Below are 55905 nucleotides of genomic sequence, written 5' to 3'. Positions count from 1 at the left end.
TCCAGGCCACGGTGCTCGACACCAGCAAAGCCTTCTACCAGGTCCAGGCCAACGCCGCGTTGCTCGAGGCCAAGCGCAGCGCCGAATCCCTGGCGGCCAACAGCCTCAAGGCGGCCACGGCCAAATACCAGGCCGGGGCCGGCGAGCAGACCGACCGCCTGCAGGCCCAGGCCACCCACGACCAGGCGCAGCTTGAACGGGTGCTGGCCGAGGGTGAGTACGCTGCGGCCCAGGGCGCCCTGGCCAGTGCCCTCGGGCTGTCACCCTCGGCACCGCTGACGCTCAGCGCCATGAACGAGCCGGCGGGGCAGGAGGGCGAGTTCATGGCCAGTGTCGATGCCCTGATGGCGCAGGCCAAGGCCCAGCATCCGGCCATCGAAAAGGCCCGCGCGGACTGGTTCGCCACGCGCGCCAAGGCGGATGAAGCGCGTGCCGAAGGGCGCCCGAAGGTGTCGCTGTTCAGCAGCTACCAGCAGGAGGACACGCCGATCGACCAGGTGTCGACGCGCCAGCAGATCGAGACCTGGAGCGTGGGTGTACAGATCACCGTGCCGATCTTCGACGGCTTTCTCAGCCGTCGTCGTGCCCGCGCCGCCGACTACGAAGCCGGCGCCCGCGAGCAGGCGCTGGAGCAGACCGAACGCAGCGTCGCTCTCAACGTCTGGAAAAGCCGCCAGGCCCTGGATGCGCGCACCCGCGCCCTGGCGCTCAGCCGCAGCTTCGTCGCCAGTGCCGGACAATCCCATCAGGTCGCGTTGGGGCGCTACAAGGCCGGGGTGGGCAGCATTATCGAACTGCTCAGGGCGCAGAATGAACTGGCCATCGCCGAGCAGCGGCGAGTGGAGTCGCTGGTCAACTGGTACACCGCCAGGTTGCAACTGGCGGCGGACCTGGGGCAGTTGAATGGCGCGTTGTGAACCCCGCGCTAGCAGTAACGCCCTTGGGCCGCATCCAGCGCATTGAGCAGGTGCTCTTCGGCGATTGAGTATTGCTCCAGATCCTCTGCAGGCAGCGCCTCCGGCGCCTGGCCCTCGTCGCTTTCAACCAGCAGCAGGGGCAGTTGCTGTTGCCGGAAGAAGGCGAGGATGTCGCGAATGTCCTGATCGCGCTGGACATGATCATTGCCATAGAGTTCGGCGCTGAAGAAACAGCCCTGGGCGCCGCTGGCCAGCAGTTGGCGTGCGCCGCTGATCGACATCTTCAAGCGTTGATGCAGAAATTTGGCGATTTCCAGGTCACTGCTGGGTGAGGCGCAGGCAATGCTGATTCTGGTCATGCTGTATAAATCCTCACGTATGTCCGCTGTCTTCCTGACTAGAATCAACCTGCCATTCACCAACCGTGGAGAACCAGGATGAGCCATAAAACGACCCTCTGCCTCTGGTACGACGGCACCGCACTGGAGGCTGCGACCTTTTACGCGCAAACCTTCCCCGACAGCAAGGTCGGTGCGGTGCACCGGGCGCCGGGCGACTTCCCCTCAGGCAAGGAGGGGGATGTGCTGACCGTGGAGTTTACCGTGTTGGGCATCCCCTGCGTGGGGCTCAACGGTGGCCCGATGTTCCAGCATAACGAGGCGTTCTCGTTCCAGGTCGCGACAGAAGACCAGGCGGAAACCGATCGCTTGTGGAATGCCATTGTCGGCAATGGCGGCCAGGAAAGCGCCTGCGGCTGGTGCAAGGACAAGTGGGGGCTGTCGTGGCAGATCTCGCCACGGGTGCTGGTCGAGGCGGTGACCAGCCCAGACCGCGCCGCGGCCAAGCGTGCCTTTGAGGCGATGATGGGAATGCGCAAGATTGATATTGCGGTGATTGAGGCGGCGGTCAGGGGTTGAACTGTGGGAGCTGGCTTGCCAGCGATCGAGCGCGCAGCGGTCGTAGTCCGGTCAGCACTTGATGTATTGACTGGACCGGCCTCATCGCTGGCAAGCCAGCTCCCACAGGGATCCTGTTGCAGCTAACCGCTGTGCCCTCAAAAACCCAGAGTCGCTGACACCAGGTAGGTCCGCGGCGTCGACAGGGTCAGCCCCGCCTCACTGTCATCCGAGGCACCCGCCGAAGCCCAGTAGCGGTCGTCCAGCACGTTCTCGACACTGGCGCGCAGGGTGATGTCCTTGTCATCGACCTTGAAGGCATAGCGCGCACCGAGGTCGTAGCGCTCCCAGCCGTCGATCTGCTTGCTGTTGGCCTGGTCCAGGTATTGCGAGCTGGAATGCAGGCCACGAGCCGTCAGGGTCAGGCCGGCGAGGGCAGGCACGTCATACTCGGCGCCCAGGCTGACGTTGTACTCCGGTGTTGCCGGGGCGCGGTTGCCGTCGAAGCTGCCGCCGACGGTGTCGGTCAGTTCGCTGTCGATGTACATCACCCCACCCAGCAAGCGAAAGCCCCTGAGCGGCTCGCCAAACACGTTGAGCTCGACGCCCTTGTTCTCGCGCTTGCCGTTGGGCCCGAACACCCGGGTAGTGGCGTTGGTCTCGTAGGCCGGCTGCTTGATGCGAAAGGCGCTGGCGGTCAGGGCGAAGCTGCCCAGGTCATACTTGGCGCCGACTTCCACCTGGCGGCTGATGAACGGCGCAAAGATCTGGTCTTCGTTGATCGAAGTCGACGGGGCGATCTTGCCCTGGCTCAGGCCTTCCATATAGTTGGCATACAGCGAGAGCTGGTCGGTGAGTTTGAACAGGATGCCGCCCGAGGGCGAGAGCTTCTCCTCATCATAGGCAGTGTCGCCCTTGATGCCGTCGCTCCAGTCATCGACCTGGACCCGCTGCCAGCGCGCGCCCAGGGTCAGCAACAGGCGCTGGTCGAAAAAGCCCAGGGTGTCGGACAACGCCACGCCGCTGAAGCGGTTCTCGGTATAGACCTTGGGGTCCGAGCGCAGCAGGGTGCCGGGGGTGGGGGTAGGGCGCGGGTTGTAGAGGTTGCTCGGGCCGGCCGCATAACGCCCACCGCCGTTCTCGAAGTCCATGTAGAAATAGTTGGCCGCCAGGTTGACCTCGTGGCTCACCGGGCCGGTTTCGAACCAGTTGCGCAGGCCGGCGGTGGCGGTGCGCACGTTTTCGTCGCGGGTGAAGTCGCGCGGCTGGACGCTGAAGTCGCCGGCATCGTTGGAGACCGGCACGTTATGGCGGAGGAAGTCGTGGTTGCTCTTGCGCGCGCCGACCGCGCCGTAGGCCATCAGCGAGTCGTTGATGTCGTATTCGGCGTTCACTGTGCCGAAGGTATCGTTGGTGCGCGCCTTGCTCCAGGCCTGGGCGTAGTTGCGCCGCACCTCCTCGGCATCCGGCACCTTGGCATTGGCGCCAACGATCACCCGCTCCTGGGGCGCATCGGTGTTGCGCTCGGTATGGCCGATATCGGTGGACAGGCGCAGCCGCTCGCCACGAAAGTCCAGGCCGAGCACGGCCATCTCGCGGTCGACGCTCTGCTGGTCCCACTCGGTGTCGCCAGCTTGCTTGACGCCATTGAAGCGCAGGCCGAACTTGCCGTCCTCACCAAAGCGCCGGCCGATGTCCACGGCGCCGCCGACTTGGCTGTCTGAGGCGTAGCTGCCGGTGAGCTCGGTGATCGGTTTGTCGCTGGCGCGCTTGGGCACCACGTTGATACCGCCGCCGACGCTGCCCCGCGGCGAGATGCCGTTGATCAGTTGGCTGGGGCCTTTGATGATGTCGACGCGGTCGGCCATTTCCATGTCGATGGAATAGGTCGGCAGGATGCCATACAGGCCGTTGTAGGCCACATCGCTGTTGAACAGGCTGAAGCCGCGAATGGTGAATTGCTCGAAGCGCCCACCGGCGGGGTTGGTGGCGCGCACCGACGGGTCGCTGGCGATCAGGTCGCCGAGGGTCCGCGCCTGCTGGCCCTTGATCGCCTCGCTGGTATAGGTGGTCATGCTGAAGGGCGTTTCCATGAAGTCCCGCGAGCCCAGCAAACCTTGCGAACCACGGCGGGCGACCTGGCCACCGGCATAGCGCTGGCCATCGTCGTCAGCACCGTTATGGGCCCCGAGGATGCTGGTCGGGGCGATTTCCACGGCGTCGCCACTTTGCGGGGCAGGCACCAGGGTGTAGGCGCCCGCAGCCACCGGTTGCAGTTGCAGGCCAGAGCCCTGCAGCAGCCGGGCAAAACCTTCATCCACACTGAAACTGCCATTCAGACCGGCACTGCGCCGGCCATTGACCAGGCCCGGGTCCACCGACAGGCTGACCCCGGCCTGGGCGGCGAAACGGGTCAGCGCCGCGCCCAGTTCGCCAGCCGGTACCTGGTAGCTGCGGGTGGCGCTGTCGGCCAGCGCCGCTAGCGGGGCCAACGACGCCAGGCCGAGCATCAGGCACAGGGTAGGGGACGAAAACGAAGACGCCAGGCGCGTTCGGTGGCGTGTCAGTGCGGGCATTGTTGCGCTCTCTTTTAGGTTCACATGCCCTTGATGACAAGCGAGCGAACAAAAGGGGACAGAGGTTTGCGCAAATAATGCCACGCATGACGAGGGCGGGTCTGATCGCGGTTCAGGCCGGGACGTACGGGGCGTAGTCCAGGTAACCCTTGGCGCCGCCACCGTAGTAGGTGTCGCGATCCGGCGCGGTCAACGGCCAGCCGTTTTTCAGACGGGCAACCAGGTCGGGGTTGGCGATGAACGGCTGGCCAAAGCCCGCCAGGTCGATCAAGCCTGCGTCCACCAGGTCCTGGGCACGCTCCAGGGTCATGTCCCCGGCCAGGATCAGCGCGGTCTGGCCCAGTTGCGCCTTGCACTGCGCCAGCAGCTCACGCAGTGCCTGCTCCTGGGCCACCGCGCCTTCGCTGGCGAGGAAGAAGTGGGTCTGGTCCATCACATGCACATAGGCGATGCCGCGTTGACCCATGCCGGCGCAGAGGGCCGAGTAGGTCTCGTCGATTTGCGCGTAGATCGGCATGTCGAACAGCTGGCCGTACGGCGAGATGCGGATGCCGACCTTGTCGGCGCCGATGCGCCTGACGACGGCATCGACCACTTCAAAAACGAAGCGCAGGCGGTTTTCCAGGGTGTCTGCGGCGTAACGGTCGTTGCGGTCGTTGACCAGCGGGTTGAGGAACTGCTCGATCAAGTAACCGTTGGCGCCGTGGATTTCCACGCCGTCGAAGCCTGCGGCAATGGCGTTGGCGGCGGCCTGGGCGAAGTCTTCGACTACCCGGCCGACCTCTTCAGTGTTCAGCGGGCGCGGTGTCGAAGTCGAGACAAAGCCGGGCTCGCCGCTGTCGGTGTAGCCGAAGGCAATCGCGCCCTGGGCGACCTTGCTGGTGGCGCTGACCGGGGCCTGGCCATCGCGCTGGATCGAGGTGTGCGACACCCGGCCGACATGCCACAGCTGGGCAAAGATCTTGCCGCCGACGCTGTGCACCGAGTCGGTCACCAGCTTCCAGCCCTGGACTTGCTGCTCGGTGAAAATGCCCGGGTTGAACAGGTAACCCTGGCCTTCGCGGGAAATTGGCGTGCCTTCGGAGACGATCAAGCCGGCGGTGCCGCGTTGGGTGTAATGCAGGGCAATCTGTTCGGTGGCGATGTCTTCGGGGGCGCGTGAGCGAGTCATCGGCGCCATGACGAAACGGTTGCTCAGTTGCAGCGAGCCGAGGTCATAAGGGGCAAACAGGTCATTCATGAGTGGGGCCTCTCGGTGGGATGGCGCCATCCTAGGATCTTGCGAAAACAGCCACAATCAAGGCAAATTGCAAAACACTATTGCTGCTACAGCAATTTATGCCCCTATACTGGGCGGATTTCCCGTCGCAGGGGCCGCCCATGCACCTCAAAGCCCACCGCTTTTTCGCCATGGTGGCGGTAACCGGCAGCTTCTCCGCCACCGCCCGGCACTTTCAGGTGCCGGCCTCATCGGTGTCACGCTTCATCGCCGCGCTTGAGCGCGAGGTCGGGCAGCAGTTGCTGTACCGCAACACCCGCGCGGTCAAGTTGACTGACGCCGGCGAGCGCTATTACCTGCAGATTCGCGAAGTGCTGGAGCTGCTGGATGCCGCCGACGAATCGATCAGCGGCAAGACCGGCGACATTCGCGGCCTGGTGCGGATCAACGCGCCGGTGGCCTTCGCCCATTTGCACATCGTCCGGCTGCTCAATGGCTTGCATGAGCAGTACCCGGAGCTGACCGTTGAACTGACGGCCACCGATGCCTATATCGACCCGGTGCAGGAGGGCGCCGACATCACCTTCCGCGTCGGCCACCTGGAGGATTCGGGGCTGATCGGGCGGCAGATCTGCACCCAGCGGTATGTGCTGTGCGCAAGTCCCGATTACCTGCACAGATATGGCCAGCCGACGTCCGCGCAGGACCTGCGCCAGCACTGCTGCCTGGTCTACAAAGGCACCGGCGGGGCGCAGCGCTGGCACTTGCGCCGCCCGGGCAGCGATACCGTTGAAGTGGTCGACGTGCACGGGCCGCTGCGCAGCAACAATGCCCAGGTGCTGGTCGAGGCGGCCCTGGCCGGGCGGGGTATCGTGTTCTTTCCGTCCTGGCTGTTCAGCAAGCACAGCTTTACCAGCAAGGCCCTGGTGCAACTGTTGCCCGACTGGGAAGGCGCCGTGGAGGCGACGCCGAGCCAGATCCACCTGCTGTCACCGGAAAACCGCCTGCGCTCGCAGAAGGTGCGGCGGGTGTGGGACTACTTTCTCGACGCCATCGGCACGCCGCCGTACTGGGATGACCTGGGCGCTTGAGTCAACCCTTGGCGCGCCAGGTCACCGGCCAATAGTCCTCGTTGATGCTGTCGCAGCGCCACATGGTCCGGCGGTCCTTGAGCTGCATGGCCGTACCGTCGTATTGCCAGATCGAGCTATCGCCGCAGTCCTTGCCCATCTCGCGGAAAATCTTCAACTGGCCGCTGACCGGGTTGAAGCTGATCTGCCCGTACAGTTCAGGGGCAACATCAGCCTCGGGGGCCGCTTTGAGCTCAAGCGGCGTCGCCTGGTAAGGCGCCGTGCGCGAGACGCGGTAGAGGCTGTGGTTGCAGCCGTCCTCGGCGCAGCCGTAACGCAGGCGCACCAGGGCGTGGGTCGGGTCCAGAGAGTAAACCTCGGCCTGGGCCTGCCAGTTTTGATGAGGCGCGGCGCTCAACTCGTCTTTGCTCAGGGCAATCATGTAGTCGCCGATGGCCTGTTGCTCGGCCTCGCTCAAGGCCGGCGCCAGGGTGAAGCGTGGCAGCTTGGGAATGGCCGGGGCCGGCGGCACCCGGCTGTCCGCCTGGTAGCCGGGGCGCACGAAGGCACTGGGGTGGCCGATGCGGCCTTGCACCGAATCCATCAGCAACAAGGCGGCACTCAAGCCCTGCAGCGATACCCGGCGTTCGCCAAAGTTGCTGTTGGAACTCAGGGTGTCGCTGTTGCGCAGCTCGCGCAGCTTCTCAACGGCGGCGTCGTTTTCCAGGTAATAGTACTCACGGCCCTTCGAGCCGTATTTCCAGGGTTCGGTGGGGCGGCCATCGAGGTGAAATTCGTAACGCAGGGCGACGTCGTCGTAGCTGATCGCGCTGAGCCGGGTGCTGCCCTTGGCACCGGCTTCGCGAACGATGTACAGGCCCATCCCCGGATTGTCGGTGCTGCCCGATACGGCGGTGCAGCGGCGGGTGTTGTCGCAGGCCACGCGCCAGTCCTGGAACACCCGGGTCAGTGGCACCGGTTCCGGTGTTGCGGCCTGGGTCAGGGCGGGTAACAGGGTAAGGGCCAGCCAGGTCCATCTTGCTGAAAACATCGTGGGTTGATCCTGCGGTGTCGATGAAGGACGGCATGATCGCACCTTGGTGGTAGTCTGGCAGCTGTTTAGGGGCAATCAGCGCAGGAAGCCTTGTGATCTCCATCCGTCCCGTTTTACCCCATGAATGGCCAACCTACCGCGACCTGCGCCTGCAGGCATTGCAGGATTCGCCGGATGCGTTTGGCAGCACCTTCGCAGCAGAGTCGCAACGAACCGATGAAAACTGGGCGGCGCGGATTGCGGCGGCCCATGCCAGCGGCAACGACCGGCCGTTTTTCGCGGTTAATGGCGACGTGGTATGCGGGCTGGTCTGGTGCAAATTGTCCGCCGCCGAGCCGGGTGTGGCTGACATCTATCAGATGTGGGTCGACCCGGCTGCGCGCGGCCTGGGCGCTGGCGGTGCCTTGCTCAAGGCGGCATTGGACTGGGCTACCAGCGTTGCGGTGCGCCGGGTTGGCCTGGGCGTGACCCTCGCCGATAGCCCGGCGATGCGCTTGTACCAGGCCCATGGCTTTCAGCCGGTTGGCGCGCCGGAGCCACTGCGCGAGGGTTCCAGCCTGATGTCGCAGGGGATGCAGCGACAGCTGAGCGCTTAATCCTCGAAGCGCCCTGAAGGGTCGCGATCCCGTTCATAGTGCCTGCTGAGCGGGAAGGGCGGCAGCCAGGACTCGCGGCGCAGGGTCCAGCTTTCGTAGGTGGGCGTGAGCAGGTCCGGGGCATCCAGCGAGCCGAGGTTCACTTCGACTTCATCGCCTGAGCGGGCGAACACCGACGAGCCGCAACGGGGGCAAAAATAGCGCCCGGCGTAGTCACGGGTTTCGCCTTCGATGCTGAGCGCATCCTCGGGGAAGATCGCCGAAGCATGAAAAAGCGCGCCGTGGTGTTTGCGGCAGTCCAGGCAGTGACAAAGGCCGACCCGATAGGGACGTCCCGAGGCTGCAAATCGCACGTTGCCGCACAGGCAACCGCCGGTGAAGTGGTCCATGGTGCGTCTCCTGTTGTGTGTTCGTGGCTCTCACGGGCTATGGTTCGCAGATCTTGTACAACCCGACACTCATGATCATCAACACGAACCCAATAGCGATCAGCCTGCCGGAAACAAGCAAGCGACGCCGGAGCCGCCGGGGGAAGTTGCGCACTTGCACTGCGTCGAGCTGGCCTTGGCGTATATGTTTTTGTGGGTAGGCCAGTAAGCCACTGATCACTCCGACAAGCACCCAACGCGCCACTAGGCTTGATGTCCCCCAAACGCGAATCTGCTGCTCCAGCCAGGTACTGCTTTGCAGCGCTGAAAGCGACCTCGCAAAATCTCGGCCATTTGCGATGCACGCGCTTATCAAGACCCCAGTCAGCATGATGATCCACGGGCCAAGGATCAGCACCATCTGTAATCCCAGAGGCCAGGAACGAGGGTCAATACTCATAAGCCTGTCCAGTTGTAGAATAGTTCTCCAGCAAGATCACCAGATGTGTTGCCAATCATGCTTCCCACATAAGTGCCCATGCCTACCAGGACTATGCCGCAAACGGCGCCGCCGTGCGGTCCGATGCCTACGCACACCGAAGCGGCGGCCCGGCCGCCTGCGTATGCTCCAGCCAGCCCGCCTCCAAGCCCGCCGGTGAAGCTGCCGGTCTCGGTAAAGCGGATTTTCCTGCATTCTTCTGTCGCTCCAGCGCGACATGCTGCCTGCACGTTTAACCAGGATGCCGTGCCACCCAGCCCAACTCCGACGTAACCACCATATTTGAGATACTTCGCCGTCTTTGCCACCTGTTCCAGATGCGTAGCATAGCCAGGAATCTGTCCAGCTCCACCGGCGCGGCTCCAGTGGTGCACCAGGCTTCGGGTCGAAATTCCCAGGCTCTTGCGCAAGCGCTCGTGGTCTCCAAGATTGAGTTGCTTGTTGAGAAAAATGCTCTTCAATTGCGCATCAAGCTGCTGGAAGAGCGCGCGTCGGGCATTGAAGAATGCCGAGCTGTTCAGCCTGCCACTACGACCGAATTCACGCTGGTGCAACTGTTCGATACTGCGCAAAGTACCGTCAACCTGTCTTAAGCCCTTCTCCAGCATATCTTTGCCGATGCCCATCGACAGACTTGCTGTGCCCAGCATACCGGCGATTTCGGGCAGGTTGCGCATCATGAAGTCTGCTTCCTGGGAAGTGAGCGTGGCCAGGCTTTCGCGTACCTGGGTTGCTGAATTCATCAGTTTGGCTTCTTCGCGAGTACAGGCACTTTCGATGTTCGGGTCACCAATGACGAAGATTTCGCCTGCCTTGAAGCCGCTGGCAAAGGTCGGGTTGAGCCGCTGTAGCCGGGCGATCAATTGCGGTCCATGTGCCGTAGTCAGCGAAGCCACTACCTGACCGCCAGTCATGCTGCGCGGTACGATGTAGAAGCCGGGCTCCAGCGATTCGGAGGTAGAAATTATCGAGGGAGCAGGGGAAGTAGTTGAAGGTGGCATCCTTGTCATGCGCAGGTTCCTTGGGCAATGAGGGCCGGAACCTAGCACCGACGCCCACGGTGTAACGTACCGCCGGGCGGAATCGGAAACGTCCCACAGTAAAAGCCGAGTCGCTTAAGCAGGCGTACGAGAATGCCTGGTCAAGAACCCAGTGGGAGCGGGCTTGCCCCGCGATGCGATGTGGCTGACACAATGCTGTTGCGGGGCAAGCCCGCTCCTGCAAAGTCAGTAGCCGGTCATCTCCAGGTAGCCCTTGCCGCTCACACTTCCATTAAAGCGCACCGGCCCCTCCCAGTACGGAAAGCGCGTAGACATCCATGCGTTCGGCTCCAGTGCATCGACCTGCACATCCACGTCATGCGCCGGCACCTGCACGCGCCAGCGGGTAGGCACCTCGCGGCCGTTTTCCTGCTTGCTCCAGGCCAGCTCCTGCAGCTGGATCTGCTCACCCTGCAGTGCCTGGGCGCTACCCTCGGCACTGATCCAGGTACCTGCGCGGTAAGGTGTGCCTTGGGTCTCGCGCACGCGAAACAGCATCAGTTTGGCGCCGCTGTCCAGGTGCAGGGAAAACCAGTCCCAACCCGACTGCCCGGCCGCCAGGGGCTGGCTGCTCCACTCGCGGTCGAGCCAGGCGTTGCCGGTGACCGTCAGGCGTTGGCCGTCGCGTTCCACCTCGCCGCTGACCTGGTAGAACGGCTGGCTGTAATAGTACGACGCCTGGCCCTTGCCGGATTTTTCGCTGTAGCCCCGGGCGCCATGCAGCACCAGCGGGCCGGGGCTGACCAGGTTCAGGCGGTAGGCAAAGCCCTTGCCGCTTGCGGTCATCTGCAAGTGGCTGATGTCGTCGCTGCCTTGCAGTGACCAATCGTTGATCCAGGCCCGGAATGGCTGGGCTTCGACCCCCGCCTGGCCTATACCGCCCCGAGCCAGGCTTTCGCTGACCTGGTGGCCGCCGGGGCCGGTCAGTGCCGCATGGCCCATCCACAGGTTCGGGCTGTCCCAGTCGCTAGTTTCCGGGCCCGCTCGCAGGGCCGAGCGGAACAGCGTCCACTGCGCGCCCCAGTCACGCCCCTGGCGATCCCTGAGGTTGGCGGTGACGTACCACCACTCGATGCGAAAGCCATTGTGGGCAGCGTGGTCGAGGGGGAACACCAGCGGATGATTGCGCGTCACCTGCTTGAAGGCCGCAGCGTCCTGACCCAACCCGGCAAAACTTTTGGGCACTGGCGCAGGCGGGTCACATCCGCCCAGCAGCAACAGGCCGATCAACACGCAGACGTTAAATTTCATCGGCAAATTGCCTCAACAGCTCGCTGGGCTGGCGTCGCGCCAGTTGCCACAGCGGCCAGGCGCTGGCCAGCAGGCTGGTCAACAGGCCGAGCACCGCCAGCTGCAGCAGTTGCGCGGCAAATACATGCAGCGGCAGGCGCCAGCCGAAGGCCTGGACATTCACCACCGCCACCAGGCACCAGGCCAGCAACAGCCCCAGGGGGATTGCCAACAGCACGGTCAGGCTGCTCAGCATCAGGGTCTGTCCCAGCGACAACCACACCAGTTGCGTTCGCCGCACGCCCAACGCCCAGAGCGGTGCCAACTGGCCCAGGCGGCTCTGGCTCAAGGTCAGCAGGCTGATGAACAAGGCGATGCCCGCCACCCCCAGGGTCAGGCTGTTGAGCGCCGTGGTGGCGGCGAAGGTGCGGCTGAAGATCTCGCTGGACCAGCGCTTCAAGGTGGCTTGCTCGACCACGCGGCTGTCGTCCAGGGCGAAGCGTTGTTGCAAGTCGGCCCTCAGCGCCGCAACGCGATCGGGCGCAAGGTTCAGGCTGATATTGCTCAGCTTCGCCTGCGCCAGGTGCCCGCGCAGCCAGTCGGCATTGACCAGCAGGTGGCCCTTGGGGTTGCCATAGTCGGCATAGAGGCCTACGACGGTCATGGCTTGATTGGCTAACTGTAGTTTGTCGCCCAGGTGCAAGTTCAGGCGCCGGGCCAGTTGTTCACTGAGCATGACTGCCCGCCCGCTGGCCAGTTGCGCCCAGGCCTGCGGGCTTTGTTCCAGCAATGGCCAGCGCGCGGGGTAGGCGGGGTGATCGATGATGCCCTGGACCTGCACCGGCCACTGTTGCAAGCGTATTTCTGCACGCCAGCTGGGCAACAGTGTAGTGACGGCCGGTTGCCGGGCGAGCCAGTCGGTGATTTGCAGGGCTTGTGTCGTGTCCTGCGGAGTGAGGTAAAGATCGGCTGAAAGGCGCTGGTCGAGCCAACCGCTGAAGGTCTTGCGAAAGCCCTCGGTCATGCTGCCCACGCCGACGCTGGCGGCCAAGGCCAACAACAGCGCCATCAGCGCCAGGCTCAGCGCGGGGAGCTGCTGGCGGCTGTCGGCGATAAACCATTCCTTCAGCGGGCCGTGGCACACGCGTGCCAGCCAGGCCAGTGTGCCGTCGAGCAGGGCGGGCAGCAGCAACGCTGCCGCCAACAACAGCGCCGCAAGCAGGATCAAGGCGCTGGTCAGGCTGTTGCCCCATTGCCAGCAACCCAGCGCAACCACCAGCAAAAATGCCGCTACCAGTGCCTGACGGTGCAACCAGGGCCCTTGAGCCAGGCGCCAGGCCTGCGGCTGGGCCAGGGCCAGCAGCGGCAAACGGGCGGCGCGCAGCACGCTGCTGGCGCCGGCCAGCAAGGCGCCAAGCACGCTCACCACGATCCCTGCCAGCCACCACCAGGCCGGCAGGCTCAGTTGCCCGGCAACCTGCGCGCCGTACAGGCCACGCAAGCTGGCGGCGACATCGGGCAGCAACAAGGCGGCGAGCCCATACCCGCTGGCGACCCCGGCCAGGCCGCCGAGTACGGCGAAAACGCCTAGCTCCAGCGCCAGGCCGAGCAACAGGGTTTTCAGGCTGATGCCGCAGGTGCGCAGGTTGCGAATCAGGCCACGGCGCTGTTCGAGGGCCAGGCCGATGGCGGCGTGGGCAATGAATAGCCCGACGACGAAGGCCAGCAGGCCGAGGGCGGTGAGGTTGAGGTGAAAGCTGTCGGTCAGGCGCTGCAGGTCGCCGTCGTCGCTGGGCGCTTGCAGGGTCAGGCGCTCGGCGATCTCTGCCGGCAAGGGCCTGGCCTCATCGCTCGACAGTAATCGCGACAGTTGCCCCGAAGCGTGCAGCAACGCTTGTGCATGGCCGATATCCACGACAATCACGCCCGGTGCCAACTGTGGCTGCACAACCAACGGAGGCAATCTCTGGCCGTCACTGCTGGTCGCTTGCCCGGCAGTGACGGCCAGTTGCCGCAGGGTATCGGGGCCAATCCAGGCTTGCCCGGGCGTGCCAATGAATGCCTGCAAGTCGAACCCTTGCAACGGGGTGCCGGCGACGGTCATTGCCGGTGGCAGGCTCAGCGGCTCAATACCGATCAAGCGTACCGTCAGCGGCTGCTCCCCGGCGAAGCGCAAGCGGCCTTCCAGCACCGGCGATACCTGCCAACCGAGCTTGCGCAGTTGCAGATACAGCGATTGCTCGAAGCGTTCACCGCTGCGGGCCACCAGCTGCGCTTGCGCGGGTCCGGTCAACACCGCGCTGGCGCGGGCGTAGTCGGCCCGGGCCTGACTGTTGAGCGCCTGTACCCCGGTCCATAGCGCGGTGGCCAGCCACAAGCCGGTAAAGATGCTGAAAAACTGCAAGCGATGGCGCCGCCAGTGGCTGAGCAGCGCCTGCAAGGCAATCAGCAGCGGGCTCATCAGCGCGCCTCGACCTGCACACGCCCGGCGCGCAGGACGCAGCGCTGCTCAAGACGCGCAGCCAGGCGCGGGCTGTGGGTCACCATCAGCAGGCTGCTGCCGGCCTCGCCGACCAGCTGCAGCATCAGCGCCAGCACTTCATCGCTGGTGGCCTCGTCGAGGCTGCCGGTGGGTTCGTCGGCCAGCACCAGCGCCGGGCGGGCGGCCAGCGCCCGGCCAATGGCGACCCGCTGCTGCTGGCCGCCGGACAACTGCTCCGGGTAACGCGGCAACAGGCTGGCGAGGCCCAGGCGGGTTGTCAGGTAATCCAGCCACTGGCGGTCAAGCCGCGCCGCCAGCCTGGCCTGAAAGGCAAGATTGGCCGCCACGTCGAGGCTGCTGATCAGGTTGTACTGCTGGAACACCAGGCCCATGCCGTGCCGGCGCCAGCGTGACAAGGCTGACTCCGAATGACCGTCGAGGGCCTGGCCATCGATCAGGATGCGCCCGCGGTCGGCGCGATCGAGGCCGGCGACCAGGTGCAGCAGGGTGCTTTTGCCGCTGCCGGACTCGCCCATCAACGCCAGGCTGCCGCCCTGGGCCAACTGCAAGTCGACGCCCTGCAAAACCGCTAGCGGGCCTTGGGCGGTGCTGAAGGACTTGTACAGTTGTTCGATGACCAGCATTGGCTGGGGTTCCTTGCGAAGGCCCATCTGGTGCGGGGCTGCGGTTGTTGCGCAGATCCGCCACCCACAGTTTAGCTTTCGCCGCCGATCCGGGGCGGCCAAGGATCGACAGTAAGAGTGCGGCACATCGGTCATGACGCCCAGCGTTGTGCCGACCGGTTGATTGACCTCTTCTAGCGATGGCTTGTCGCCTCCCGGTCAATGCGCGAAAAGCGCTTTCAGCAAGCATTGACCGGGGGGCGCGGCAGCCAACCTTCAGCCCTTTTTAGCGGCTGCCAGAAAGTGCGCAACCAGCGCATTGGCATGGCCATGGCCCATGCCATGTTCGGCCTTGAGCCAGGCCACCATCTCCATATGCTTCCTGGCGCTGACTGAGCCGAGCAGCGTCAGCCAGTGGCTTATGGGTTGCCCGTACTTCTTCTCGATCGAAGGGAAGTACGAGGCGGGTCCTTTTACTTTTTGCTCCTCACTCATGATCCAGGCTCCTTTCAAGCGAATTGACTGGCAGTGTCGCCTCAGCCACCAACAACAATGACTGCGGCACGGCGCTTTGCGGATGTTGCGGCTCTTGCAAACCGACCCATTTGAAACCCGCCATGTCCAGCGCATTGAACCAGCTGGACAGGGTGCGCAGGTACCAGGGCATGGGTTGCCACTGGCCCTGGAAACCGGCGAAGTCCTCCTTGCGCCAGCCATCCTGGTAGACCTCTGCGGCTGCCGTCCACGGGTGCAGGGTCTGGATCACCAGGGCACCGCCAGGGGCGAGCAGGGCGTTCATGGCGGCGAGCAGGGGGATGATGTCCTGGTGCAGCAGGGCGAAATTGGCGCAGATCACATGGTAGTTGCTGCCGATATCCACCTTTGCGTCTGCCAATGCCTGGTAGCTGGCCAGATGCACCGATGAATTGCCTGCCGCTCGTGCGGCCTCGACCAGCGTCGGGTCGCCATCCACCCCCACGGCCTCGATGCCCCGTTCGGCCAGCGCCCGCAACAGCCAACCTTCGCCGCAGCCCAGGTCGAGCACGCGCTCGGGCTGGCGGCAGAGCACGGCCAGCAGAATTGCCTGGTCGGTGACCTTGAGGCGGCTTTCGATGGCGCCGCTACGGACGGCCTCTATCCAGGCGCGGGCATTGTGTTGCCAGCTCTGCAGAAGTTCGGCATCGGGGGTGGCCATGGCGCTGTCCGGGGTGGAGTTGCCCACAAGGATAGGACAACTATGGAGGACCTTCGACGAACATTTGCGTCAGTAAGCGCAGCAGGCTTGCCCCGTGATCAAGGCAACGCCGGTTGACACACCAGCGGCACGCGCTCGTAGTTCAGTGCCGGGTTGCGCTCGGGGAGCGCGTAGGACGTCGTGCATTGCTGGTCATTCCATTTGATCAGGAGCGTGGCCGAATCCTTTTCGACCAGGGCCAGGGCGTTGCCGCCAGGGTCAGAGATTGCCAGCTGTTTGCCAGCTTGGTCTTCAACCGAGGCGCCGAACGGGATGCGCTGGTGCTGAGCATCGAACAGCTCGAATTGCACCCGTCTGCCGCTCTTGCTGGCGTAGCGGGCCAGCACCACGGCACCGCGCCTTGGCACCACTTGCCGGGTGGCGTTGTCCATCTCGATGTCGGCGCCCAGGTCGCGGGTATCCAGGCTGATCCAGTTGACCCGATAGGGTTGCGCGTTCGGCACCACGGCAAAGCCGTTGGCGCCGGTTTGCGCGCCGCTGTAACTGCCGATCTTGACCCCTGCAACACCGGGAACTTCAGCCAGGGCGAAGGTTTCACCCACCGTCTGGCCAAGGTTGATGCCGCCGGCATGGGCGACGACGGAACCGGCCAGGTTGAGGTTTTGCGAGTTGTAGCCACGTCCCTGGCTGTAGCCGACACCGATATCGGCAACGCTGGTGCGGGTGGTGATGTTGGCTGAAGCCGAGCTGCCGCCAGTGCTGCTGTTGCCGCCTTGCAGCGAGTAGTAAGTGTCGCTGTCTTGCGACAGGTAGCCGTTGATGCCAACTTGCGTGCTGTCGCTGTTCTTCTGGGTGCTGGCCGAGACGAAGGCGCGCGGCGCCCGGGGCTTGGAGCCCAGCGGGAAGGACACGGACAGGTTGACCAGGGTGTCATTGTTCGAGGGGCCGTAATCACCGACATCTTTGCTGTAGGTGGCGCCAAGGTTGTAGCTCAGCTCACCCCAATAGTTGCTGTAACCGGCGGACAGGCTCTGGGAACCGCCCCGGCCCCAATAGCGCTGATCGCTGGCATTGAGGTAGACGCTGCCATATTGCTGGTTGCGGCCGAGGCTCTGGTTGATGGTGAGGTCGGTACGGGTTTTCGAGTTGCCGGTACGCTTGGGGCTATCGGTATCGAGCTCTTCGACATGGTTGGTCAGGGTCCGGTAGCCCTCGGTCGAGTAACGGTAGGCGGCCAGGGTGAAGCTGGTGTCGGTACCGGTGAAGGTTTTCGCGTACAGCGCCCGCAGGCTATTGCCCCGGACCGACTGGCCCGGGGTACGGCTGGAGGAGTGGGTCAGGTCGACCGAGACCGCGCCAATGGCAGTGTTGCGCCCGGCACCGAGTGCCAGCGCCTGGAAGTTGTCGCTGGCCTGGACGCCGACGATGCCACTCAGGTTGCTGCTGATGCCATAGGCCAGGGTACTGCTGACAAATTTCGGCGACGCCAGGCCCTCGCTGTTGCTGTTGTACTTGCCCGCCGAGACGCTGTACTTCAGCTGGCCTTCACGAACCATGATCGGCAAGCTGGAGAACGCCTGCACGCTAACCCGACGACTGCCATCGGCCTCGATGATGGTCACTTGCAGGTCACCGTTCGAGCCGCTGGGATAGATATCACTGATTTCAAACGGGCCCGGCGGTACGTTGGCGGTGTAGAGGATGTAGTTGTTCTGGCGGATCTCGACCGTGGCGCTGGTTTGCGCCACGCCGCGGATGATCGGCGCGTAGCCGCGCTCGCTGTCGGCGCGCATGCCTTCGTCCGAGGCCAGTTTCAGGCCGCGATAGCGCACGCTGTCGAACAGGTCGGCGTCGGAGAAGATATCGCCGGCACTGAATTGCCCCTTCAACGCGGTCACATCATGCTGAACGTAGCTGCGGTTGCTCTTGAACTTGTTGGGCTGATCGGTACTGCTGCTGAAGTTCGACTCATTACGCAGTCGCCAGGCGCCCAGGTTGATACCGTTGCGCAGGCCCAGGTTGTTGGACAGCGTGGTGGCGGTGTCCGTACTGTTGCGGTTGCTGCTCAACTGGTAATTGATGAACGCCGCCGATACGCCGTCATCCCACAGCGCCGGGTCGACATACCCGCGCATGCCGCGTTGCATGGCGACTTGCGGCACGCTCACCATCAAGCGCAGCCGGCTGACGTCATAGCGCTGGGTGGCTTTGTCGATCAGCGCGGACAGGTCGTAGCAGGCCTCTGGCTCAGCCGGGGTGAGCTTGTTCGTGGCTTCCAGCTTTTTCATGTCGATGCCCAGTTGCCGGAGCAGGTCCAGGGTCAGGCAGGCCTCGACTTTGCCGGTGCTGGGTGTGCGCCGGAATTCAATATCTCGACGGCCAACCAGTACTTCGTTGCTGTAAAGGTCGACCCGGTAGTTACCCGGTAGCACGCTGTTGGCCGAGAGTAGCAATTGCAGGTCCACCGACGACTGGGCGCCCTGGAGGAACGAGGTGTTGAACTGTTCCTGCTCAATATCGCTGGCTGCGGGGGTGGCTGCGCCCGCTGTCGTGGGCAGGCATGAGACGATGGCGATGAGCAGGGGGCAAAGGGTCGACGGGTGTAATAGGGTGGGGGGCGTTGCCGGTCGCTTTTGCTGGTTTACGCCATGATCGTGTTTGCTGCCAGTGAGTAAAGACATGCAAATAACCTATATCACCCCCGATACGAGTAACGGTGCGGAGCGAAGTAAAGTGCGGTGGAAGTACGATGAATAGTCAAACCGGTGGCTCAAGGTGACGCTTTCGTCAGGCTGGCCTTTGTTGCCGTGGCATTGACAAGTTGCGTGGTGTAATGCTCTTGGGCGCCATAATCGTTAATACTGGTGAATGACAAGTTTGCCGTGCCGGCTGCGTTGAGTTGCTTTACCGCTAACTCTTTGTGTTCACCCGGGGCGATCATCATGGAATCAACGACGATTTCCGTTGATTGGCCGGATTGCAGTTTTATATCCCCCATGGACACGTGGTAGAGGCCGGGGTTATCAATCCCCAGGACGGTTTTCCCTGCGCGCTCGCGCAATTGCCATTGCAGTTCTGTGGGGGCCAGATAGGCGTTGGCGGTCAGGCCTGATGGGCGAAAGAACACTTTGATGCGCTGGCGAACCGCGAGCTGCAAGGTGTTTTCGGTTTTTGCCGCCTGGGGGATTTCCTGGACGTTGAGCCAGACCACAGACTCTTTATCCGACGGCATGCCGGTGCCTTCATAGATCACCCGCAACAACTGCTGCTCGTTGCCGGTGACCCGCGCCAGGGGCGGCGTAACCGCGAACGGCACTGGCGTCGAGTCAGGGCCATCGCTGTCGACCCACGACTGGATCAGCACGTCATCACCGGTGTTGCGCACGGTAATGCCGGCCTCTTTGTGCTTGCCATCAAAGACCAGGCGAGTGCCGCTCAAAGAGATGCCGGCCGAGGCCTGGGCAACCGCGAGCATGCCGAGGATGCCCAGGCAGAAGGAAAGGGGTTGACGAACCAACATGATAATTACCGCGTCATTGCCAAGAAAAAAGCGGGGCGAGTTGCCCCGCTCCGGGTCAGAGCCTGCTCTGGAGTTATTCGTATTGCAGAACGAATGGCAGGGTGGCGTCACCGCGACCGGCAACGACAGTGTCCAGGGCCCCGGTGGTGACGTAGGCAGCGGAGAATTTCAGGGTGGTGTTGCCATCCTGCAGGGTGTTCTCGACGCGGGCGGTGGCGTCGGAAGTCAGGTCGATCAGCGCGCCATTGGCGTCGAGCAGGGCAATACCGACGTTTTTCGCCGCGCCCAGACCATCAATCAGTCTCAGTACTTTGGTGCCTTCGACCAGGCCAGAACCGTCGGCTTTTTTCGGTTGGAAGATCATCGACACTTTGGTGCCCTTGTTGCAGTTGATCTTCATGTCGAAGTTTTCCGCGCTCAGCTTGCCGCTGCCAATCGGCGCGGCGGCGGTGCCCATGTCTTTGATCGACACTTCACCCATGGGCACGGAAATAGTCTTGCTCATGTCCGAGCTTTCAACGGAGCAGGCGTCGTTGTTGATTTTGCCAGTGAAGTTGATGGTGCCGGAACCGGCTTTGGTCGGCACGGGGTCGGCGGCGAGCGCGTGACCAGTGGCGGCGAGGATCGAGAGGGTCATAAAGGCCAGGGTGAACTTCTTCATTCTGATTTCCATAGGTGTTTTAAGTGCTGCATGAAAGTGCAGTTACACAATACGGAGGCCAATCGGAAGAAAGAATCAGACGATCCTTATAAGCACTAACGGCGGGTTTCGGCAGGCTCGATAACGCCAGTTAATTGAACAGTTTGCGCTCCAGGCAGTACGCCAATAAGTCCTGGTCACTGGCAACTTCCAGTTTGCGCATGGCCGCAACCTTCTGCGCACTGATCGTCTTGGCGCTTCTATTCTGGCTGCGGGCAATTTCATTGACACTCAGCCCGGCGACAAACAGGCGCAATATTTCATGTTCCTTGGGCGACAGCCGGGCAAAGCGTTCGTCCAGGGCGGTGCTGGACTCCACCACCGACGTGGGGGCGGCCCCGGCGCTGTGAAACGGCTTGCCGCTGGCGACGGCCTTGAGCGCGATTTCAATTTCGTTGTGCAACTGGCTCTTCTGGATAACCCCGAGTACACCCAGCTCATGGAGCCGGGTCAGGATCAACGGGTTGGAGATCATGGTCAGCACCAGGACCTGCACGTTCGGGAAGTGTCGCTGTAAATACCCCACGAGCTTCAGGCCATCGCCGTAGGGGGAGTCGGCGGGCATGTTGAAGTCGGTGATCACCAGGTCGACCGGCTGCTGTTCCAGCAGCTCGATCAGGCCGACGGAGCTGACGGCTTCGCCGACCACGCTGAAATGCACATCGCGCTCTACCAGTTCGCGTACGCCGAGCAACACGATAGGGTGATCGTCAGCGATGACAACGTTTAGTTTTTTCATGACCGGTCGTCCGTAAGGTTTGCTGAAAAAGTGGGGGTAGTCATTCGACGGCGAGCAGCACAGCGCCCAGCGCTTCAAGGACGTCAAGCACCTCCTGCGCCAGGGCCGGGGTGATGGTCAGCCCGGTCAGCCGGCACTCGAGCTCGGCGCAGGTCTGCGCCAGGGCAAGGGCCTGCACCACGGCCAATGACCCGGCGATGCTGTGAAGTTTCTGCGCCACGCCGTCGGCATCGCCACGCTCAAGCGCGGTGCGGGTGTCCTGCATGTCCTGTTGCAGGGTACTGACAAACAGCGCCCGCATCTTCGCTGACAACTGCAGCGGTGTTGCAGGCGCTTGCGGGAGCGGGGGGAGGGTGGCACCGATGGCATGCGCCGACTGGTTCGCTCTGCAGTGCTTGAGCAATTGCGTGCGCAAGGTCTGCAGGTTCAGCGGCTTGACCAGCCAGGCATTCATGCCCACGGCCGCGCAGCGTTCACCTTCCTCGCGCAGGGCATTGGCAGTGACGCCGATAATGGGCACCTGAGTATCCCGTTGGCGCAAGGCCGAGGCCAGTTCGTAGCCATTGGTGATTGGCATGTTGACGTCGGTCAGGACCAGGTCGAACCGCCCGGGCAGCCATTGGGCCAGCGCCTGTTCACCATTGTCGGCAACCGTGACGGTACAACCCAGCGCTTCCAGTTGTTCCTTGATGATCGCCTGGTTGATCGGATTGTCTTCAGCCACCAGTACCCGCAGGTTCAGGGCCAGGGCCTGGTGCGGCACCGGTGCCTGGTGTTGGGGGTTGCCCCCTTGCTGCGCCAGGTAGACCGCCCAGGCGATAGCGCGCACATCGTGGGCATCGACTTCCCAGCCTTGGGCCGAATGCTGCGGCGGGTTACGGGCGCCTGCGGCGGCGATAATCCGCGCTCCGGGCCAGGGCGTTTCGTTGCCCAGCGGCAACATATCCACCAACAGTGTCGAGGCCGCTGCCGGTTTCATCTCGGCACCTGCGGGCCAGGCTTGTGCGCCCAGGCGATTGAGCCAGGTGCACAGGTGCTGCGCCAGCTCCTGGGTCGGAGCACGCACGCAAACCGGCGCAGCGCCCGGCTCGAACGCCGGGCAATCGGCCAGCTCGCCCGGTCGGCACTCAAGTGCCAGTTGCAGGGAAAAACTGCTGCCCAGGCCAGGTTCGCTGACGACCTTGAGCTGGCCGGCCATCAATTCACACAGCCACCAGCAAATTGCCAGGCCCAACCCTGCACCGGCTTCACTGGAGGCGTCGCGCACCTGGTAGAACGGATCGAACAACTGCGCCTGCTGGGCCTGGGAAATACCGATGCCCGAGTCGCTGACCTGCCACTGCAGGCTGGCTTCCTCGCCACTGCGTTGCAGTACCCGCAGGCGCAGCACCACCCGGCCGTGATCGGTGAACTTGATCGCGTTGCTCAAGAGGTTATTGAGGATTTGCCGGATGCGCAGCGGATCGCCGCGCACCCGGTCAGGGAGTGTGGCGTCAATGCAGGCATAGAGCTGCAACCCCTTGGCCTGGGCGGAGGCGCTGTAGGTGCGCACGGTGTCTTCGGTCAGTTCCAGGGGGCAGAAGTCCTGGGCTTCCAGGGTCATTTGCCCGGACTCGATCTTCGACACGTCCAGTACATCGCTGATCAACTGGAACAAGGTTGCCGAGGAACGCTGGATGGTGTCCAGGTACTGCTGCTGACGCGGCTCGAGCGCCGTCAGCCCCAGCAGTTCGAGGGTGCCCAGCACGCCGTACAGCGGCGTGCGGATCTCGTGGCTCATGGTCGCCAGGAACCGGGTCTTGGCTTCGTTGGCCGAGTCGGCGGCTTTGCGTGCCTGTTCCAGCGCCACGGCGTCCTCGACCCGGCGGGTGACATCATGGATGGCGCACAGCCAGACATCCTGGCCGTGATAGCGGGTGGAAATGAAATCGACGTGCAGGTGACGGCCGTCGACCTCAAGGTCGGTCTGCCCGGAGCGGGTAAGGTCGTGCTGGCGGTTGAGGGCGTTGATCAGCTTGGCACTGTCCTGCCATTGCTGGGCGCGCGGGTTCTCCATCAACACCTGATGATCGCTGCGGCGGACCACGCACAGGCCGGTCGGCGCGGTGTCGATGACAGTGCGGCTGAACGCCTCGCTTTCGGCGATGCTCTCATGGGCCTGGTGGGCCGGCAGCACCACCCGGCGTTTGTACCAGCGGTTGAAGGCCCAGCCGCCGCCCAGCGCCGCCAGCAGCGCCAGCAACAGGCCAAGCAACGGCCAACGGGCGTAATTGAGGAAACTCTTGATACTGATGACGTAGATCCCCGTCCAGGGTTGCCCCTGGGTGCTGGATACCTTGAACACCAGCCCGTCACTGTTGAAGTTCAGCCCTTCATGCAGGTGCAGTTCAGGCTTCACCGCACCGATCAGCGCTTCGCCGGAGGGGGCGATCAGGGTGAAATGGTCGTAGATCGTCCACTGCATGATCCGCTCGACGTCGTTGACCTGGGACAGGTTCAGCAGTGACGCGACCACCACCCAGGGGCTGGCACCCTGGATGTTCAGATGGGTCGAGGACAGGTCGAGATTGACGTAGCCGAGCACGGACGGGATGGCAACGTTATCGGATGCTTCGTTGTACTGCACCCAGTGAACCTGGTTGTCCAGCGGCTTGGGATTGTTGTCGTGCAGCCGCTGCAGCACCTGCTTCATCACTGCGACGAACTCGCCACCCTGTATCTGACCTGCGTCGCGCAAGCGTCCGGCGGCGGGCACGGCAATGTCGAAGTTGTCCGGAACGTTGAACAGGAACACCTGTGGTGACTGAAAGTGCGAGGCAGACCAGAAGGCGCTGTAGTAATCGGCCAGGTGCGCCCCGAGGGTAAAGACTTTCGCCTGTTGGCTCGGTGCAACACTGTCCGGGTTGATCTTCACGCTGAACGGCAACGAGAACGAAAACTGTTGCCCCTGATAGATGTCAGGGCCTTCATCGGGCAGTGCCTTTTGCAGCGATATGGGTGAGACCAGTGAGTCCAGCAGCTCACCTTTGGCACTCTGCGCAGACACCGTGTCGAGAAAGGCTTCCTGCTCGCGCAGGTTTTCCAGCACCCGGGCAAAGTGGAACCGCACCGTGTCGTGCTGTTCTTCGAGCGTGCGCTGCACCCCCCAATAGCTGATGCCCATCAACAGCAGTACGGTGGTGCACAGCACGGTCAGGCCTCTGTTCAGGCGCAGCGAGCTGTTGGCCAGCTTCTCGAAGAAAGCGTTGGGATGATTCATCGCGGGGCCACCCGGTAGGTGAGCGCAAAGCGGTTGTGCACGGAGACCTCGAAGCAAGAGACGTTCAAACGCACATGCCTGCGGGTCAATACGCGCTTGCCGGACCGTCATGGGTCAACAACTGCTGGAACTGACTCGAAGACACGGCTTGGGAAATCAGGAAACCCTGGACCTGAGTGCAGTCGATTTTACGCAACAGAGCAAGTTCCTGCGCGGTTTCTACACCTTCGGCCACGACGGTCAGCCCCAATTGCCGGCCCAGTGCGACAATGCTGGTCAACGCCTGGGCCAGCTCTTCGTTCTCGTTGCAGCCCTGGACCAGCGCCCGATCGATCTTCAGCTCGGTAAAAGGCGTCGACACCAGGTTCATGTAGGAGCTGTAGCCCTTGCCGAAATCATCTTGCGACAGGCCGAACCCCATGATCCGCAGCCGGCAGGCGCCGGCGTAGAAATTGCTGATGTCCTGCGGTACCGAGCACTCCATCAGCTCGAAGCAGATTTTCCCCGGTACCCCTTGCTGATCGTGAACAAACGCCAGAATGCGATCGGCCAGGTCATGGCTGTTGAGCAGGTGGGTGGGCAGGTTGATGGACACCGGAATGTCATAGCCCTGCTCACGCCACTGCGCCTGGGCCTTGATCGCCTGGCCCAGCACGTGCCACAACAGGGGTTCTTCCAGGCCGTAAAGCTTGAGCGCGGTGAGGAACATGCCCGGCAACAGCACCCCGTACTCGGGGTGCATCCAGCGCACCAGTGCCTCGGCGGCGACGATGCGACCATTGGCCAGGGCCTTCTTGGGTTGAAACCAGGCCTGCAGCTGACCGTTGTCGAGGGCATCGAGGATCGCCTGGCGCTCGAAGCCCGGGGTGGGCTCGGGCTGCGCGGCATTGCGCAAGCCCATGAGTTGATCGGTCAGGCTGCGCAGGGCGGCGGCCTTGACCGGTTTCGAGATCAGGCCGATGACCTTCACTCCCAGGTTGCGCGCCACCAGGCTGGCCGCCATCAGCATACGCCGCGAGGTTGCACTCATGATTGCCAGGGCTGGCCTGCAGCGCAGGGCTGCCAGGCCCTGGATGAACTGCACGCCATCCATGCCGGGCATCAGCAGGTCGGTGAGGACCAGGTCGAACTGACGTCGTTTCAAGCGCGCGAGCGCTTCGGCGCCATCGCATGCCACCTCCAGATGGAAATCACCCAGTTCGCTGAACAGGTGTTGCAGGTACAGGTGCTGGAAGGGGTGGTCTTCGACAATCAAAATGCTACAGGGCTTCATGGGGAGTTCTTTCATAAGGCGCCAGGTAATTGAACAGGGCTCTGAGCGTGAAAGGCTTGACCAGGCAGTGATTCATACCCGCCGCCAGGCACAAGGCCGCTTCACCGCGCAGGGCGTTGGCGGTGGCACCGATGATGGGCGCCGTGCAGCCCAGGCGACGCAGCTCCCGAGCCAGCTCGTAACCATTGAGCCCAGGCATGTTGATGTCGCTGAGGACCGCGTCGAATTTTCCGTTGTCCCAGAGCGACAAGGCCTCGTTGCCATTGGCGGCCAGCTCCACGGTGCAGCCGAGCTCTTCCAGTTGATCGCGCAGGATCAGTTGATTGATCACGTTGTCTTCGGCGACCAGGATGTGCAGGTTCAGCTGCTTGAGGTCGTACGGATCGAACGCCTCCCGGGGGCTTGCCACCCACAGCCCTTGGGCCAGGCTGACGGCCTGGTGAATGGCCGGCAAGTCGTTGAGGTTGACCTTCCAGGCGCCGGACATGATCTGCGGTTCGTTGCTGCCATCGCCGCAGGCCAGCACCAGCGGGCCGAGCCAATGAGGCTCCAGGCGCTGCTCGAAAGCGTTGGCGTGCAGTTCGATCAGGACACTTTGCGTGGCAAGGTCGGCGCTGGGCGGGCGACCGATTTGCGGACGGGCGCCCCAGCGACGCAACCAGCCACTGATGACCTCGGCCAGTTCGCGGATCGGTGAAACCACATGGACGATCTCCGGCAGCAGGCTGGGCATGGTGCTTGGCAGGGTATTGCCCGAGGGTTGCTCCAGTGGCAGGGTCAGGGAAAAACTGCTGCCCAGCCCCAGTTCGCTGACCATGCGGATACTGCCGTTCATCAAATGGGTCAGGCGCTGGCAGATGGGCAGGCCAAGCCCCGTACCCGCCACCACATTGGTGTTGCCATCGATCTGGTAGAACGGATCGAAAATCAACGCCTGATCGTCCTGGCTGATCCCTTTGCCGGTGTCCGAGACTTGCCATTGCAAGGTAGCGCGCTCGCCTTCGCGGCACAGCAGCCTGACCCGCAGGACCACCCGTCCGGCGTCGGTGAACTTCACGGCGTTGTTCAGCAGGTTGTTGAGGATCTGGCGGATTCTCGTGGCATCGCCGATAACCCGCTCCGGCAACTGCGGGTCCAGGCAGGCATACAGCTGCAAGCCTTTGCTGCGGGCGGCGGCGGCATAGCTCTGGATGACTTCCTGTACCAGCCCCAGCGGGCAGAACTCGCTCGACTCCAGCACCAACTGGCCCGCTTCGATTTTCGACACGTCCAGCACATCGCAGATCAACTGCAACAAGGTTGCCGAGGAGCCTTCGATCGCCCGCAGATAGTCGCGCTGCTGGACGTCCAGTGGCGTACGCGCGAGCAGTTCCAGGGTGCCCAGCACACCGTACAGCGGGGTGCGGATTTCGTGGCTCATGGTTGCCAGGAACAACGTCTTGGCTTCGTTGGCGGCATCGGCCAGTTGCCGCGCCTGTTGCAGCGCCTCTTCGATCTGGGTACGGGCGCTGATGTCGCTGAAGGCGCACAACAGCACGTCCTCGCCCTTGTAGCGGGTGGGCGAGCTGCTCAAGTACAGGTGGCGGCCATCGGCGGTTTCAAAATAGTCGGTGAAGGTCGCCGACGTGCCAGCAAAGGCCTGGCAAATCCAGCCGGGGCACAACTGCTCGCGCTCACCGCCCTGGCCCAGCCACTGTTGGGACAGGGTGTTTTCCAGCACCACCTGGCCATCGGCGCGGCGCAGTACGCACAGCGCCACAGGGGCGGTCTGGATCACGTCGCGGCTGAACAGCTCGCTTTCGACCACGGCCTGGATCCGGTGGATCGTCGGGGTGATGAAACGATGCTCCAGGCGCCGGATCAGCAGCCACACCAGGCTGATACTCAGCAGGCAGAACAGCAGGGCGCCCAACAGTTGCGATACCAGCGCGGCGAGCAGCGCCTGCAGACTGATGGAATACACCAGTTGCCAGTCGGATGACTTGAGTTGTTTGCGAATCACCAGGTGATCGGGCAGCCAGCGTTCGCCAACCAGCCCGAAGAAGTTCTCGCGCTGCAGTTGCAACAGGTTCTGGCTCAAGTGTGCGCTGTGGCTATTGGTAAACAACAGCATGCCCTGGGCGTTGAACATCATGAACTCGCCGGCGCTCTGGTCGTTCAAGGCGCTGGAGACTTTACGGCCATCCATTTCCAGGCCCAGCCAGCCGGAGTCCACGTCACGTTCGTCCAGGCGGATGAAAATGTACAGCTGTGCATGCTTGGCCGATTGATGAGTCAGCCAAAGCTCTTCATGGGGTGAGTTGTTTTCGCGCTTCAAGGTTTCCAGGCTTTTGAGCATCGCCTGAGGAAAGGTTCTCGGCATCGGCGTCGCGGTGTACAGGCGTTTTACCTGTGCGTCGGTGCCGCTGCTGACGTAAATCAGATTGACCTGCTTGGCTTTCAAGTTGTCGCGCATGCGCTGGGTCAGCCCGATGCGCCACTGCTTGCCGGGCGTGGTGCCCAGCAGCAGGTGGATTTCTTCATCGGACATCGGTGGCACGCTTCGGGATTTACGCGTGGCCGACAGGCTGAGGCTCTCGAGCAGGGCCTGGCGGGTGGTGAAAAACGTATGGGCCTCGGCGATCGCGCTGCTCATGTAGCCACGACGCTGCGACACTTCATTGGTGAAGGTGAACAACAAAAAGTTGTACACCCCGCCCAGAATGCCGATCAGCAACACCACAGCGAAAATGCGCAACAAGCGTCGCGCCGCATGGGGGGTGGAAAGGATCGGGTTGATCTGATGCAGGTACGTCTTCAATCTCATGCCGGCACTTTAGGCACGCGGGGGTGCCGGCGATATAAGACGATCCTTAATTGACTACAGGTAGCTCATGATGAAGGTCACGGCAGTGTTGGCGCTGCCTGCTTCAAGGTGATCTTCGGCCAGGCGGTAGTAGGCGGCGGCCAAGGGGATTTTGAAGTCGGTACCCAAGGGGTCGAAGCCATTGAACGGATACGAGGTGTCCAGGGCAATGGGTTGTCCTGAATCGTTCATCAACTGCAAGCCGATGCCCTTGGCCGTGGATTCGCCATTCAGTGCCACGACACCGTTTTTTGCATCGATGACCCGAGTGGTGGCCTTGAGTTGGTACGTCACTTTCTTGATGCCGCGCTGGCACTGGTTCAGGGCAGTGTTGAACTTGATGAACACCAGGTCAGTAACTTGCAGGTTGCCCAGAAAACCGGCGGGAATTTCGTTGGTCGCTGACAAATCGCCGGATTTGAACACTTCGAGCGTGTAGTTACCGCCGTTGGTTGTATAGGTCCCTGCGCCCACGTTAAACGGCGGTGGCATGTAGGAGATGTTCGGGTTGGGGGTGCCCACGCGAAATGAAAGCCCGCTCTTGCCCAGGGGGTAAGTACTGTCTACCGGTATACCCAGTGCAGGGTTCATGGCGAATCCGTATCGTGTTGCTGCCGCACACGTGAAGACATGCTCTGCTGAGTTAAGGCTTTGCTGATAAACGATAGTGCCAATGGGGGCGTCCTGGGGGATCGTCAAGCTGTCAGCGGTCAAACCGGCGCCGAAGTTCACCGTGGTCTCTTTGTTGTGCTTGTCACTAAAGGTAAAGGTGCAATTGGCAGCCATTGCATCGGGGCCAACTGCCCATGCAACTACGCAAGCGATGCCCAATAAAATGCGCTGCCAGGTTGAAAAATCCATGGTGATGACGGTACACGGTGATGAAGATGCGATGCACTCTAGTGTCCATGCCCAGACGCGAACATCAGGCGATTCTTAGAGTGCATCGCCGCTGTTGGCGCAACTAGGCAAACGACCCCGTGCGTACCTCGCCGCCCCGTACATAACGCGCCACCAGCACACCGCTGGGCAAGGGTGAAATCGACAGCGCGCCGATCATCTGTGTACTATCGCGCCCAGGCCAATGCTGCCTGCCGCTCGCGCCCACAAGGGCATGGTGAAAGCATGTAAAGAAGCACCCGAACCCTGTCGCTTTTCTTGCAGTCGAGGTTTGGCAACGCGAGCACCACACGGCCTCGGCTTCAGGAGGAACGATGATTTCAAACGAGCAAGCCAAACAGATGGCCAAGCGCCTGCGCGTGTCGCTGCAAGCGCATAGCCCAGCGCTTTCACACGCTGCTGCGCTGGAACTGGTGGCGCAGCAACTGGGCTACAAGGACTGGAACACCGCCGCCGCGCTGTTGCCCCCAGACACCCCGCCAGCGGCGATCCGCTTCGACAAGCCCATCCCCATCCTGCGCAGTTTCGATGAAGCCAAGGCCCGCGAGTTCTACCTGGGTTTTCTCGGTTTCAGCGTCGAGTTCGAGCACCGCTTCGAGGCCGATTTGCCGCTGTACCTGGGCATCAACCGCGATGGCCTGCAGTTGCACCTGTCCGAGCATCACGGCGATGCCAGCCCGGGGGCGACGATCTTCGTGCCCATGCACAATATCGAGCAACTGCGCGACGAACTGCAGGCCAAGCGCTACGGCTATGGCCGGCCGGACATCGTCGAGCAGGGCTGGGGCAAGGTGCTGGAGGTCTATGATCCGTTTGGCAACCGGATTCGCTTCTGCCAGAGCTGATGGACCCTGATAGAGCTGTGCTGGCCTCATCGCGGGTCAAGCCCGCTCCTACAGGAGCGAGCTTGACCCGCGATTGAGCGCGAAGTGGCTCAACGCACGCGCTGGGCAATCCACTGCCGGTACTGGCGGGCGCGCAGCGCATTGCCCAGTTGCTGGCCGATCAGCGCCCACAGCGGCGATACCTGCGGGCGGGGCGCCTTGCCCTGGCTGAGCTTGCGCAGCTGGAACTTGACCAGGGCCATGTTGGCCAGCGATGCCAGCGGCTTGTTCTTCCAGGTGATCGGCGCCAGCGCCGGCGCCGTGCCCTTGCCTTGCTGCCAGGCGCGGGGCAGGTTGGGGTCGATGGCCAGCGCCGTGCCGATGCCGACCATGGCCACGCCACTGTCGACCACCTGCTGGGCCACCGGCAGGCGACGGATGCCGCCAGTGACCATCAGCGGCATGCTCGCCACCTTCTGTACGTCGCGGGCGAACTCCAGGAAGTAGGCTTCCCGGGCCAGGGTGCGTCCGTCGCGAGCCTCGCCCTGCATGGCCGGGGCTTCGTAACTGCCACCGGACAATTCCACCAGGTCGACGCCCCGGCCGTTGAGCAGTTGCACCACCTGGCGGGCATCGTCGGCACTGAAGCCGCCGCGTTGAAAGTCGGCGGAGTTGAGCTTGACCGCCACGGCAAACTGCGGCGCCACCACGGCGCGCACCGCCTTGACGATCTCCAGCAGCAGCCGTGCACGGTTTTCCAGCGAGCCGCCCCAGGCGTCGTTGCGCTTGTTGCTCAGCGGCGAGAGGAACTGGCTCAGCAGGTAACCATGCGCGGCATGAATCTCAACCCCGGTGAAGCCGGCCTGTTCGGCCAGTTGCGCGGTACGGGCAAAGCGCTGGATGACCTCGACGATCACCGCTTCGGTCATCGCCTGGGGCGTGTTGAAGTGTTTGGACAGTTTGCCCATTTCCAGCGCCACCGCCGAAGGTGCCCAGGTCGGTTGACCGAGGTTGGCCGGCATCTGCCGCCCGGGGTGGTTGATCTGCAGCCAGAACTGCGCCCCATGGCTACGGCCGACGCTGGCCCAGCGCTTGAACTTGGCCAGTTGCCGGTCATCTTCGAGCACCACACCGCCCGGGCCGGTCATGGCGCGGCTGTCGACCATCACATTGCCGCTGATCAGCAGGCCCGCGCCACCGTCGGCCCAGGCCTGGTACAAGCGCAGCAACTCTGCGGACGGCGCCTGGTCGGCGTCGGCCATGTTCTCTTCCATCGCGGCCTTGGCCAGGCGGTTGGGGATCACGCTTGCGTTGGGCAATGTCAGCTTGTCGAACACGTTCATGGGGAGTGCCTCGTTTGATCGTGTTCAAACCATAACCTTAAAGTTAACTTTAATGTCAACAGGCTTTTTCAGGGGGTGAAGCAGGGTGCCAGGGCAGGGCCCTGGCACCGCAGTATCAGCTGCGTATGAAGGCCAGCAGGTCGGCGTTGATGATATCGGCATGGGTGGTGGGCATGCCGTGGGGGTAGCCCTTGTAGGTTTTCAGGGTGCTGTTGCTGAGCAGCCTGGCCGACAGCAGGCCTGAATTTTCATAGGGCACGATCTGGTCATCGTCGCCGTGCATCACCAGCACTGGCAGGGTGAGGCGCTTCAAGTCCTCGGTAAAGTCGGTCTGCGAGAAGGCGACGATGCCGTCGTAGTGGGCCTTGGCGCTGCCCATCATGCCCTGGCGCCACCAGTTGAGGATCACCCCTTGCGAAGGTGTTGCCCCGGGGCGGTTGTAGCCGTAAAACGGCCCGGCGGGAATGTCGTGGTAGAACTGCGCGCGGTTGGCCGCCAGTTGCGCCTGCAGGTCGTCGAACACCGACTTGGGCAGGCCGCCGGGGTTGCTGGCGGTCTGCACCATCAACGGTGGCACCGCCGCCAGGATCGCCGCCTTGCTGGCGCGGTCCTGGCCGTGGCGGGCCAGGTAATGCACCACCTCGCCGCCGCCGGTGGAATGTCCGACATGCACTGCGCCGCGTACCCCCAGGTGATCGACCACCGCCGCCACGTCATCGGCGTAATGGTCCATGTCGTGGCCATCCCAGACCTGGCTGGAGCGCCCGTGGCCGCGGCGGTCATGGGCGATAACCCGATAACCCTGGGCCAGGAAGAACAGCATCTGCGCATCCCAGTCGTCACCGCTGAGCGGCCAACCGTGGTGGAAGAAAATCACCTGGGCATCGCGCGGGCCCCAGTCTTTATAGAAGATTTCAACGCCGTCTTTGGTTGTGACGAATGCCATGTTCGTTGCTCCTCTGTGATGTGTTTGCTGCGTCCTAGGGTTAAAGTAAGGTTTAAGGTCACTGCCCTGTTGAAGGCGAGCTATGAGAATAGGAGAACTGGCGAAACGCAGCGGCCTGAGTGCCTCGCGAATTCGCTTTTACGAGACCAGCGGCCTGATCAGATCGGTGGCGCGCAAGGCCAACGGCTATCGCGACTACGCCCCGCAAGCGCTGTGGACCCTGCAGATCATCACCAGCGCCCAGGGCGCAGGGTTTAGCCTTGAGGAGATTCGTCAGCTGCTGCCGGCCAATGCCGACGGCTGGCAGCATGACGCGCTGCTGGCCGGGCTCAAGCGCAAGGTCGCCGAGATCGAAGTACTGCAAGCGCAACTGGCGCAGAACCGCGAGCAGTTGCTGGTGGCCATCGACAGTATCGAAAACCGCCCCGAGGACCGCGACTGCACCGACAATGCCAGGATGCTGATGGAACGGCTGCTGGAACAGGGGCGAGCGGGGCAGGCGTGAATGCTTTGGGGATCAGCGCTGACGCTGCAGCCCCTCTGCGCCAACCGCGTCAGCCGGCAACCCTTCGACAAATGCCGCAATCTGGCGGCTGCCGCGCACATGCACCACCGGTACCTGCGGGCCGATGGCCTCGCGCACCGCCTCGATCCCCGGGCGATAACCGCGATTGAAGGTCCAGACAAACTTCAAGAAAGTCAGAAACGCCCGGTCGAGCTTTTCGCTGCAGCCGTCCGCCAGGTCAGGCCGAGGGCGATTCAACACACTGCGCTTGATCACCCGCATCAAGCAGGTCAGGCGCGGCGTATCCAGCCAGATCACCAGGTCAGCCCGGGGCAGGCGCAGGTCGAACGTGCGTCGCGCATAGTTGCCTTCACACACCCAGGTGTCCTGCGACACCGCCTCACGTACCCGCGAGCGGAACTGCTCGGCATCGGGTTCGACCCAGCCGGGTTCCCAGAACAGCCTGTCCAGGTGCACCACCGGCAACCCCAGTTGTTTGCCGAGGGCGCGGGCGAGGGTGGACTTTCCGCTGCCGGCGTTGCCCAGAATGACGATCCGTTGCATGAGGGACTACCTTGTCGGGAAAAAAAGCCGGCGATTGTGCCGGTTTTGCCGGGGAAATTAAACAAGGACCGGCGGCAGGCCATCGCCGCTGTGGTGGTGTGATGCCGTTGCGCTAACGATGAAAGTCCCATGCACGTCGGCGCGAATATGGGCTTTAATGTCCGTGCAACGCACCTGTGCTCAACATTGGATTTCGACCGCATGCGAGATGGGCCCAACAGCCTGCTTCAGATTGCTATGCGCTTGTCCGATCAAGGAAGATAACAACATTGAAAACAGCTTTCGGCGCCCTGTTTCTGATCTGCCTGACTGCCAGCGCATTCGCTGACGATAACCCGGTTGGCTTCCAGTCCTCCACGCTGCTGGACACGCATGATAATCGCACGCTGGAGATGGTTGTCTGGTACCCCAGTGCAACCACCGCCACCACGCAATTGATCGCCGATAATGCGGTGTTTGTCGGTGCTTCTGCCGTTCGTAACACGCCACCGGCTGCTGGCGAACACCCATTGGTAGTGCTCTCCCATGGTTTCGGGGGCAACTGGGGCAACCAGACCTGGCTTGCCAGTGCGCTGGCCCACAAGGGTTACATCGTCGCCGCGGTCAACCACCCCGGCACCACTAGCCGTGACCGTAGCCCTCAAGCAGCGGCGCAGTTATGGCAACGGCCCGTGGATCTGAGCCGAGCCATTGAAGCGGTCACGACTCAACCTGAAAAATTTGGCCAGGTCGCGAAGCGCCGAATTGCGGTAGTGGGCCATTCACTGGGTGGCTGGACCGCCATGGAGATCGTCGGGGCTCGTTTCGACCCAGACCGATTTGCCCGTGACTGCAAAGCCCACCCGCAGTTGGTCAGTTGCACCGTTTATCAACAGATGAACGCCGAAAGCACTTCAGCATTGAAGGCCGGGTTGGCCGGTGATTTGCGCGATAAACGCGTCACTGCGGTGGTTACACTGGACCTGGGCCTTTCACGCGGGCTGACCGATGAAAGCCTTGCGGCGCTGCCGGTACCAGCGCTAGTGATCGCTGCCGGCGTACCGTCGCAAGAGCTCCCCGCTCAGTTGGAGTCCGCCAACTTGGCCAAACGCCTGCCCCAAGCGTCAAGCCGTTACGTCGAAATCAGCGACGCAAGCCACTTCAGCTTCATGTCGGTGTGCAAACCTGGTGCGGTGGCAGTGCTCGAAGAAGCAGTACCAGGCGATGGCATCATCTGCCGAGATGGCGACAACGGCCGCCCACGTGGGTTGATCCAGCAGCAGATTACCTCGCTGATCACTGAGTTTCTGACGCAGTCATCTGGCAACAGCGAGGACATGTTGTAAACCATCAGTATTAGTGGGGGGCGGTGCTTGTCTACAAAGCCTGCACTGCAGGCTGGGAACCTGGCGAATAGCCTTGATTGTTGACGGGTAACCACTAGCCTTTACACAGCTTCGCGTCACCCCCTCAAGGCAGGAGAGCACCCATGAGCAAGCCAGGCAATACCGTGATGCTGCGCTTTGATCCGGCATTTGCGTCATTGCGTGACGGCCTTTCGGTTGCCTTGCAGATCGGCGACACGCTGTGGCTGGCCAACGACGAAACCACCAGCCTGGAACGCCTGACCATCCAGTCCGCAGCACCCGGCGAGGCTGTGATGTGCGATGAGCACCACGCCTTCCCGCTCATGGAATACCTGAGCCTGCCCATACCCGATCCAGACGCCGAGATCGACATCGAGGGCCTGGCCTATGCCCCTGACGGGGGGTATCTCTGGGTCGTCGGCTCCCATAGCCTCAAGCGCAAGAAGGCGGATGCCGACAAATCCGCGCAGAAGAACATCAAGCGCCTGTCGACCGTAGAGGCTGACGGCAATCGCTTTCTGCTGGCGCGTCTCCCTGTGGTGCAGCAGAACGACCGCTATGAGCTCGCCGAAAAGGTGGATGGCGATGGACGTACGGCGGCGCAGTTGCATGGCAACGCGCTCGGCAACGACCTGACCGCGGAAATCGCCAAGGACGATCAGCTACGCGACTTTCTGCGCATCCCGGGCAAAGACAACGGTTTCGACATTGAAGGCTTGGCCGTCATCGGCTCGCGCCTGCTGTTGGGGCTTCGGGGGCCAGTGCTGCGCGGCTGGACCGTGCTGCTGGAGATCGAACCCGAAGCCGACGGCGACTCGACCGACACCCTGGTGCTGAAGAAGATCGGCCCGGGTGGGCGTCGCTACCGCAAACACTTTTTTTCGCTCAATGGCCTGGGGGTGCGAGACCTGTGCACCCGCGGCGACGACCTGCTGATTCTGGCGGGGCCGACCATGGACCTGGACGGCCCGGTCACGGTGTTCCGTTGGCGCGGCGGCTTCGCAGCCGATGAAGAGCAGGTGGTGTTCGCCGATCAATTGGAGACGGTGCTGGAGGTGCCGTTCGGCAAAGGCGACGACCATGCAGAGGGCATGTGTTTGTTCAAATCGGCTGAGGAGAGCAGGGAGCTTTTGCTGATCGTCTACGACGCTGCCGCGCAGCGTCGTAAACACGGTGACCGGAGTGTCGAAGGGGACCTGTTTACCCTCGATTAACGGCGGCGCACTCGCCAGGCAAGGTCGGAGCGCCGCACACTATCGTGCTAGCGCTATTCGTCCACGCTGACACCCGATCCGCCTAATTCGCTAGGGACATCCTTCAGCTTGGGCAACCCGTCTTTGATGCGCAGGTGGGTCTCCTGATAGTGGACGTGAACGCCTGGCGAATACGCGAAATCCGGGATGACGGCGGCATACACGTCGATGAGCCCCATCCCCGGGTGTTCGGTGAAAATATGCCCGCCGCAATGCTTGCACCATTTGCGAAAACTCTGCGGTGTCTTGTTGTAAGTGCCAATGTTCTCAGCCCCCCGCGTTACTTGCACTGCCTCGGGTTTCCACAGCGTGAAGGCATTGACCGGCGCGGCTGACCAATGTCGACACGACTCGCAATGGCAATAGCCCATTGCGGCTGGCTCACCGCTGACGGTGAACTCGACTGCGCCGCAAAAACAACTGCCCTTGTAAGACTTTTGAATGCTCATGGAATGACTCCTTGATCAGTTGCTACACACATCGCTGAAGTGGGAATGGATCGCCTGAGGGTCGGTTAGCTTCATCCGTCGGTGAAGCGCACCGCTGTCGCCGGCGTGCGTCGCACCTGCAACTGGAAAATGTCAGGGCGCGCATAGTGCCCGGTGACGTCAAGCGCCCGCCGCGCCGGCGCCACGAGTGACACGTCAATGTCTGCATACAGAATGCCTGCCTCTCGGTGTAATGGACCGGCTGTGATCCGGCCTTGCGGGTTGACCACCACCGAGTCGCCGTCGTTGATCCACTCTTGCGGATCGGGAAACAGTTGCGTGCGCGCCGGAAAGTCATCGGGAATGTCGCTGCCGCGCAACGCGGTGCCACTGCCGAGCACCCAGCATCGACCTTCGAGTGCAATGTGACGCATCGTGCTGATCCAGCCCTCGCCGGTGTCGTACGTGGGGGCGACGTAGATTTCCACTCCTTGGGCATACAAAGAATAGCGCGCCAAGGGCATGTAGTTTTCCCAGCAGATGAGCGCACCAATGCGCCCGACGGGTGTATCGACCGTACGCAACCCTGACGCATCACCGAAACCATGGACCATGCGCTCGGGGTTCGTTGGCATCAGCTTGCGATGCCGGTTGAGCACTTCGCCGTTCGTACCGATAACGACTACGCTGTTGTAGAGCGTGCCGCCGCCATTACGCCGGTCGCATTCATTGATACCGCATACGATTGTCACGGCGTGAGCGCTGGCGGCCTCGCACAAATCGTTCAGGTCGCCGTTGGCGATATCAACGGCGTTGGCCAGCAGACGCGTGTGCAACTGGCCGATTACAGCCCCGTCTTTTCCCGCCGCCAGCCGCCAGATCCACGACGGGTAACCTGGAATGTACGATTCGGGCAAAACGATCAGCGAGGCGCCCGCCGCCGCGGCCTCAGCGACCGATTGCACGGCCCGGGCGATGGTCGCGCTGCGATCGAGCAGCACGGGCGGACGCTGAATGATGGCTATCTTGGTCATGGCGTTCTCCTGAGGCGGTGGCTTTCACAGGTTTCAGCGTGCACGCGTCGAAGGCACGAGGCTAGTTCAGAATCTGAAGCGTTGTAGTTGCGGAGTACAGGCGATGGATGAAAGCTACGGTCAGTTCTGCACGGTCGCGCGCGGTGCTGAAGCACTGTGCGAGCGCTGGACGCCTTTGGTCGTGCGCGAGCTGCTATGCGGCAGCAAGCGCTTCAATGAACTGCACCGCGGCGTACCACGGATGTCCACCAGCTTGCTGGCACAGCGGCTGCGCCACTTGGAAGCTATCGGTGTCGTACATCGCACGGCCGCTGGCAAAGTCTGGGAGTACAGCCTGACCGAGGCAGGCGAGGATTTGCGCCCCATCATAATGGCGCTAGGCCATTGGGGGGCGCGCTGGATAGGGAGTCGCCTTCGCGATAACGAACTCGACGCGGGCCTGCTCATGTGGGACGTGCGCCGGTTTGCGCGCATCGAGCTGTTCCCGTCCCAGTCGGTGGTCATCCACTTCAGGTTCCGAGACGCGCGCTCCGGCGAGCAAGCGTGGTGGCTGGTGGTCGAACAGGGTGTGGCAGATCTGTGCCGCGACGACCCGGGACGCGAACTCACGCTCGTCGTGGACTCAAGCGTGCGCGCGTTGACCGAAGTGTGGACAGGCGACCGCACGCCCAGGGAGGTGCTTCAGTCGCGGGAGTTGCGTGTAGACGGCGCTGAGCAGGATGCGGAAAACTTGTGGCGCTGGCTTGGCACGAGTGCGTTCGCCGGTACCCGGAGCGCTGCAATCCAGCCTGTGCAATAGCCATCGAGAAAGGTAAGCGTTCGACCGTCCGCTTCTGGCCGTTAGCAGCCTGTCACGACTGCTCGCCAACACCCCTTGGCTGCCCATCACCCACAGCAGTTTCTGCAAATCGCTGCCCGGGTATGCAGAACACCCGCTAGCGGCTTCCCGATCATGCACTTTGCATGATGGGAATGCTCTGCAATCGCTGCAACATATTGAATTCACAGGCATTACCAATTGAGCAGGCTTGGCACAGGGCATGCACCCGTTCTACTGAACATTCGATGTTCCTCACGGGAGCTCAAAAACAATGATTACAACATCAGAAACCCACTCGACCACCATCGCCGAAGTGGAAAACCGCTCCGGCGTGTCATGGCCGGCAATTTTTGCAGGCGCGGCAGGTGCGGCGGCGTTGTCGCTGATACTGGTACTGCTCGGTTTTGGGCTGGGCTTTTCGGCCGTTTCTCCGTGGCCTGGCGACGGAATGAGCGCCAAGAGCCTGGGAATATCCACGATTGTCTGGCTGGCGCTGACCCAGATTATCGCTTCCGGCCTGGGGGGGTACCTGGCGGGTCGCCTGCGGGTCAAGTGGGCGAGCGTGCAGGGTGATGAGGTTTACTTTCGCGATACGGCCCATGGCTTTCTGGCATGGGCCGTTGCCACGCTGGTAACGGCAACGCTGGTGGTCGGTTCGGTCAGCAGTATTGTGGGCGGCGGGGTGCAGGCAGGTGCTCAAGTTGCAGCGGGTGCCGCAGGCGGCATCACGTCAGCAGCGTCGGCTGCCGCTAGCACCACGGACAGCGACCCCTATGGCTACTTTGTCGACAGCCTTTTTCGTGGCGATAGCACTGTAGCGGTCAATGAGGATGCAACCCAGGGGGTGGTAACCCGGATCATGACTCGCTCGTTGCGCAGCGGCGGGCAGCTTAAGGCCGAAGACCGACTGTACCTGGCGCAACTGGTCAGCCAGCGCACCAACCTGACCCCGGCCCAAGCCGAGCAGCGGGTCGACGAGGTGTTCGCCCAGGCGCGTCAGGCAATAGACGACGCCAAAAGGGTTGCCCGTGAAACGGCCGACGCCGCCAGCAAGGTGGCTGCGGTGTCGGCATTGTGGATGTTCATCGCTTTGTTGTGCGGGGCATTTTTCGCCAGTCTCGCCGCAACCTATGGTGGCCGCCGTCGCGATGCGGTGATGCCGGTCGATGACTATATCAACGCCCGAGTCCGTTGAACCGAGGAGAACTATCATGCGTTCGCTACTGTTGTTCATGTTGGGTGTGCCTATTCCCGTGATCATCCTGATCGCACTGTTTATGCATTGATTGCCAGGCGATGTCGGCGGCCTTGCCGCCGACACCTGTACTCCCGCGCCATCCCTCAAAAAAACTGCAGCCACCCCTCACTTTTTTGAATTACCACCCGCCAGCCCAACCCCGGCAAAATCCCCGCCCACGCAACACCCAAAAAATTCCATCTCCACGGACGGAGCCCATTGGTATTGCCCCTCGCAATACTCAGCCCAGCCATTTTGGCCGGGCTTTTTTTACTGCCCAGGTGCCCGATTTACCCATGTCTACCCGCGGTCTGAACAACTGGTTCAGCCGGCTGCTGCCGGCCTCTCTGAACATCCCCCCGAAAGAATGGCTACGTGCAGGTGTCGGTGCGTTGCTCGGTCTGTTTCTCGCAGGTTTTGCCTGCAGCCTGGCCTTTGGCCCGACAGTGGCACTGCACCTGCTCGGGCCGCTGGCGGCGTCGGCAGTGCTGCTGTTTGCCGTGCACTCCGGGGCGCTGGCGCAGCCCTGGCCCTTTGTTGGCAGCTATGCCAGCGCGACAGCGGTGGGGCTGGTGCTGCATCACTGCTTTGGTTCGGCCTTGTGGGTCGCGGCGCTGGCCCTGGGCGTGGCGATCCTGGTGATGTGCCTGCTGCGCTGCCTGCACCCGCCGGGTGGCGGCGTGGCGGTGAGTGTGGTGTTGGCGGACTCATCGCTGGCGGCGCTGGGTGACCAGGTGTTCGAGCCGATCATGCTCAATGCCCTGGTACTGGTAGCGGTTGCGGTGATCTACAACCGCCTGACCGGGGTGCGCTACCCGAAAACCGCCGCGCCGCGCAAAGACCTGCACCACACCGCCGATGTGTTGCCGGGTGAGCGGGTTGGGGTCAGTGGCGAGGACCTCGACCAGGCGCTGGAAGAGCTCGGCGAGTTTGTCGACGTCACCCGCGATGAGCTCGAACGCATCATCATGGCCACCGAGCAACACGCGCTCAAGCGCAGCCTGGGCGGCATTACCGCCGCTTCGGTGATGTCGCGGGACGTGCAGTTGGCGACGCCGCAGACCACCTTGCAGCAGGCCTGGCAGCTGTTGTCGAGCCACCATTTGCACACCTTGCCGGTGCTGGATGACGCGCGGCGGCTGGTGGGGATTGTCAGCCTGACGGACCTGGTCGGCCCGGCCATGACTTTGGGGCGTTTCAGCTGGCGCGGGTTGTTCGGGCGCCGGCCCAAGGTGCTGCTGGAGCAGATCATGAGCCGGCCGGTGATCACCGTGCGCAGTGACGAGCCGGCGGTGGCGCTGATTCCGTTGCTCAGCGAGCAGGGCCTGCATTGTTTGCCGGTAATGGACGGCGAGGTGCTGGTGGGGGTGATTACCCAGACTGATCTGATTGCCGGGCTCAAGCGACAGTTGTTGAGTGAGGTGGCGCGCTCAGATCACCGGATCCCAGCGCTGTGACCAGTCACTCTCACCGGCCACCACTTCGCGCAGCACCCTGAACGCCTGCTGCAATGCCTCGCTGTCGCGCTCGCGGGCATACACCAGGTAGGTGGGGTAGGTGAACTCCGGTGCTTGCGGCACGCGTTCGAATACGCCGCTGTCCAGGTATGCCTGCACTACGCGGGTCCGGAAGTAGCCGCTGCCGCCGTGTTCGAGGATGTACTGCAGCGCCAGCGGTCCGAGGTTGAAGCTCAGTGCCGGGCGCGCGCATTCGGGCAGGGCGGCGTCGTGGCGGCGGCGGAAGGCCTGGCCCCAGTCGATGTACACGTAGGGCTCGGGTTTGTCCTTGCGGCGGATCCGGATGAGCTTTTCTTCCATCAACTGCTCCACCTGCAGGCCCGGGCCGTAGGTGGGCTGGTAGACCAGCACGGCATCGAGCACGCCCATTTCCACTTTGTGCAGCAAGGATTCGCCGTCGCTGACTTCGCTACGAATGGCGTGGCCGGGCATTTCCCGGTGCAGGGCGCTGACCCAGCCAAGCACCATGGGGTTGCCGAGGCTGACTTCGCCGCCGATGTGCAGCACCTGGTGGCAGCCTTCGGGCAAGGGCAGGTCGCGGCGCGCGGCTTCCCAGGTTTGCACCAGCTGGTTGGCGTAAACCACGAAGGCCTCGCCGTCAGCGGTGAGGCTGGCGCCGCTGCGGCTGCGGATGAACAGCTGGCAGGCGAGTTGCTGTTCGAGCTTTTGTACCCGGGCGGTGATGGCCGTCTGGGTCACGTGCAGGCGCTCGGCGGCGGACACCAGGCTGCCGGTGCGAACGATTTCAAGGAAGGTGCGGGCCAGCTCGATATCCATGGGGGCAGCCTGGTTCTGGGGTGGCTTATTCTAGTGGTATTGCACCGGTTTGGGGCGAGACAAGTACTAGGCACTAGATCGCGGGACAAGCCCGCTCCTGCCTCCAGGAATGGCCACGCGGTGGGTGGACTTGACCTCGCGCAGGGCCAGGCTCGACTGGATCGAGGCAATGCCCAGTTGTCGGCGCAGCACCTGCTCGATGAAGTCGCTGTAGGCGTCCAGGTCGGTGGCCAGTACTTGCAGCAGGTAGTCGGCATCGCCGGTGATCTTGTGGCAGGCGATCACCTCCGGCAGTTGCAGTACCACCGCTTCGAAATCATCCGGCGCCTGGTCGCTGTGGGTGGCGAAACGGACCTGGACGAAGGCCATGATTTCCAGGCCCAGCAAACGCCGGTCGAGGTTGGCCTGGTAGTCCTTGATCACGCCTTCTTCTTCCAGACGCCTGCGCCTGCGCCAGCAGGGGGTGAGGCTCAATGACAAGCGCTCGCTGAGTTCGGCGTTGGACATGCTCGCGTCCGCCTGGAGCAAGGCGAGGATGGCGCGGTCGGTGTCGTCTAGGGTGACGCTTCTGGATGATTTTTTCGCCATGGTTGCCTCAAGGGGATAATTCGCCTCAAAACGCTAACACGACGAGAAGATAAAGCAAAAAAAGATCAGTGCCGTCGGAATAGGCTATTTGCACACCCACTGATCAAGGCACCTGCGCCATGCTGACCATCTTCAGCCCCGACCACCGCCTGCACCACGGCACCGAACTCAAGGACGGGGTGCTCAAACCTTCGTTCGAACAACCCAGCCGCGCCGATACCGTGTGCGAACGGGTCAGGCTCACTGGCCTGGGCGATGTCGTCTCGCCGCGCGCGTTCGACCGCGCCTGTTACGTCGCAGCGCATAGCGAGCGTTATGTCGCCTTTCTCGAAAATGCCTGGAGCGAATGGACCGCCATCGGTCGCAGCCACGACGCCTTGCCGCTGGTGTGGCCGGTGCGTGATCTGGCCAACGACCGGGTACCGGCGTTCATCGACGGCAAGCTGGGTTTTTTCGCCATGGATGCCGGCGCACCGATTACCGCCACTACCTGGCAGGCGGTGAAAACCAGCGCCGACCTGGCCCTGACCGGCCTGGCCCTGATCAACGAAGGCCAGCACAGCGCCTTTGCCCTGTGCCGGCCACCGGGGCACCACGCCGCACGGGAATACATGGGCGGCTACTGCTATCTGAACAACGCCGCCATCGCCGCCCAGCATAGCCTGACCCTCGGCGCCAAACGGGTGGCGGTGCTGGATGTGGACTTTCACCACGGCAACGGCACGCAGAACATTTTCTATGCACGCAGCGATGTGCTGTTCGCCTCGATCCATGGCGATCCGGCGGTGTCGTACCCGTATTTTTCCGGCGCGACCAGTGAACGAGGTAGCGGCGCAGGCGAAGGCTTCAACCTCAACTATCCGTTGGCCAAAGGCACCCGCTGGTCCGCCTATCAGCAGGCGCTGGAAGATGCCTGCCAGCGCCTGCGCGCCTATGCCCCCGAGCTGCTGGTGATTTCCCTCGGCGTCGACACCTTCAAGGACGACCCCATCAGCCATTTTTTGCTGGAAAGCGAGGACTACTTCGCCATGGGTGCAGCCATCGCCAAAGTCGGGGTGCCGACGCTGTTCGTGATGGAGGGCGGTTACATGGTTGATGAAATCGGCATCAATGCGGTGAACGTGCTGCAGGGCTTCGAAGGCGCTTGCGCCTGAACAACAAAAAAAGATTGCTTCCTTACTGCCTCGACTCGACAACAAAAACCAAGAGATTGAGCTATGAAACCAGTGACCCACGGCCCCCGGCACAGGGGGCTGCAGCGCACCCTGAGCAACCGCCACATTCAGTTGATTTCCCTCGGTGGCGCCATCGGCACCGGGCTGTTCATGGGCTCGGGCAAGGTCATCGCCTTGTCCGGCACCTCGATTCTGCTGATTTACATGATCATCGGATTCTTTCTGTATTTCGTCATGCGGGCGATGGGCGAGTTGCTGCTGTCGGACCTGAAGTTCAAGTCGTTCGCCGATTTTGCCGGCGCTTACATCGGCCCGCGGGCGGCGTTCTTTCTCGGCTGGTCGTACTGGCTGAGCTGGTGCGTGGCGGTGGTGGGCGATGCGGTGGTGGTCGGCGGTTTCTTCCAGCACTGGTACCCGGACCTGCCGGCCTGGATACCGGCAGTCGGCATGATGCTGACCTTGTTCGCCCTCAACGTACTGACAGTGAAGCTGTTCGGCGAGGTGGAATTCTGGTTCGCGATCATCAAGATCATCGCCGTGCTGACGCTGATTGGCGTGAGTGTGGTGCTGGTGGCGACCTCGTTTGTTTCGCCCACCGGGGTGACGGCGTCGCTGGGGCATCTGTTCCAGGCCGAGGCAGCGTTCCCGCATGGCATCAGCGGCTTTTTCGCGGGTTTCCAGATCGCGATTTTCTCCTTTGCCGGTACCGAGCTGATCGGTACCACGGCAGCAGAAACCAGGTCGCCGGAGCAGGTACTGCCCAAGGCGATCAATGCCATCCCGATCCGTATCATCCTGTTTTATGTGGTGTCGCTGGCGTGCATTATTGCGGTGACGTCATATGCCCATGTGTCGCCGAACAAGAGCCCGTTTGTGGAGCTGTTTCTGGTTGCGGGGTTTCCCGCGGCGGCAGGGATCGTCAACTTCGTGGTGCTGACCTCGGCGGCCTCGTCGGCCAACAGCGGGGTGTTCTCCACCAGCCGGATGTTGTTCGGCCTGGCCGGTCAGGGCAATGCGCCGGGGGTGTTCAAGCGTCTTTCCGGTGATAGCGTGCCGCTGGCGAGCCTGGGCTTTTCGACGCTGTTGATGTTGTTCGGGGTGATGCTGCTGTTCATCTTCCCGGAGGTGATGACGGTGTTCACTATCGTCTCGACCATCTCGGCGATCCTGGTGATTTTTACCTGGTCGACGATTCTGGTCGCCTACCTGTGCTATCGCCGCGCACGGCCGGATCTGCATGCGCGCTCGATCTACAAGATGCCCGGCGGGGTGGTGATGGCCTGGGTGGCGTTGGGGTTCCTGCTGTTTGTGCTGTCGTTGCTGGCACTGAAGCCGGACACCCGCTTGGCGTTGTGTGTGATGCCGTTGTGGTTTGTCGGGTTGGCGCTGGCGTACTGGCGGGTGCAGGGCAGGGGTGTGGTGGTTCGTGCGTAATCGCGGGGCAAGCCCGCTCCCACACGACCTGTGGGAGCGGGCTTGCCCCGCGATGCTGTCAGTCAGTAACGAATCATCACCGACTTGAGCTCGGTATAGTCCTCGATAAACGCGCCACCAAACTCCCGTCCAATCCCCGACGCCTTCACTCCGCCAAACGGCACCGCCGGGTCCAGCAGGGTATGCATGTTCACCCACACCGTGCCGGCCTGCACCTGCGGTACCAGGCGCAAGGCCTTGCTCAGGTCGTTGGTCCACAGGCTGGCGCTCAGGCCATAGGGGCTGTCGTTCATCAGCGCGATCAGTTGCTCTTCATCGTCGTAGGGCAGGAAAGTCGCCACCGGGCCGAAGGTCTCTTCATTGAGCAGGCTGTCGTTCACTGAATTGGCCAGGATCACCGTCGGCTCCACGTAGCACCCCGGGCCTTCGAGCAAGCGGCCGCCATGAATGATCTGGCTGTTCTCGCTGCGTGCCTTGGCAAACAACGCGCCGAGTCTGGCCTGGTGCTGCTTGTTGCTCACCGGGCCGAATTCGCTGGTTTCATCCAGCGGCGAGCCGATCTTCAACTTTGCCAGGCGCTCGCTCAAGGCCCCGGTCACCGCCTCGATCTGCGAGCGATGCACATAGAAGCGCTCGGCTGCCGCGCAGATCTGCCCGGAATGCAAAAAGCCCGCTTCGATGATGCCGTCTACTGCTTTGCTCAAGGCTACATCGCGCAGGAACCCGGCCGCGTTCTTGCCGCCCAGTTCCAGGGTGGTGCGGGTCAGGTTGGCGGCCATGGCGCTCTGGCCGACGGCAAGGCCGGTGGGCACGGAGCCTGTGAACGAGACCTTGTCGGTGCCTGGGTGTTCGATCAGCGCCTTGCCGGCCATGCCGCCACCGGTCACCACATTCAACGCCCCTGCGGGCAGGCCGGCGTCAATGGCCAGTTCGGCAATGCGCAGGATGGTCAGCGGGGTGAATTCGCTGGGCTTGATGATGATGCTGCAACCGGTGACCAGTGCCGAGCCGAGCTTCCACAGGGCGATCATGGTCGAGAAGTTCCAGGGCACGATGCCGACTACCACGCCGACCGGCTCGCGCAGGGTGAAGGCGGTGTAGCGCTCGCCGTTGAACGAGGGCAGCGACGGGGTGAGGGTCTGGCCGCTGAGCTTGGTCGCCCAGCCGGCGTAGTAACGCAGGAAGTGCGCGGCCTGATCGACCTCGAAATTGCGCGAGATATTGATCAGCTTGCCCGACTGGCAAGTCTCCAGCTGCGCCAGCTCTTCCCGGTGTTGTTCGATGAGATCGGCGAGTTTCAGCAGCACGCTGGCACGCACGGCAGGGGCGGCCTGTGACCACTGGGCAAAGCCGCGACGGGAAGATGCGACGGCATCGTCGACAGTGTGCACGCAGGCTTCGGCCACACGGCTGATGACCTGGTCGCTGGCCGGGTCGATCACCTCAAGGTAGTGGGGATTGTCTGCAGGCTGCTGGCGACCGTCGATAAAGCTGCTGTGCTCACGTTGAAGAAACCCGCGCACCTGGGGCAAAAGGCTGATGTTGCTCATGGGACGAACCTCAAGGAAAAGCAAAGCCTCGACCCTAGCGCAGCCTACCCGCGCCGGCTTGACTGAGCCTGCCGCCGGCCATGCACCGGCCTGCCAGGTGCTTTGTAATCTGCAGGTTTTGCCCGTAGGCTGCGGCATCCGCCTGTGCAGGAGCGCCCCTTGAACCCGATTTTCGCTTCCCTGAGCATCGCCCACCTGCGTGCGCTGCAAAGCATGCTGCAACTGAAAAACCTCAGCCATGCCGCCGAGCGCCTGGGCAGCAGCCAGTCGGTGCTCAGCCGTCAGCTGGCACATATGCGCGAGGCGTTCGACGACCCGCTGCTGGTGCGTCAGGGCCGCGGCTATGTGTTGAGCGAACGCGGCGAAAGCCTGCTCGTGCCGCTGGGCCAGGTGCTGGCCGAGCTTGAGGCCTTGCGCCAACCGCAGGCCTTCGACCCCCAACGCTGCGAGCGGCGCTTTTGCCTGGCGGCCTCGGACTATATCGCCGAGCACATGCTGCCATTGTTGGTCAGCACCCTGGAGCTCGAAGCGCCGGGGGTGTCTATCGAGTACCGCACCTGGCAGCCGGGGCAGTATGAACTGCTCGCCAGTGGCGAAGTCGACCTGGCCACTACGCTGTTCGACGACGCCCCGGCCAACCTCCACGGGCGTATGCTCGGTGAAGACCGCGCCGTGTGCCTGATGCACCGCGAGCACCCATTGGCGAGCAAAACCGAACTGACCCAGGACGATTACCGGGCCTGGAACCATGTGCGCATTTCCGGCGGTGGCGACAAGGACAGCTTTATCGACCGCCACCTGCGCGAGCAGGGCCTGAGCCGGCGCATCAGTCTGCAGGTGCCGTTCTACTCGGCGGCGGTGCAGGTGGTCGGCAGCAGCCAGGCGCTGGTCACCGTGCCCGAGCACATCGCCCGCCAGCTCAGCCGCTTGCACCCGTTGACCTGGCGGCCGCTGGCTTTTGTCGAGCACACCCAGCGCTACTGGGTGGTCTGGCATCAACGCCTGCACGCCTCGGCCGAGCACCGCTGGTTGCGCAACCTGGTGTTCGAGCAGTGGCAGCGGTCACAGTTCGGCGTGCACGGCGGCCATGCGCATTCGCCATAGCAGCTATGCGCCGGGCGGCGTTTTTTGTCGGTTGGCCAGGGCCTAGACTCAGGCCCACTTACCGACAACAACAGGAGCCGCTGCATGAGCCCGGAAGAATTTCGCAAACATGGCCACCAACTGATCGACCTGATCGCCGACTACCGCCAGGGTGTCGGCGAATTGCCGGTCATGGCCCAGGTTGAGCCCGGTTACCTCAAGGCGGCATTGCCAACCTCGGCGCCGGCTCAGGGTGAGCCGTTCGAGCAGATCCTCAAGGACGTCGACCAACTGGTCATGCCCGGCCTGTCCCACTGGCAGCATCCGGATTTTTTCGGTTACTTCCCCTCCAACGGCACCTTGTCGTCGGTGCTCGGCGATTTCCTCAGCACCGGCCTTGGCGTACTCGGCCTGTCGTGGCAATCCAGCCCGGCGTTGAGCGAACTGGAAGAAACCACCGTCGACTGGCTGCGGCAGATGGTCGGCCTGTCGGATCAGTGGAGCGGGGTGATCCAGGACACCGCCTCCACCAGTACCCTGGTGGCGCTGATCAGCGCCCGCGAGCGCAGTAGCGATTACGCCCTGGCCAAGGGCGGCCTGCAAGGGCAGGGCAAGCCGTTGATGATCTACACCAGCGCCCAGGCCCACAGCTCGGTGGACAAGGCCGCGCTGCTGGCAGGCTTTGGCAAGGACAACATCCGCTATATCGAAACCGATGAACACTTCGCCATGCGCCCGCAGGCACTGGCCGCGGCCATCGAAGAGGACCTGGCCAACGGCCTGCAGCCCTGCGCGGTGGTGGCAACCACCGGTACCACGACGACCACCGCCCTCGATCCACTGCAGCCAATCGGTGAGATCGCGCGCCAGTTTGGCCTGTGGCTGCACGTCGATTCGGCCATGGCCGGTTCCGCGATGATCCTTCCGGAATGCCGCTGGATGTGGGATGGCATCGAACAGGCCGATTCCATCGTGGTCAACGCGCACAAGTGGCTGGGCGTGGCCTTTGATTGCTCGCTGTATTTCGTCCGTGATCCGCAGCACCTGATCCGGGTCATGAGCACCAACCCCAGCTACTTGCAGTCGGCGGTCGACAGCAAGGTCAAGAACCTGCGCGACTGGGGCATTCCGTTGGGGCGGCGCTTCCGTGCCTTGAAACTGTGGTTCATGCTGCGCAGCGAAGGCATCGAGAATCTGCAGCAGCGCTTGCGCCGCGACCTGGACAATGCCCAATGGCTGGCCGAGCAGGTGCGTAATGCCCAGGGCTGGGAATTGCTGGCGCCGGTGCAGTTGCAGACCCTGTGCATTCGCCATCGGGGTGATGGCCTGGAAGGTGAGGCGCTGGATGCGCATACCCGCCGTTGGGCTGATCGGCTCAATGCGTCAGGGGTGGCCTATGTCACCCCGGCGACCTTGAATGGCCGCTGGATGGTACGGGTGTCGGTGGGGGCGTTGCCGACCGAGCGTGAGCATGTGGCTGAGCTTTGGCGGAATTTGCAGCAGGTGGTTCAAGGGTAACCTTCAGGGCCCAATCGCTGGCAAGCCAGCTCCCACAGGGGCCGGTGCATGCTGACCCTGTGGGAGCTGGCTTGCCAGCGATGAGGCCCTTGAACCCACAAAAAACGCTATGAAAAGTACAATCTTGCCTGTGGAAGTTGCATTTTCCCCCTGAGCCAAGCCTCCCATACTGGCCCCTGCATCCGCTGCCACCTGCCACTTCGCAGGCCTCGGCGGACATCCAATAATAAGCAGGGCCCCTCATGAAAAAGCCAAATCCGCTGCTCGAAGACCTCCGTTCGATTCTGCCCACCATCGCCACCAATGCCGCCCGTGCCGAGCAAGACCGCAAGGTTCCGGCCGAAAACATTGCCCTGCTCAAAAGCATCGGCCTGCACCGCGCCTTCCTGCCTAAACCCTATGGCGGCCTGGAAATTTCCCTGCCGCAATTTGCCGACTGCATCGCCTTGCTCGCCGGCGCGTGCGCCAGTACCGCCTGGGCCATGAGCCTGCTGTGTACCCACAGCCATCAGCTGGCGATGTTCCCGGCCAAGCTCCAGGACGAAATCTGGGGCGACAACCCCGACGCCACCGCCAGCAGCAGTATCGCCCCGTTCGGCAAGGTCGAGGAGGTCGAGGGCGGTGTGCTGTTCAGCGGCGAGATGGGCTGGAGCAGCGGCAGCGACCATGCCGAATGGGCCATTGTCGGCTGCCGTCGGGTCAACGCCGAAGGCAGCCAGGATTACTGCTTCGCCGTGCTGCCGCGCAGCGATTACGAGATTCGTGACGACTGGTTCGCCGCCGGCATGAAAGGCAGCGGCACCAAGACCCTGGTGATCGACAAGGTGTTCGTCCCCGAGCACCGCATCCAGAAAGCCAAGGACATGATGGAAGGCAAGTCGGCAGGCTTTGGCCTGTACCCGGACAGCAAGGTGTTCTACTCGCCGTACCGGCCGTATTTCGCCAGTGGCTTTTCGACCGTCAGCCTCGGCATTGCCGAGCGCATGCTTGAAGCCTTCCGCGAAAAGACCAAGAACCGTGTGCGCGCCTACACCGGGGTCAATGTCGGTGCCGCCACCCCCGCACTGATGCGCCTGGCCGAATCCACCCACCAGGTTGCCGCCGCCCGCGCGTTTCTGGAAAAAACCTGGCAGGAACACGCCGAGCACAGCGAGCGTCACCAATATCCGACGCGCGAGACCCTGGCGTTCTGGCGCACCAACCAGGGCTATGCGGTGAAGATGTGCATCCAGGCGGTCGACCGGTTGTTCGAAGCCGCTGGCGGCACCGCCTGGTTCGACAGCAACGAGATGCAGCGGCTGTGGCGCGATGCACACATGACCGGCGCCCATGCCTACACCGACTACGACGTTTGCGCACAGATCCTCGGCCGCGAACTGATGGGCCTGGAGCCCGATCCGAGCATGGTCTGAAGTACACCGCCAATAACAACAATGACGGCTGCCGCTCTAGGCAGCCGGGGAGTCTTGCATGTCTACTGCAACCGCAACGGCCTTCGACAGCCGCGCCTTTCGCCGCGCCCTGGGCAATTTCGCCACTGGCGTTACCGTGGTCACCGCCGCCGACCCGCAGGGCAATCTGGTCGGGGTCACTGCCAACAGCTTCAACTCGGTGTCCCTCGACCCGCCGCTGATTCTCTGGAGCCTCGATAAGCGCTCCAGCAGCCTGGCGGTGTTCGAGGCGGCCAGCCATTTTGCGGTGAACGTTCTCGCCGCCGACCAGATCGATCTGTCCAATAACTTCGCCAAGCCCAAGGACGATCGCTTTGCCGGCATCCGCTATCAGGCCGGCGAGGGCGGGGCGCCGATCCTGGCGGATTGCTCGGCGTGCTTCCAGTGTGAAACCCACCAGATCCTCGATGGCGGCGATCACTGGATCATGCTCGGCAAGGTGCTGGCCTTCGATGATTGCGGCCGTTCACCGTTGCTCTATCACCAGGGTGCCTATTCCATGGTGCTGCCGCACACCCGCATGACCCGCCGTGAAGAAGGCCAGCCGCCGAGCAGCCATTTCCAGGGGCGCCTGAGCCACAACCTCTACTACCTGATGACCCAGGCCCTGCGCGCCTACCAGGCCAGTTACCAGCCGCGGCAGCTGTCCAGTGGCCTGCGCACCAGCGAGGCGCGGATGCTCATGGTGCTGGAGAACGACGCCGGGCTGAACCTGGCCGAGCTGCAGCGCGAAGTGGCCATGCCGGCGCGGGAAATCGACGAGGCGGTGGCCAACCTCAAGCGCAAGGGCCTGGTGTGCGACAGCGAAGCGGCCGGGCATGTGCGCCTGACCATCGCCGGCATCGACCAGACCGAGGGCCTGTGGAGTATCGCCCGCGAGCAGCAGGACAAGGTGTTCGGGACGTTCAGCGAGGAGCAGATTGCGACCTTCAAGACCGTGCTGCAGGCGGTGATTCGCAGCTGTTGAGGTTTGATCGCGGGGCAAGCCCGCTCCTGCAGGAGCGCTTGCGTCGCGATGCTTTTATATTTCTCCTTAAATTGTTATGTTATTACATATATTTTAAGGAGCCCCCATGAACTACCCCGTAGGAAGGTTATCCCTGGGCCTGTCCGCCTCGCTGCTCGCCCTGCCAGCCGTTGCCGCCGACGCCGTAGTACTCGATGCCCTCAACGTCAACGAGCGCCATTACGAAGAAACTGCGACCGGGCCGGTGCAGGGCTATCGCGCAAGCCGCTCGAGCACCGCGACCAAAACGGACACTGACATCCGCGACACCCCGCAAAGCATTGCCGTGGTGCCCAGCCAAGTGCTCGAGGACCTGAACAGCACGCGCATCGACCGCGCCCTGGACTTTGCCGGCGGTGTCAGCCGGCAGAACAACTTTGGTGGCCTGACCTTCCTCAACTACAGCGTGCGCGGCTTTACCACCGGCGAGTTGTACAAGAACGGCTTTGCCGTCAATCGCGGTAGCTACAGCGCCCCGGATACCTCCAACATCGAACGCATCGAAGTGCTCAAGGGCCCGGCGGCCAGTTTGTATGGGCGCGGCGATCCGGGTGGGCTGGTGAACATCGTCACCAAGCGCCCGCAAGCCGAAGCCTTTACCCAGTTCAAGGCCAGCGCCGGCAGTTGGGACCGCTACCGCAGCAGCCTGGACGTGAATACGCCGCTGAGTGAAGACGGCCGGGTGCTGTCGCGGGTGAACATGGCGGTGGAGGATAACGGCAGCTTCCGTGATTACGTCGGCAGTGAGCGGCGCATCGTCAGCCCGTCGCTGAGCTGGCAGTTGAGCCCCGAGACCCTGCTGTCGATCGACACCGAGTTCTCGCGCACCGAGTCGGTGTTCGACCGTGGTATCCCGGCGGTCAACAATGAGCTGGGCTCGGTCAGCCGTTCGACCTTTCTGGGCGAGCCCAACGACGGGCGCATTCGCAACGACAACCAGACCCTCGACCTGACCCTGGAACACCACCTCAACGACAGCTGGAAGCTGCGCCTGGCCAATCACTACACCCAGGGCCGGCTCAAGGGCAACAGCTCGGAACCATCGCGGGTGGTCGGTACCACCATCAGCCGGTTCTACCGGGAGCGCGATTTCGAGTGGAACGACAACATTACCCAGGCTGAACTGCATGGCCAGTTCCAGTTTGCCGGCTGGGAGCACCAGAGCCTGATCGGCCTGGAATACGAGAACTACCGCAACAGCCAGAAGTACCCGCAAAGCGCCACCTCGCTCGGCTATGGCCTGGACATCTACAACCCGGCGTACGGTCAGGCAAAACCGCCGCTGATCAACCCCAATGACTTCTTCGAGCGCACCGAAAGCTATGCCCTCAACCTGCAGGACCAGATTGCCTTTACCGACCGTTTGCGCGGCCTGGTGGGCGTGCGCCTGGAGCACATCGAGCAGACCGCGCAAAACCGCACTACACAACTGAGCAACAGCCAGGAAAAAGACGTTGCCACGCCGCGTGTCGGCCTGCTGTACCAACTGACGCCAGAAGTTGGCGTGTTCGCCAATGCCTCGACCTCGTTCAAGCCCAACAGCATCGGTACCCGGGGCCAGATCTACAAACCGGAAAAAGGCCTGGGTTATGAAACCGGGCTCAAGCTGGATCTGTTCGACAGCCGCCTGGGGGCGACCATCGCGCTGTTCCAGATCGACAAGGAAAACGTCATCACCACCGATGCCTTCGGTGACAGCATCGCCGCCGGCAAGGCGCGCAGCCAGGGTGTCGACCTGCAGTTCAGCGGCCAGCTCAGCGACGCCGTGCGCGTGATCGGCGCCTATGCCTATATCGATGCCGAAGTGACCAAGGGCGATGCCGCCTTGCCCAAAGGCAGCGACCTGCTGGGCATCCCGCAGCACAGCGGCAGCCTGATGGCGGTGTATGAGTTCCAGAGCGGTCCATTGCTCGGCTCGGATTTCGGCGCGGCGGCCAACTACGTGGGCGAGCGTTCAGGCCAGACCGGCAGTAGCTTCCGTCTGCCAAGCTACAGCACTGTCGACCTGCTGGCCCACTACAAGGTCAGTGAGCAGGCAACCATCGGCCTGAACCTGAACAACCTGTTCGACCGCAAGTACTACGAACGCGGCTACAACGCGGCGTGGAACCTGCCGGGTGAGCCGCGCAACGTCATGGTCAGCCTGAGCCTGGCGCTGTAAGCCGACGGTGCTTTATTGCACGCACCACCAGCGCGGCAGCTGGTCGTTGAACGAGTGAGTTATCGGTGCCAGGGCCTGGTGCTGGTTGCTGTCGAAGCTGCCCAGCAGCAGGGCCACCGTTGGCTGATCATCGATGGCGCCCAGCGAACTGCCGCAGCTGGGGCAGAAGGCCCGGCTGGAATAGTCCGAGGAGCGAAAAGTTGCCGGCGCTGCGCCGGGGCCGGTCCAGCGTATTTGCTCGCGGGCAAACTCAACCCAGGTGGCCGTCAGCGCGCCCGTATGGCGCTGGCACCACTTGCACGAGCAGCAATGGGGGTTTAGTGCCGGGCCCGTGGCTTCAAAGCGGATCGCCCCGCACAGGCAGCCACCGCTGTAGGTTGCAACATCCATTGTCACGTCTCCGGGCTAGTTGCCTACGGGGGTGCACAGCTCCACCAAGGTGCCATCGGGGCAGCGCACATACGACAGTGTTTGCCCCCATGGCTTGGCTTCAGGTGTTTTCAGCTCGACGGCGCCCGCCGCCACGGCGCGGGCATGGGCGGCTGCGACGTCGTCGGTGACCAGGGCGATTTCCATGCCCAATGGTTTTGGCGATTCGCTGGCCGCCAGCACGCCGCCCGGGAAGTGGCTGTTACCCAGTGCCAGGGCGGCGAAAGCGAGGGTGGTGGCGCCGGTGTCCAGCTCGCCATAGTCGCCCGACTCGTGCAGAAACCGCCGGCTCAGGCCGAAGGCCTGTTCAAAGAACGTCAGCGAGGCAGCGACATCCGGGACGTAGACGATGGTGTATCCGAGTTTCATCAATGCTTCCTTGATTGAAGAGGGCGTGGGCGGTTTATACCGTACTTGCCGGATGCTTGGGTACATCGCTATGGTTGCGTCTGCAATGGAGAGCCATGATGACTGATCCGATTGAACTCAATCGCCGCAACTGGGATGAGCGTGCGCCACTGCATGCCGCATCCACCGACTATGAAGTGGAAAAATTCGTCGCAGACCCCGCACACCTTTCCGAAGTGGTGCGTTTCGACCTGCCGCGCCTGGGTGATATCCAGGGCCTGCGCGCTGTGCACCTGCAGTGTCATATCGGTACCGACACCTTGTCGCTATCGCGCCTGGGCGCCGAAGTCAGCGGGCTGGATTTCTCTTCGCAGTCTCTGGCCCAGGCGCGGGCTTTGGCTGAACGCTGTGGGGCAAGGATTGATTACGTCGAGGCGGATGTGTATGCCGCTGACCGGGTGCTGGCACCCAATTCTTTCGACCTGGTATACACCGGTATCGGCGCGCTGATCTGGCTGCCGAGCATCGAGCGCTGGGCGCGTACCGTGGCGGCCTTGCTCAAGCCGGGTGGACGGCTGTTCCTGCGCGAAGGTCATCCGATGCTGCTGGCGGTGAACGAGGACTATCAGGACAAACTGGTCATCGAGTACCCGTACTTCGAGCGCGAGGCGCCAACGGTGTGGGACAGCGGCGAGACTTATGTCGAGACCGACAGATTGCTGGAGCAGACTGTCACCCATGAGTGGAACCATGGCCTGGGCGAGATCATCAGCGCCTTGCTCAAGCATGGGCTGCAGATCACCGCGTTGGTGGAGCATGACAGCATTCCCTGGGAGGCGTTGCCGGGGCAGATGAGTACAGACGCAGCAGGTGAGTGGTCGCTGGACAAGGATCGCTGGCGCTTACCGTTGAGTTATACCCTGCAGGCGGTCAAGCAGGGCTAACGGCTGTGGACCTTGAGGGCCTCATCGCCGGCAAGAGCGGCTCCCACAATGGCTTGGTAGACGCCGATCTTATGGGAGCTGGCCTTGCCAGCGATGAGGCCGGCAGCCTCATTGCGCTGCCGTCTTCGGCTTACGGGTTCGTTTACCCGCCGCAGTACCGCTCTTGCGCTTTTTCTTCCACGGCGTACCACTACGCCCCGCCGGAGTCGCCGGGCCGCTGATGGTCAGGCGCAGGCCGGCACAACGCTCGACCTGCTTGCTCATCCACGCCGACTGCTTGGCGACAAACTCTTCCAGGCTCATCTCGCCGCTTTGCACCATGTCCAGCGCCTGCTCCCAGATCGCCGTGGTGCCCGGGTCGGCAATCGCCCTTGGCACGGCATCGATCAGGCTGAAGGCCGCCGGGGTGGCACTCAGGGCCTTGCCGTGCTTGACCAGGTAACCGCGATCGAGCAGGCCCTGGATGATCCCCGCACGAGTAGCCTCAGTACCAATACCGGTGGTGTCCTTGAGCTTTTGCTTGAGGCGCGGGTCGTCCACCAGCTTGGCGACGTTCTTCATCGCCTTGATCAGGTCGCCTTCGGTGAATGGCTTGGGCGGCTGGGTCCAGAGGTCCTTGAGGT

The 55905-nt window shown here is 62.8% G+C and carries 50 protein-coding genes (2 of these 50 only partly in view); 19 read left to right on the top strand and 31 right to left on the bottom strand.

The features are described 5' to 3' along the window. A protein-coding gene (locus tag CCOS864_RS15240; protein ID WP_115087064.1) for a TolC family protein crosses the window boundary here: on the top strand, positions 1-917 show its 3' portion. Its footprint begins 448 nt before the window's first position; 917 of the gene's 1365 nt are visible here — the last part of the coding sequence; the start codon falls outside the window, past its left edge; its stop codon occupies positions 915-917. 8 nt (positions 918-925) lie between these two features. Here CCOS864_RS15240 and CCOS864_RS15235 read toward each other — a convergent pair whose 3' ends face one another. Continuing rightward, the gene (locus tag CCOS864_RS15235) at positions 926-1276 is read right to left on the bottom strand and encodes a hypothetical protein (protein ID WP_115087063.1); all 351 of its coding nucleotides are present in this window, start codon (positions 1274-1276) and stop codon (positions 926-928) included. Positions 1277-1354: 78 nt separating this feature from the next. Between CCOS864_RS15235 and CCOS864_RS15230 the strand changes: the two genes are divergently transcribed. Next, complete coding sequence (locus CCOS864_RS15230; protein WP_115087062.1) at positions 1355-1834, top strand: VOC family protein; 480 nt, start codon at positions 1355-1357, stop codon at positions 1832-1834. A gap of 137 nt (positions 1835-1971) precedes the next feature. Here CCOS864_RS15230 and CCOS864_RS15225 read toward each other — a convergent pair whose 3' ends face one another. Together CCOS864_RS15225 and CCOS864_RS15220 are read right to left on the bottom strand one after the other, a co-directional pair. Beyond that, positions 1972-4389, bottom strand: a complete 2418-nt coding sequence (locus CCOS864_RS15225) for a TonB-dependent receptor (RefSeq protein WP_115087061.1) — start codon at positions 4387-4389, stop codon at positions 1972-1974. A 112-nt stretch (positions 4390-4501) separates the two neighbouring features. Then, positions 4502-5629, bottom strand: a complete 1128-nt coding sequence (locus CCOS864_RS15220; protein WP_115087060.1) for an alkene reductase — start codon at positions 5627-5629, stop codon at positions 4502-4504. Positions 5630-5769: 140 nt separating this feature from the next. On the opposite strand from CCOS864_RS15220, the gene CCOS864_RS15215 reads away from it, so the two are divergent. Further along, complete coding sequence (locus tag CCOS864_RS15215) at positions 5770-6699, top strand: LysR family transcriptional regulator (RefSeq protein ID WP_010225615.1); 930 nt, start codon at positions 5770-5772, stop codon at positions 6697-6699. A 1-nt stretch (position 6700) separates the two neighbouring features. On the opposite strand, the gene CCOS864_RS15210 is transcribed toward CCOS864_RS15215, so the two are convergent. Beyond that, entirely contained in the window at positions 6701-7729 is a 1029-nt protein-coding gene (locus CCOS864_RS15210; RefSeq protein WP_115087059.1) for a DUF1176 domain-containing protein, read from the bottom strand. Between the two features lie 95 nt (positions 7730-7824). Between CCOS864_RS15210 and CCOS864_RS15205 the strand changes: the two genes are divergently transcribed. Beyond that, complete coding sequence (locus CCOS864_RS15205; RefSeq protein WP_115087058.1) at positions 7825-8328, top strand: GNAT family N-acetyltransferase; 504 nt, start codon at positions 7825-7827, stop codon at positions 8326-8328. Here CCOS864_RS15205 and CCOS864_RS15200 read toward each other — a convergent pair. From CCOS864_RS15200 to CCOS864_RS28465, 16 genes are all read right to left on the bottom strand, one after another. After that, positions 8325-8717 (bottom strand): GFA family protein, encoded by a 393-nt coding sequence (locus tag CCOS864_RS15200; RefSeq protein WP_115087057.1) that lies wholly within the window; start codon positions 8715-8717, stop codon positions 8325-8327. The genes CCOS864_RS15205 and CCOS864_RS15200 overlap by 4 nt on opposite strands. A 37-nt stretch (positions 8718-8754) precedes the next feature. Further along, on the bottom strand, positions 8755-9156 hold the full coding sequence (locus tag CCOS864_RS15195) for a hypothetical protein (protein ID WP_115087056.1): 402 nt from the start codon (positions 9154-9156) through the stop codon (positions 8755-8757). Next, positions 9153-10205 carry a hypothetical protein gene (locus tag CCOS864_RS15190; RefSeq protein ID WP_115087055.1) on the bottom strand — a complete coding sequence of 351 codons (1053 nt, stop codon included), beginning with the start codon at positions 10203-10205 and terminating at the stop codon, positions 9153-9155. The genes CCOS864_RS15195 and CCOS864_RS15190 overlap by 4 nt, the downstream gene beginning before the upstream one ends. Positions 10206-10421: 216 nt before the next feature. Next, on the bottom strand, positions 10422-11486 hold the full coding sequence (locus CCOS864_RS15185) for a lipocalin-like domain-containing protein (protein ID WP_115087054.1): 1065 nt from the start codon (positions 11484-11486) through the stop codon (positions 10422-10424). Beyond that, positions 11476-13926, bottom strand: a complete 2451-nt coding sequence (locus CCOS864_RS15180) for an ABC transporter permease (protein ID WP_115087053.1) — start codon at positions 13924-13926, stop codon at positions 11476-11478. The genes CCOS864_RS15185 and CCOS864_RS15180 overlap by 11 nt, the downstream gene beginning before the upstream one ends. Next, positions 13926-14591 (bottom strand): ABC transporter ATP-binding protein, encoded by a 666-nt coding sequence (locus tag CCOS864_RS15175; protein WP_115087052.1) that lies wholly within the window; start codon positions 14589-14591, stop codon positions 13926-13928. The genes CCOS864_RS15180 and CCOS864_RS15175 overlap by 1 nt, the downstream gene beginning before the upstream one ends. Before the next feature lie 255 nt (positions 14592-14846). Further along, a complete protein-coding gene (locus CCOS864_RS15170; RefSeq protein ID WP_115087051.1) occupies positions 14847-15065 on the bottom strand; it encodes a DUF4287 domain-containing protein in 219 nt (72 codons plus the stop codon). Then, on the bottom strand, positions 15058-15765 hold the full coding sequence (locus CCOS864_RS15165) for a class I SAM-dependent methyltransferase (protein WP_115087050.1): 708 nt from the start codon (positions 15763-15765) through the stop codon (positions 15058-15060). Before CCOS864_RS15165 ends, CCOS864_RS15170 begins: the two co-directional genes overlap by 8 nt. A 98-nt stretch (positions 15766-15863) precedes the next feature. Further along, complete coding sequence (locus CCOS864_RS15160) at positions 15864-18446, bottom strand: fimbria/pilus outer membrane usher protein (protein ID WP_115087049.1); 2583 nt, start codon at positions 18444-18446, stop codon at positions 15864-15866. A gap of 89 nt (positions 18447-18535) precedes the next feature. Further along, the gene (locus CCOS864_RS15155) at positions 18536-19285 is read right to left on the bottom strand and encodes a fimbrial biogenesis chaperone (protein WP_115087048.1); all 750 of its coding nucleotides are present in this window, start codon (positions 19283-19285) and stop codon (positions 18536-18538) included. Positions 19286-19358: 73 nt separating this feature from the next. Then, complete coding sequence (locus tag CCOS864_RS15150) at positions 19359-19946, bottom strand: fimbrial protein (RefSeq protein WP_115087047.1); 588 nt, start codon at positions 19944-19946, stop codon at positions 19359-19361. Positions 19947-20076: 130 nt separating this feature from the next. Beyond that, positions 20077-20724 (bottom strand): response regulator, encoded by a 648-nt coding sequence (locus CCOS864_RS15145; protein ID WP_115087046.1) that lies wholly within the window; start codon positions 20722-20724, stop codon positions 20077-20079. Positions 20725-20764: 40 nt separating this feature from the next. Then, on the bottom strand, positions 20765-23983 hold the full coding sequence (locus CCOS864_RS15140) for a hybrid sensor histidine kinase/response regulator (protein ID WP_115087045.1): 3219 nt from the start codon (positions 23981-23983) through the stop codon (positions 20765-20767). Between the two features lie 85 nt (positions 23984-24068). Further along, positions 24069-25256, bottom strand: coding sequence for a response regulator cyclic di-GMP phosphodiesterase PvrR (gene pvrR / locus CCOS864_RS15135; RefSeq protein ID WP_115087044.1), 1188 nt, complete (start codon positions 25254-25256; stop codon positions 24069-24071). Then, entirely contained in the window at positions 25243-28062 is a 2820-nt protein-coding gene (locus CCOS864_RS15130; protein WP_115087043.1) for an ATP-binding protein, read from the bottom strand. The genes pvrR and CCOS864_RS15130 overlap by 14 nt, the downstream gene beginning before the upstream one ends. A 54-nt stretch (positions 28063-28116) precedes the next feature. Then, positions 28117-28962 (bottom strand): fimbrial protein, encoded by an 846-nt coding sequence (locus CCOS864_RS28465; protein WP_244211921.1) that lies wholly within the window; start codon positions 28960-28962, stop codon positions 28117-28119. Between the two features lie 353 nt (positions 28963-29315). Here CCOS864_RS28465 and CCOS864_RS15120 point away from each other — a divergent pair, with 353 nt between their 5' ends. Continuing rightward, the gene (locus CCOS864_RS15120; RefSeq protein WP_115087041.1) at positions 29316-29846 is read left to right on the top strand and encodes a glyoxalase superfamily protein; all 531 of its coding nucleotides are present in this window, start codon (positions 29316-29318) and stop codon (positions 29844-29846) included. Between the two features lie 89 nt (positions 29847-29935). Here CCOS864_RS15120 and CCOS864_RS15115 read toward each other — a convergent pair whose 3' ends face one another. Together CCOS864_RS15115 and CCOS864_RS15110 are read right to left on the bottom strand one after the other, a co-directional pair. Beyond that, positions 29936-31168: an NADH:flavin oxidoreductase/NADH oxidase family protein gene (locus CCOS864_RS15115; protein WP_115087040.1), complete on the bottom strand. Its 1233-nt coding sequence runs from the start codon at positions 31166-31168 to the stop codon at positions 29936-29938. Between the two features lie 115 nt (positions 31169-31283). Then, positions 31284-32114 carry an alpha/beta fold hydrolase gene (locus tag CCOS864_RS15110; protein ID WP_010225637.1) on the bottom strand — a complete coding sequence of 277 codons (831 nt, stop codon included), beginning with the start codon at positions 32112-32114 and terminating at the stop codon, positions 31284-31286. A gap of 82 nt (positions 32115-32196) precedes the next feature. Between CCOS864_RS15110 and CCOS864_RS15105 the strand changes: the two genes are divergently transcribed. Then, positions 32197-32619, top strand: coding sequence for a MerR family transcriptional regulator (locus tag CCOS864_RS15105; protein ID WP_115087039.1), 423 nt, complete (start codon positions 32197-32199; stop codon positions 32617-32619). A 12-nt stretch (positions 32620-32631) separates the two neighbouring features. On the opposite strand, the gene CCOS864_RS15100 is transcribed toward CCOS864_RS15105, so the two are convergent. Continuing rightward, positions 32632-33183, bottom strand: coding sequence for a P-loop NTPase family protein (locus CCOS864_RS15100; protein ID WP_115087038.1), 552 nt, complete (start codon positions 33181-33183; stop codon positions 32632-32634). A 269-nt stretch (positions 33184-33452) separates the two neighbouring features. Here CCOS864_RS15100 and CCOS864_RS15095 point away from each other — a divergent pair, with 269 nt between their 5' ends. Together CCOS864_RS15095 and CCOS864_RS15090 are read left to right on the top strand one after the other, a co-directional pair. Then, positions 33453-34508, top strand: a complete 1056-nt coding sequence (locus tag CCOS864_RS15095) for an alpha/beta hydrolase family protein (RefSeq protein ID WP_115087037.1) — start codon at positions 33453-33455, stop codon at positions 34506-34508. Positions 34509-34651: 143 nt separating this feature from the next. Beyond that, positions 34652-35743: a DUF3616 domain-containing protein gene (locus CCOS864_RS15090; RefSeq protein WP_115087036.1), complete on the top strand. Its 1092-nt coding sequence runs from the start codon at positions 34652-34654 to the stop codon at positions 35741-35743. Positions 35744-35796: 53 nt separating this feature from the next. Here the strand turns inward: CCOS864_RS15090 and CCOS864_RS15085 are convergent, their stop codons facing one another. Continuing rightward, on the bottom strand, positions 35797-36231 hold the full coding sequence (locus CCOS864_RS15085) for a GFA family protein (RefSeq protein ID WP_115087035.1): 435 nt from the start codon (positions 36229-36231) through the stop codon (positions 35797-35799). A 71-nt stretch (positions 36232-36302) separates the two neighbouring features. After that, positions 36303-37244, bottom strand: a complete 942-nt coding sequence (locus CCOS864_RS15080) for a carbon-nitrogen hydrolase family protein (RefSeq protein ID WP_115087034.1) — start codon at positions 37242-37244, stop codon at positions 36303-36305. Between the two features lie 103 nt (positions 37245-37347). On the opposite strand from CCOS864_RS15080, the gene CCOS864_RS15075 reads away from it, so the two are divergent. The 3 genes from CCOS864_RS15075 (at position 37348) to CCOS864_RS15065 (ending at position 40758) form a co-directional block, all read left to right on the top strand. Continuing rightward, a complete protein-coding gene (locus CCOS864_RS15075; RefSeq protein WP_115087033.1) occupies positions 37348-38043 on the top strand; it encodes a winged helix-turn-helix transcriptional regulator in 696 nt (231 codons plus the stop codon). A gap of 292 nt (positions 38044-38335) precedes the next feature. Continuing rightward, positions 38336-39259: a hypothetical protein gene (locus tag CCOS864_RS15070; protein ID WP_115087032.1), complete on the top strand. Its 924-nt coding sequence runs from the start codon at positions 38336-38338 to the stop codon at positions 39257-39259. Between the two features lie 338 nt (positions 39260-39597). Next, the gene (locus tag CCOS864_RS15065) at positions 39598-40758 is read left to right on the top strand and encodes an HPP family protein (protein ID WP_115087031.1); all 1161 of its coding nucleotides are present in this window, start codon (positions 39598-39600) and stop codon (positions 40756-40758) included. On the opposite strand, the gene CCOS864_RS15060 is transcribed toward CCOS864_RS15065, so the two are convergent. Together CCOS864_RS15060 and CCOS864_RS15055 are read right to left on the bottom strand one after the other, a co-directional pair. Next, positions 40732-41595, bottom strand: coding sequence for a LysR family transcriptional regulator (locus tag CCOS864_RS15060; RefSeq protein WP_045196624.1), 864 nt, complete (start codon positions 41593-41595; stop codon positions 40732-40734). The two genes, CCOS864_RS15065 and CCOS864_RS15060, sit on opposite strands and share 27 nt — an antisense overlap. A 66-nt stretch (positions 41596-41661) precedes the next feature. Next, complete coding sequence (locus CCOS864_RS15055; RefSeq protein ID WP_115087030.1) at positions 41662-42183, bottom strand: Lrp/AsnC family transcriptional regulator; 522 nt, start codon at positions 42181-42183, stop codon at positions 41662-41664. Positions 42184-42302: 119 nt separating this feature from the next. On the opposite strand from CCOS864_RS15055, the gene CCOS864_RS15050 reads away from it, so the two are divergent. Beyond that, positions 42303-43337 carry a histone deacetylase family protein gene (locus CCOS864_RS15050; RefSeq protein ID WP_115087029.1) on the top strand — a complete coding sequence of 345 codons (1035 nt, stop codon included), beginning with the start codon at positions 42303-42305 and terminating at the stop codon, positions 43335-43337. A gap of 63 nt (positions 43338-43400) precedes the next feature. After that, positions 43401-44792: an amino acid permease gene (locus tag CCOS864_RS15045; protein ID WP_115087028.1), complete on the top strand. Its 1392-nt coding sequence runs from the start codon at positions 43401-43403 to the stop codon at positions 44790-44792. Positions 44793-44854: 62 nt separating this feature from the next. Here the strand turns inward: CCOS864_RS15045 and CCOS864_RS15040 are convergent, their stop codons facing one another. Beyond that, the gene (locus CCOS864_RS15040; RefSeq protein ID WP_115087027.1) at positions 44855-46342 is read right to left on the bottom strand and encodes an aldehyde dehydrogenase family protein; all 1488 of its coding nucleotides are present in this window, start codon (positions 46340-46342) and stop codon (positions 44855-44857) included. Between the two features lie 159 nt (positions 46343-46501). Between CCOS864_RS15040 and CCOS864_RS15035 the strand changes: the two genes are divergently transcribed. The 5 genes from CCOS864_RS15035 (at position 46502) to CCOS864_RS15015 (ending at position 53561) form a co-directional block, all read left to right on the top strand. Beyond that, positions 46502-47446 carry a LysR family transcriptional regulator gene (locus CCOS864_RS15035; RefSeq protein WP_115087026.1) on the top strand — a complete coding sequence of 315 codons (945 nt, stop codon included), beginning with the start codon at positions 46502-46504 and terminating at the stop codon, positions 47444-47446. Between the two features lie 84 nt (positions 47447-47530). Beyond that, on the top strand, positions 47531-48943 hold the full coding sequence (locus CCOS864_RS15030; RefSeq protein WP_115087025.1) for a DOPA decarboxylase: 1413 nt from the start codon (positions 47531-47533) through the stop codon (positions 48941-48943). 242 nt (positions 48944-49185) lie between these two features. Next, positions 49186-50355: a p-hydroxyphenylacetate 3-hydroxylase oxygenase component gene (locus CCOS864_RS15025; RefSeq protein WP_115087024.1), complete on the top strand. Its 1170-nt coding sequence runs from the start codon at positions 49186-49188 to the stop codon at positions 50353-50355. A 58-nt stretch (positions 50356-50413) separates the two neighbouring features. Further along, the gene (locus CCOS864_RS15020; RefSeq protein WP_115087023.1) at positions 50414-51361 is read left to right on the top strand and encodes a p-hydroxyphenylacetate 3-hydroxylase reductase component; all 948 of its coding nucleotides are present in this window, start codon (positions 50414-50416) and stop codon (positions 51359-51361) included. Positions 51362-51467: 106 nt separating this feature from the next. Continuing rightward, positions 51468-53561 carry a TonB-dependent siderophore receptor gene (locus CCOS864_RS15015; RefSeq protein ID WP_208644381.1) on the top strand — a complete coding sequence of 698 codons (2094 nt, stop codon included), beginning with the start codon at positions 51468-51470 and terminating at the stop codon, positions 53559-53561. Between the two features lie 12 nt (positions 53562-53573). Here CCOS864_RS15015 and CCOS864_RS15010 read toward each other — a convergent pair whose 3' ends face one another. Together CCOS864_RS15010 and CCOS864_RS15005 are read right to left on the bottom strand one after the other, a co-directional pair. Then, positions 53574-53951 carry a GFA family protein gene (locus tag CCOS864_RS15010; protein WP_115087022.1) on the bottom strand — a complete coding sequence of 126 codons (378 nt, stop codon included), beginning with the start codon at positions 53949-53951 and terminating at the stop codon, positions 53574-53576. Positions 53952-53966: 15 nt separating this feature from the next. Then, positions 53967-54359 (bottom strand): VOC family protein, encoded by a 393-nt coding sequence (locus CCOS864_RS15005; RefSeq protein WP_115087021.1) that lies wholly within the window; start codon positions 54357-54359, stop codon positions 53967-53969. Between the two features lie 98 nt (positions 54360-54457). Between CCOS864_RS15005 and CCOS864_RS15000 the strand changes: the two genes are divergently transcribed. Next, positions 54458-55282 (top strand): class I SAM-dependent methyltransferase, encoded by an 825-nt coding sequence (locus tag CCOS864_RS15000; protein ID WP_115087020.1) that lies wholly within the window; start codon positions 54458-54460, stop codon positions 55280-55282. 108 nt (positions 55283-55390) lie between these two features. On the opposite strand, the gene CCOS864_RS14995 is transcribed toward CCOS864_RS15000, so the two are convergent. Beyond that, positions 55391-55905, bottom strand: partial view of a DNA topoisomerase III gene (locus CCOS864_RS14995; RefSeq protein WP_115087019.1) — the 3' portion only. 1426 nt of this gene lie beyond the right edge of the window; only the last 515 of its 1941 coding nucleotides appear in the window; its start codon lies beyond the right edge, outside the window — the gene reads right to left on this strand; the stop codon is at positions 55391-55393.

Origin of the sequence: Pseudomonas wadenswilerensis (assembly GCF_900497695.1) — a bacterium.
In the GTDB taxonomy this organism is placed as follows: domain Bacteria; phylum Pseudomonadota; class Gammaproteobacteria; order Pseudomonadales; family Pseudomonadaceae; genus Aquipseudomonas; species Aquipseudomonas wadenswilerensis.
The sequence above is the reverse complement of the archived record's forward strand: the minus strand, read 5'-3'. Positions and strand labels throughout refer to the sequence as shown.

Excerpts from the sequence above, each read along its gene's own strand:
- CCOS864_RS15235 (WP_115087063.1), bottom strand. The coding sequence starts at position 1,276 with ATGACCAGAATCAGCATTGCCTGCGCCTCACCCAGCAGTGACCTGGAA.
- CCOS864_RS15230 (WP_115087062.1), top strand. The coding sequence starts at position 1,355 with ATGAGCCATAAAACGACCCTCTGCCTCTGGTACGACGGCACCGCACTG.
- CCOS864_RS15225 (WP_115087061.1), bottom strand. The coding sequence starts at position 4,389 with ATGCCCGCACTGACACGCCACCGAACGCGCCTGGCGTCTTCGTTTTCG.
- CCOS864_RS15220 (WP_115087060.1), bottom strand. The coding sequence starts at position 5,629 with ATGAATGACCTGTTTGCCCCTTATGACCTCGGCTCGCTGCAACTGAGC.
- CCOS864_RS15215 (WP_010225615.1), top strand. The coding sequence starts at position 5,770 with ATGCACCTCAAAGCCCACCGCTTTTTCGCCATGGTGGCGGTAACCGGC.
- CCOS864_RS15210 (WP_115087059.1), bottom strand. The coding sequence starts at position 7,729 with ATGTTTTCAGCAAGATGGACCTGGCTGGCCCTTACCCTGTTACCCGCC.
- CCOS864_RS15200 (WP_115087057.1), bottom strand. The coding sequence starts at position 8,717 with ATGGACCACTTCACCGGCGGTTGCCTGTGCGGCAACGTGCGATTTGCA.
- CCOS864_RS15195 (WP_115087056.1), bottom strand. The coding sequence starts at position 9,156 with ATGAGTATTGACCCTCGTTCCTGGCCTCTGGGATTACAGATGGTGCTG.
- CCOS864_RS15190 (WP_115087055.1), bottom strand. The coding sequence starts at position 10,205 with ATGACAAGGATGCCACCTTCAACTACTTCCCCTGCTCCCTCGATAATT.
- CCOS864_RS15185 (WP_115087054.1), bottom strand. The coding sequence starts at position 11,486 with ATGAAATTTAACGTCTGCGTGTTGATCGGCCTGTTGCTGCTGGGCGGA.
- CCOS864_RS15180 (WP_115087053.1), bottom strand. The coding sequence starts at position 13,926 with ATGAGCCCGCTGCTGATTGCCTTGCAGGCGCTGCTCAGCCACTGGCGG.
- CCOS864_RS15175 (WP_115087052.1), bottom strand. The coding sequence starts at position 14,591 with ATGCTGGTCATCGAACAACTGTACAAGTCCTTCAGCACCGCCCAAGGC.
- CCOS864_RS15170 (WP_115087051.1), bottom strand. The coding sequence starts at position 15,065 with ATGAGTGAGGAGCAAAAAGTAAAAGGACCCGCCTCGTACTTCCCTTCG.
- CCOS864_RS15165 (WP_115087050.1), bottom strand. The coding sequence starts at position 15,765 with ATGGCCACCCCCGATGCCGAACTTCTGCAGAGCTGGCAACACAATGCC.
- CCOS864_RS15160 (WP_115087049.1), bottom strand. The coding sequence starts at position 18,446 with ATGTCTTTACTCACTGGCAGCAAACACGATCATGGCGTAAACCAGCAA.
- CCOS864_RS15155 (WP_115087048.1), bottom strand. The coding sequence starts at position 19,285 with ATGTTGGTTCGTCAACCCCTTTCCTTCTGCCTGGGCATCCTCGGCATG.
- CCOS864_RS15150 (WP_115087047.1), bottom strand. The coding sequence starts at position 19,946 with ATGAAGAAGTTCACCCTGGCCTTTATGACCCTCTCGATCCTCGCCGCC.
- CCOS864_RS15145 (WP_115087046.1), bottom strand. The coding sequence starts at position 20,724 with ATGAAAAAACTAAACGTTGTCATCGCTGACGATCACCCTATCGTGTTG.
- CCOS864_RS15140 (WP_115087045.1), bottom strand. The coding sequence starts at position 23,983 with ATGAATCATCCCAACGCTTTCTTCGAGAAGCTGGCCAACAGCTCGCTG.
- pvrR (WP_115087044.1), bottom strand. The coding sequence starts at position 25,256 with ATGAAGCCCTGTAGCATTTTGATTGTCGAAGACCACCCCTTCCAGCAC.
- CCOS864_RS15130 (WP_115087043.1), bottom strand. The coding sequence starts at position 28,062 with ATGAGATTGAAGACGTACCTGCATCAGATCAACCCGATCCTTTCCACC.
- CCOS864_RS28465 (WP_244211921.1), bottom strand. The coding sequence starts at position 28,962 with ATGGATTTTTCAACCTGGCAGCGCATTTTATTGGGCATCGCTTGCGTA.
- CCOS864_RS15120 (WP_115087041.1), top strand. The coding sequence starts at position 29,316 with ATGATTTCAAACGAGCAAGCCAAACAGATGGCCAAGCGCCTGCGCGTG.
- CCOS864_RS15115 (WP_115087040.1), bottom strand. The coding sequence starts at position 31,168 with ATGAACGTGTTCGACAAGCTGACATTGCCCAACGCAAGCGTGATCCCC.
- CCOS864_RS15110 (WP_010225637.1), bottom strand. The coding sequence starts at position 32,114 with ATGGCATTCGTCACAACCAAAGACGGCGTTGAAATCTTCTATAAAGAC.
- CCOS864_RS15105 (WP_115087039.1), top strand. The coding sequence starts at position 32,197 with ATGAGAATAGGAGAACTGGCGAAACGCAGCGGCCTGAGTGCCTCGCGA.
- CCOS864_RS15100 (WP_115087038.1), bottom strand. The coding sequence starts at position 33,183 with ATGCAACGGATCGTCATTCTGGGCAACGCCGGCAGCGGAAAGTCCACC.
- CCOS864_RS15090 (WP_115087036.1), top strand. The coding sequence starts at position 34,652 with ATGAGCAAGCCAGGCAATACCGTGATGCTGCGCTTTGATCCGGCATTT.
- CCOS864_RS15085 (WP_115087035.1), bottom strand. The coding sequence starts at position 36,231 with ATGAGCATTCAAAAGTCTTACAAGGGCAGTTGTTTTTGCGGCGCAGTC.
- CCOS864_RS15080 (WP_115087034.1), bottom strand. The coding sequence starts at position 37,244 with ATGACCAAGATAGCCATCATTCAGCGTCCGCCCGTGCTGCTCGATCGC.
- CCOS864_RS15075 (WP_115087033.1), top strand. The coding sequence starts at position 37,348 with ATGGATGAAAGCTACGGTCAGTTCTGCACGGTCGCGCGCGGTGCTGAA.
- CCOS864_RS15070 (WP_115087032.1), top strand. The coding sequence starts at position 38,336 with ATGATTACAACATCAGAAACCCACTCGACCACCATCGCCGAAGTGGAA.
- CCOS864_RS15065 (WP_115087031.1), top strand. The coding sequence starts at position 39,598 with ATGTCTACCCGCGGTCTGAACAACTGGTTCAGCCGGCTGCTGCCGGCC.
- CCOS864_RS15060 (WP_045196624.1), bottom strand. The coding sequence starts at position 41,595 with ATGGATATCGAGCTGGCCCGCACCTTCCTTGAAATCGTTCGCACCGGC.
- CCOS864_RS15055 (WP_115087030.1), bottom strand. The coding sequence starts at position 42,183 with ATGGCGAAAAAATCATCCAGAAGCGTCACCCTAGACGACACCGACCGC.
- CCOS864_RS15050 (WP_115087029.1), top strand. The coding sequence starts at position 42,303 with ATGCTGACCATCTTCAGCCCCGACCACCGCCTGCACCACGGCACCGAA.
- CCOS864_RS15045 (WP_115087028.1), top strand. The coding sequence starts at position 43,401 with ATGAAACCAGTGACCCACGGCCCCCGGCACAGGGGGCTGCAGCGCACC.
- CCOS864_RS15040 (WP_115087027.1), bottom strand. The coding sequence starts at position 46,342 with ATGAGCAACATCAGCCTTTTGCCCCAGGTGCGCGGGTTTCTTCAACGT.
- CCOS864_RS15030 (WP_115087025.1), top strand. The coding sequence starts at position 47,531 with ATGAGCCCGGAAGAATTTCGCAAACATGGCCACCAACTGATCGACCTG.
- CCOS864_RS15025 (WP_115087024.1), top strand. The coding sequence starts at position 49,186 with ATGAAAAAGCCAAATCCGCTGCTCGAAGACCTCCGTTCGATTCTGCCC.
- CCOS864_RS15020 (WP_115087023.1), top strand. The coding sequence starts at position 50,414 with ATGTCTACTGCAACCGCAACGGCCTTCGACAGCCGCGCCTTTCGCCGC.
- CCOS864_RS15015 (WP_208644381.1), top strand. The coding sequence starts at position 51,468 with ATGAACTACCCCGTAGGAAGGTTATCCCTGGGCCTGTCCGCCTCGCTG.
- CCOS864_RS15010 (WP_115087022.1), bottom strand. The coding sequence starts at position 53,951 with ATGGATGTTGCAACCTACAGCGGTGGCTGCCTGTGCGGGGCGATCCGC.
- CCOS864_RS15005 (WP_115087021.1), bottom strand. The coding sequence starts at position 54,359 with ATGAAACTCGGATACACCATCGTCTACGTCCCGGATGTCGCTGCCTCG.
- CCOS864_RS15000 (WP_115087020.1), top strand. The coding sequence starts at position 54,458 with ATGACTGATCCGATTGAACTCAATCGCCGCAACTGGGATGAGCGTGCG.